Genomic DNA, 54,999 nt, shown 5'->3' on the forward strand with positions numbered 1-54,999 from the left:
TCGATCGGCGCGCTCTCGATGCTGTCCGGCTGCAACCTGCAGGACAACGACCAGGTGGACAAGGTCCTGTGGGCGCTGTCGCGCTGGAACGACCGCGTGCAGGCCCGGCTCTTCAGCGGCAGCCGCCTCGCGCCGACCTATGCGGCGAGCCAGGTCACGAAGCCGTTCCCGTTCAATGCGTTCTACCCAGAGTTCGACGCGCCCCAAGTCGACGTGTCGAGCTGGCGGCTTGAAGTCTCGGGACTCGTCGCCGACAAGACGGCGTGGACGGCCGAGCGCCTGCGCACGCTGCCGAAAGCTGGGCAGATCACGCGCCATATCTGCATCGAGGGTTGGAGCGCGATCGGCGACTGGCGCGGCGTCTCGCTCAAGACCTTCCTGCAGCGCATCGGCGCCGACACGACGGCGCGCTACGTCGGCTTCAAATGTGCCGACCGTTACTACTCGAGCCTCGACATGGCCAGCGCGCTGCACCCGCAGACGTTGCTGGCGCTCGACTTCGGCAACGAAGCGCTGCCGACGGCGCACGGCTTCCCGCTGCGGCTGAGTGTGCCGACCAAGCTCGGCTTCAAGAGCGCGAAGCACGTCGCCGCGATCTTCGTTACCAACACGAATCCCGGGGGCTATTGGGAAGACCAGGGATACAACTGGTTCAGCGGAATATGACATCGTCAACTCTCCGCCCCTCATCGGCAACTCGGTGGCCACGGCCGCCGCCCGCCCGTTCAAGTCACGATTCGCTCATCTGGCACCCGCAGGCCACGCTGATCTCGAAGGCTCGGCGAATCCCTCCGAGTCCCGTCGAAATCGGCTGACGACGAACATCCAAAAAACGCCAATATCAGCCCCATATCTTGAAGGAAACGTTCGCCACCATCCTGGACGTTGCCGCCCTCACCTTCGCTGTCCGCCATATCGCCCGCCACCGGAAGCACATCCTCAGCCGGAATGGAAGTGACGTCCAGCGCTTTTTCCGAAAGCCGACCGAGCACGCGGGCATCGGTGACTGTGGTGGCAAGAACATCTCGTTGCCGGTGGCCTGGATGTTGGTTTCCCTTCAATCTGTCACTCCTGATCTTGCAATTGGCACTGCTGACTCTTTCAGTGTGTCATCGGCGTACGGTGCCCGCGCTGCCTACCCGCCGCTTCACTGCTAGGCGACGGCGCCTCAGAGACCTTCGCCGCGAGGTTTCATACCGTACGTTGCCGCGCGCGTGGTGACAGCTGGAACGGGTCAAATGCAAGGTTGGATGCGACAGTTCAGACCCGATCGGTTGATCAGCGGATCAAACACCTGCTTGCCCAGAATCTCCTCGATATGACGGCATGGCGTGGACAACCGCTTCGCCTCCAGAAGCGCCTCGCCTACCCAGAACTGCCGGCCCACGAGGTGGTCGAGGGGCACGCCCTGCACTGTCACATTTCGCCGATGTTCCTCGGGCAAGAGCCGGATCTTGGCATCGCGAGCGAATGCCTCCAGCGTTTCGATTTCGAACAGGGTGATCTGCCTGCCCTCCCCCGGCTTGTGGGAGTAGAAGTTTCCTTGCCAATCATGTATCGATCCCCCGAATTCCTTCGCCCGCAACCAGGGTCAGTTCCTCGAAGCACTCCATCGGAAGGAAGGCACGGGGAGTGATGTGCAATTGCAGAACCACCCCTGGTCGAGGCGGTGAAACTCTTCGTCGAACTCGCCTTTGGCGAAGGTGAAAGTGGCAGCGAACAAATCAGCTTCCTCACCTCATCCGAGCAAGGTGTACGGCGCTTGCCACCCGGCTGTTTCCGCAATGCGCGCCATCCAGTCCCACATGTGTGGATATTCGGCTCGGATGTCAAACCCGAGCTCTTCCTTCGGGTAGAACACGTAGCCCGCCATCGAGATGTCCGCTATCGTGAGGCGACGGCCGATGATGTACGGAGCACGCTCAAGATGGCGCTCAACGATGTCGAATGCGGCCATCGTTCGCTGCCGCATGTAGGCCAGCACTGCCTCATTGGGCGACGGCTTGGCAAACGTCCGCAGCCATCTGTAGCTCGCCAGGTTGGCGGTGAACTGGTGGTTGTCGAAGAGCAGCCAGCGCAATACTTCCTCGTGCTCGTTGGAAGCGAGTCGCAGGTTCTCCGCTCGCTCCGACAGGCGCATGAGGATGACACCCGACTGGGTCATCTTGCGCCCGTCGGCCTCTAGGACGGGCACCTCGCCGAGTTCGTTCACCTCGGCGCGCCAAGCGGGGCGCCGGGTTTCGCCGTTGAAGTAGTCAACGTTGATCTTCTGCCATGTGAGCCCCGAAACAGATAGCGCAAGGGCTACCTTGTACGAGTTGCCTGACTCCTTGAAGCAGTGAAGTCGATAGTTGGTCATGTCGGTTACTTCGCTGTGCCCTTCATGGCCTGCGCCAAGCCGTGGTTCCCACGCTCCTCGAGGCCACGAATCGCGCCTTCGCGATCACGAGTCTCGTGGTGCTGATTCAACTTGCGCTTGCCTTCGAGTCTGGTCAGACAGACTTCGATGCCGACGATGTGGCTGAGCTCTTCTGCCAAGTAGTCCGGCGGAGCGTCTCCCATCTTCCAGGGTTGAGGCTGGTCGGACTCGTGCTGCCGAGTGAGTCTTGCTACCACGCCCCGCAAGAACTTCTCGTCGTCGCGAACATGGATCGTGCCGTGAGCATGAACGACTTCGTAGTTCCAAGTTGGAACTCGCCGATGCGTCTCATGCTTGCCCGGATACCAGCTCGGCGAGATGTAGCCGTGGACCCCGCGGAACACAACGAGGACGTCGTCGCCGTTCGCCACCTCGCGCCACACGGGGTTGGCGCGCGCCACATGGGCTAGCAGAATCCCGCCGGCCTGCTGATCGCCGTCAAGCAGAAACGGCAGATGATTCGCCTCAAGGCCTGCAGCGGTGTTCGTCAGCAGCATCCCTAGCGAGTTCTCTCGGACGATGCGATGAAGTTCTTCGATCCGCGGCTCTACGAACTGCTTGGGTAGGTACATGGAACATTCCTTGAAAAATGGCCGCCGACGGGGCAACTAGACGCAACTGTGCCTCGGTGCCGGCTCGTTGAAAATATCCACTTCTGTAGTATTTCATTGGGCCAGTTGCATGGGAACGCCAAGCGGACGACCTCAAGGGCTCAGCCGAGCTCTCTATGAAGAGCTTCGAGCACGGATTGGTGACGGCACCTTCGCGCCAGGGTCGACCCTTCCCTCGACGCGAGCGCTCGCAGCTGAACGCGGTTTATCGCGGACCACCGTATCTACTGTGTACGACCAATTGGCCGCGGATGGGTTCATCGACAGCCGCGCGGGGGCGGCGAGTCGGGTGGCGCTTGAAGCCCATCACACATCGTGTGGCCACATCGATTGCCAAGGTCAGCCAGGGCCGCCCCATGGTGCGTCGAAACCACGGATCGACCACAAAGCATCCGACTGAGTGTGGTCGATCTGGACGATCTCCAACTCAAACAGTTGCCGTCACTTTGCCCCTCGGCTGGGTGTTTGCACCTCTGGCGCGTTCAGGACATAGAACTCATGCAGCTTGGCCGCCAGCATCTGCTTGTCCGGCAACTGCGTCTGGTACTGCGCCACGAGTGCCGGCGACAGTGTCCGGCTCAGCGCGTACTCGACCACCTCGCTATCCTTCGACGCGCACAGCAACACGCCAATGGCCGGGTTTTCATGTGGCTTGCGCACATCCCGGTCCAAGGCTTCGAGGTCGAAGTTGAGCTTGCCCAGGTGCTCAGGTTCGAAACGGTCCACCTTCAGCTCGATCGCGACCAGGCAGTTCAAGCCGCGGTGAAAGAACAGCAGGTCGAGCGCGAAATCACGTCCGCCGACCTGCACCGGGAACTCCGAGCCGACGAAGCAGAAATCACGGCCCAGTTCGGTGAGGAAGGCACGCAACTGGCCCAGTAGGCCCCGGTGCAGGTCGGCCTCGGTGTGGTCAGCCGGCAGGTCCAGAAATTCGACCGCGTATGCATCCTTGAAGACGCCGGCTGCGGTATCGCCATGAGTTTGTGCCACCGCCGGTGACATTCTTGGCGGAGCGAGTAACGCGTGCTCGAAGGCGGCCAGCCGAAACTGCCGCTCCAGCTCACGTTTGCCCCAACGTTCCTGCACGGCCAGGCGCAAGTAGAACTCGCGCTCTTCGGGACGCTTGGACTGCGTGAGGATGATCAAATTGTGCGTCCACGGCAGTTGTGTCACCAGCGGCGTCACTTTCTCGTTGCCGTTGTACGCCTCGAAAAACTGCCGCATTCGGAACAGGTTTCTGCGTGTGAAGCCGCGTTGCCCTGGCATCGTGCGCGCCAGATGCTGCGCCAGGCGGTCCACCACGCCTTCACCCCAAACGGCTGCGGCCAGCTTGCCGCTGATGTACTGGCCGATCTGCCAGTACAGGTCGACGAGTTCGGTGTTGACCGCCTGATACGCCCGTCGCCTGGCCTGCTCAATGAGGCCGACCACTTCAGCGAACGAGGTTTCGATGGGCTCTGCAGCGCTAGACTGGACCATGGCCTGGAGGACGGGCGCACGTGCCTTAGAAGTTGCTTTGCGGGAGTTCACGCTGATGTTCCTTGCGCAATTCGTCGACCAGGTCACCGGCCTCGCGTTCGAGGGCGAGCACAGGCGAGCAATTGCGCGCTGCCGAAACATGCTGCCCGAATTCTCTTCTGGCCATCAGTGGGGAACCGCTGCTTGAATGTGCAAATCATCGGGTGAAGAATCCTGCGTCAATCCTGATTTGACTTCCCAAATCCCCGCATCGCCGTCAGGCGGCTCGCCCTTTGCGGTCGTCAGATACATCGACGTCGTCCCTACCGATGCATGCCCCAGGTTGTTCTGCACCACCTCAATCGGCACCGGCGCCTGTCCTTCCCTGCCCTGCAGCGCGTGCGACCCATGGGAATGGCGCAGCCAATGCGTACTGGCTTTTCTCAGTTGCTGAGCGTCAACGCCTTCGACGCTGACGGCGGCCTGCGCGAGGAACGCCTTGAGCGCCTGGTACAGCCCAGAAGCCGACCATCCCACCGGCCGCTCGAGCTCCGTGTCGAAGCGCGCCATCACATGGATGCCCTGGTTGCTGACCGCCCCCACGCCCCGCTCGAAGCCATGCCGCGCCAGCTCGTCGCCGAGCTCCTCGACCAGTTCCGCGGGCACCGGCACCTGGCGGCTGCAGCCGCCCTTGCCGATCACCGACAGCAGCCAGCCGGTCGTCGTCGCTCCATCGGCCGCCTTGTACTCGACCCGCTCCAGGTCCTCGCACTTGACGCTCGTGATTTCGGCCAGGCGAAGCCCAGTGGCATAGAGCCAGCGCATGCCGCGTCGCAGACGTCGCCCGGCTTCCGTGTCGACATGGTCCTGCAGCAAGGCGTCGAGGTGGTCCCACTGCGCAAAGCTCAGGGTCCGACTCGAGCCCAGCGGCCCCTGCGGGTTCTGCGGAAGAATCACCGCCGCAAACGGGTTGCCCACCACGTAGCCCTGGCTCACGAGGAACGCGAACAGGCTGCGCAGGATGATCAGGGACTGCCGCAATGCCGCCGGTGTCAGCGGCCCTTCGAGCGGCCGCCACATCGGCGACCAGCGTTGATGGTGCCGCGGCCCGCACCAGCTCGACGGCGGCTCGACGAGAAAGCCGCGGTAGGCGCTCGCATCCTCCACCGACAACGACGACAACGCCTTCTTCCTCTCGAGGATCGACCAGAGGAGCAGCCGCTCCGCTTCCTTGCGATAGGAGCGCTGGGTCGACGACAGTTCCCTGCTCCCATCGCCCGGCCGCTGGGAGGCCAGCCAGGCGCCGATGGCTTCATGGTCGTTGACCGCCAGGACAAGGCACTTCGCCTGTGGCGCGCGGTAGCGCCCCTCGCTGCCATCGAGCTTGGCGGGCAGAACGAATTTTTCAAAGGGTACGAGGGCCGTGGCCGCAGGCACGACCGAGGCCAAGGCTGTCGGTGTCTGCTGCGCCCGCGGCGTGGCGACGTGCGCACCGACGCGCAAGCCGAGGACCGCTTCGTTGGCATGGAGCCAGTCCAGGATCCGACCCGCCTTGCGCTCGCCCACCCCGGGCACCTGGACCCACCAGCGGGCACCGATGCCGTTGATGCGCTCGACCAACGCGACGAGGGTCGGCAAGCCGGCGCGCGCGAGCCGGGCGGCCAGCGACGGGTGCAGCCAGGCCATTACGCTGTCGCTTGGGCGTGGGTCCTGGACCACCAGCCCCTCGAGCCAGCGCAGCGCCTGCAACTGGTGATCGATGACGCGGGCGCGGCGCGACGGCCGGGCCGACCCAGCGCTTTTGTTACCGCCCTGCCCTCCGCGACCCCCAGCGGGATACGCGGCTTCGTAGGCCTCGATCTGCTCGGCCTCGGAGAAGTCTTCCAGGCCCTTCACGGCCGCGAACTCGGCCAGGCTCGGCAGGGCCGGTGCGACTGTGAAGCGGTCCGGGTCGAGCAGGATCAGCCGCGCCGTGCCCGGCTTCTGCTCGCGCCGCGCCGCAGCCGCGAACGCGTCGCGGATCCAGGCAATGGTCCGGCGCACCGTGCGCAGATCGGTGTGCTCGCCTTCGAGCCGCAGGTACCGGTCCCAGCTGGCCCGCTCGTCCAGGCCCTGGGTCAGCGCCCGCATGAAGGCGAAATGCCCGCGATGGAGTTTGCGGGGTGGCGGCTTTTTCACGTGGGGGACATCGGCCCGCCGCCGGAGCCCGACGGCGAACTCTGCCAGAACTTCCACCAGGGCCGAGGCGCCATCGGTTCGGGCGCCAGCTGGTGCAATTGGCTTTCGCGCAACCGGCGGCGCCGCTCGACTTCCAGTGCATGCGCGACGCCGAAAGCATCCCGATCGCCGTAGCCAGCGCGCGCGCGCCAGCTCACGGCGAGGTGCGAAAGTTCTTCGTCGTCAATGCGTGCGAGCTGCGATGGCGTGGGGACGGCGGTCATGGCACAACGAAGATAGCCGATTAAAAGCTGGACGGTTCTGCATCGATCGCACGCGTGTGTGAAACCGCACGACCTCCCCTTTCATGCCCAGCGGATGTTGGGTTTTGACGATTCAACCTGATGATTATCTACATAATCATCAATGCGATTTTTAGCCGACGCGCCGCCACTTTTCTGAGATCATCTTCCTAAGTCATTGATGACGTTGGGTTTTTATCTCGGTGGGCAGTAGCACGATGGCTCTAAAAGCGAGATCAAGTCCCGTTGCCGGTAGTCGACTCTGTTCTGCTGGCCCGTTTCAGTGAGAACCGTGGGCACTCGGCCAGCTACGCAGTCCATGGGTTGAGCACTTGCAGGCCCATCGCCTCGAACGGCCCGGTGTCGCGGGTCGCCACTGCCTCGATGCCATTGGCGTGCGCAACGGCCGCGATCTGGGCGTCACCCATGGAAATGGTGTGCCCTGCCCGACGCGCCCTTTCCGCCATCTGCGCATAGGACCGGGCGGCGAACTCGTCGAACGGCAAGCACCTGAATCGCGCAATCAGGCTGTTGATGGCTTCCTCGAGACGCAACCGGCGGGCGCCGACATCCAGGCGGGCCGCGCCGTCGAGCATCTCCATGACAGTGACCGCGCTGATGCATAGTTGATCGACCACCTGGTCGTCCAGCCAGGCGATCACGGCGGCGGCGGGGTGAGGCTTCAGAGGCTCTGACAGGACGTTCGTATCGAGCAGGATCATTCGAACGTCGCCGGTTCGTTCTGCTCACCCGAGCGCCTGAACACGGCATCGATCTCCTCATCGCTCATGCCTTCCCCGGCGGCAGCGAGGCTGGCCTGGAACTGGCGGCCAATGGCGGCGAGCTGACTGCCCAGGCCCGGCCCCCTTCTGCGCGTCGCATCGACCAGGAGCGTCCGGGCGAGGCCTTCCACGCTGCGCCGACCGCCTTTGTGCGCGTCGGCTGCCATGACCTTGAGGGCAGCGTGTGCGTCCTCGGGAATATCGCGGATGGTGATCGTCGACATTGCTGTCATTCCTTTAGATTGCTAGCAATCATAGCATGCGCTGCCGTTCCCCTACAAGTCGCTGCGTTGTCGGCGTTGAGTTTTTAGCCCCGAGGTGCTGCGTAGCACATGCATTCTTGCTGTGTCATTTGGTCGCAAATTAGTGAGTGAGCGCTCGCGGTCATTTAACGAATCGAAGGAGCACACCGCTTGGGCGGACGGGGCCTCAGACCTGACTACCGACGAAGGCGTCAGTCATCTTAGCGAGCTTCGGCGCTGGGGCTCGCCATCGCTGGGGCATCCGCCTTCGGCTTCTCCGGTTCGCATTCGCTGCGCGATTAGGTACGCGCCCTTTTCCATCGGACGCGGCACAAAGCAAGCCTCTCGCACGCCAGCGGGCAGGCCGGGCATCCTTGCGCCTAGTCATCGCCGCCTGCCAATTCGGCTTGCCCCACTGCCCACGACGCCCGATCTCTGTTCTGTACGAGGGCCTCGACGCTCTTCAAGCTTGTCGCGCTCGTCGATGGCGGCATCTCACTGGTGTTGGTGGCGCTCTGGACGCGCTGGCGGATGGCGCGCCACCTCGACAAGCTTCGCCGCGCCGGGGCAAAGTCGCGCATGACGCCGCAGGGAGCAAGCCATGAATTTGCGCGGCGCAAGTTTCCCAATGGCACTCACATTGGCGCCCCACCCTCCCCTATCCTGCCGCTCGCGCCGCGCCCTACCCCTGTGCGCGAAGCTTTCCCAACACGTCTGCGATCGCGACCGAGATCGCCTCTGAAGGCAGGTCCGCGATCGCGCCCGGCAGCAAGGAAATGGTCACGCCACCGTCGGCAGCCTGCTGGCACGACCCCACCGTCTTGCCCTGACTCTGCACCGGGATCTTCTGCGCCTTCAACACCGGATCGAGCCCCAGCAGGCGCGCCACCACCACGGCCGGGGCGAGCTTCTGGCCACGCAGCTTTTCGGCCCGCTTGAGCACCGCACGCCGGTCCTTCTCCAGGCCCGCGTTGAGCTGCTCCGCATGTCGGTGGTTGATCTCCAGCGGGCTGCGAAAACACTCGACCACGGCCGGCGGCAACTGCGCCACCATCAGCGCCTTGCGGACCCAGGTGTGGCTCACGCCCAGCTTCTCCGCGAGCTGGCGCTGGGTCGGAAACAGCTGCTCCTCGAGCGCGCGCTGGTACATCATGCCCTGTTCGTACGCGGAGAGATCGGCGCGCTCCCGGTTCTCTCGGTCCATCGCCGCGAACAGTTCGGCATCGCCCAGTTCATCGGTCCAGATGACCGCCAGGACCGGGATGCCCAATTCCAGGCAGGCACGGTGACGCCGATGCCCGAACACCAGCTCGTAGCGGTCGGTCTGGTCGGGCACGGGCCGCACCAGGATCGGCTGCACGTTGGCGCCGGCCTGTTCGATGTCGGCCTTGAGGCCCGCGAAATCCGCATTCTCGAAGGATGCCGCATGGCGGTTGGCCCAGCGGGTGGGCTGGATGGTCGAAGGATCCAGCTTGCGCGCGGGCGTCGAGCCGTCGTACTGGCGAAGGCGCTCGCGCAGCGCCGAGAGTTCGCCCTCCACCGCTTGCATCTGGCCGCGGAAGGCCAGCATCTGGCCAGGCCCTGTCCGCGGCGCGGGATGCCCCACCTGGGCCAGTGGAAACCTGGTTTCCACAGCCGCCGCGGCGCCTGGGAAGCGGGGGTGCGCGGGCGCGGCCGGGGCGGCACTGGGCGCTGCGGCGGGCGGCACCTCCGGGATCGACAACCCAGCTGTCAGTGCTTCGAGTCGCTTGCGGGTACTAGCCATGTTGAGTCTCCATTGCGGTGGAAACCTGGTTTCCACGGACGTTGCGGCGAGCCGGAATTTGGCTTCCGCCGAGGCGCGACCATCCTTTGGGTTTGGGGGTGTGGAAACCTGGTTTCCACACGTGAGAGGTATCCTGGGCCATGGAAACCAGGTTTCCACCAGCCGCGCAGCGCCTTGCGAACGAGGGTCCCGCGGGGCGAGCTTTCATCACCGGATCGCCCTCCTTCTTGCTGCCCTCTTGGGGCACCGGCATGCCCTCTCCATACATTGAGCGCGTCCGCCGCCGCCCCTCGCTACATCCTGGCGGTCGCGACAGCTTGGTCGGTGCCGTGGAAACCAGGTTTCCACCGAAGGTCGCGGTGGAGGCCGTGGCGCCAGCTTCGTTGCCGCTCATTGCACCTGCGCCTTGTCTTGCCAACTGCTCACCACCGACTGCTCCACCAATTCCACGAACGAGTCATAGGCGTCGGCGGCGCGCTTGTAGGTCTTGGCAGCGCCCTCGTACTTCTGCACGTCATAGACCGTCGCAAACTCGGCGGCCTTGTTGCTGGTCACGCTGGTCTTCGGAATCTCCACCGGCAGGGTGTATTCGCCGTAGGTGGCCTGTATCCACTGCCGCACCGCCGGCGTGGCCGGGTCGCTCGGGTCCACCCGGCTGAGCAGCACATGCAGGAAGTCGAAGGCCTTGCCCGCGCGATCTCCACTTTGCGCGTCCAGGTTACCGCCCAAGTCGGCCAGCAGCGACCAGAACTGCGCCGAGGACGCAAAGTCCAGGCCCGACGGTGGCACCGGAACGATGATGCCGTTCGCCGCCCACAGCGCGTTAATGGTGACGTACGACAGCGACGGCGGGGTATCGATCACGATCACGTCATAAAGATCGCGCACGCTCTCGAGGCCGATGTTCAGCACGTCCCAGAACTTGGCGCCGGGTTCCTGCATCTGGCGCGCCGGCAGGGCGAACTCCGCCGAGAAAAGGAAGGGGGCGGCCGCCACCAGATCCAGCCCATCCCAGTAGGTCGAGCGGATCGCATAGCGGATGTCCGATTCGGTCCCATCGCACAAGGGAGCGATTGTCATGTCCTCGCTGATCTCGGCTTCGGGAAGCAGACCATGCAGAGTCGTCAAAGATCCCTGCGGGTCGGTGTCGATGGCCAGCACGCGGTGCCCGCGCAGGCTCAGTCCCTGCGCCAGCACCATCGCGGTGGTCGTCTTGGCCACGCCGCCCTTGAAGTTGCCCACCGCAATGGTGAACGCCTTCTTGCCCGCGGGGCGCATCTTGTCGGCGCGGTAGGTGCGGGTCCACGAGCGCAGCTCATTCAGCTCGAAGTTGCGCTTGCCGCCGGCCGGCGTCAGCCGGCCGGAGGGAAGATCTTCCTTCGTGATCCGATACGCCACATGCGCCTTGTCAACCCCGCACAAGGCCGCCAGTTGAGCGGTAGAGTAGACCGGTGCGACCTTCCTGGCCTCGGGCGCCAGCAAGCGGCCGCGGATCTGCTCGACCATGGAGCTGGCGCGGGTCGCCAGGGCTGCGATCCGCGGCATGTCGATGCTCGCACGGACAGAGGAGGGCGGGGCGGTGATGGGAAGTGCGGAAACCTGGTTTCCAGCATCGGCAGGAGCGGGGAGCGCCATATTTGAAGAGCCTCGTTCGACGGAATTCGGCGATTCTATTGGAATCCGTAGAATGAACAAGATTCGTGAGATTCAGCAGTGTTCGGGGCCTGCGAAGTGTGAGAGTGATTGGGAAACCGGCCGGATCGGGGCTTCACGAGCACTCCCCAAAGGGGTGTCCAAGGCCATCGAACCGACGCATTGGCTGCCTTGCGGCCCTCAACGCGCCTTCGGGGGGCTCACAAGCGCTCCAGCTGCCCCATAAGCCCTTGTCCACTCACGTCAAATCCCATCCGGACACACATTCGACGGCGCGAAATCCCATTCGCTCTCACATTAAACCCCAATCGATCTCACAATGAATCCCAGCCGTACTCACACGTCGGCACGTAAGTCATTGTCGTGATGGGAAAAACCGGCCCGTCAACTCTTCAATTTCCCCAAGTGTTCTTTTCAAATGACTCAAGACGCAGCGGGTTCTAAATGTGAATTGACCAATTCACAAGTCAGATGCATGATGTGAACTGACCTGATTCACTGAAAGACACCATGGAGGAGGGTGAGTTTTCGCGGCCCCCACCGAAGCCCCCGGCAGTTCCCGAGGACCAGAGCGTCGCCAAGGCCAATGAGGCCATCGCCATTCGTCCCAAGCGCGGCCGCCTCACGCTCCTGTCGCGCCGCATTTACAACGCGCTGCTGTACCACTCGCAGCGGCAGGGGGTCGACGAACCCGTCTACAAGCTGGCGCTCAGCGAGCTGATCGGCGACGCCCGATTCAATTCCAACAACACCGAACTCCTGAAATCCCACCTGCGCGACATGCAGGCGACGACGATCGAATGGTCGACCAGCGGCAGCGGGCTGAAGCGCTGGGTGTCCTCGCAGTTGCTCGGCACAGTCACCATCGAAGAGCAGGGGAGGGGGCGGCCGTGCGTCGTCACCTGGCGCTACCCGGAAGAAATCCGGGAGCGCCTGGTCAAGCCTCACCAATACACCCGGGTGCTGCTCGAGATCAGCGGCCAGATGCGCAGCTACCCGGCCGCCGTGCTGTACGAGATCGGCGCGCGCTACCTCACGTCGCCCGGCCGACTGTCGATGCGAGAGGATGTTCTGTGGTGGGCGGCGGTATTGACCGGACGCAGCGACATCACCGAGGTCGATTACCGGTTCTTGAAGCGCGACGTGATCAGCAAGGCTCTCGCGGAGATCGACGCGCTGTGCGAAGACTTCAGCCTCGAGCTCATCGAGCACAAGCGCGGCCGGCGCATCGAAGAGATCCAGTTCAGGGTCGTGCCGAAGGTCCAGCAGCGCCTGGGCGCCGCCGACGATCCGAGCCGCAACGTCTTTGACTTGGAGCTGGTGGGCAAGCTGATCGCGCTCGGCATGAAGCAGGACGAGGCTCAGGATCTGTACGCGACGACCGACGAGGGCCAACTGCGGGGCACGCTGGAACACGTCGAGCAGCGCCTGCGCAGCCAGTCGCTACCAGCCCTCAAGTCGCCGGCCGCATATTTCAAGGATGCCCTCAAGAAGGGCTATGCGGGGGTCAAGGGGCCTGTCCCTCCTGCAGCCTTGCCGCCGCCGCCCGCAGCGCGGCCTGCGCCCGCGCTGACGGAGGGAGAGCGCATGCACCGGATCCGCGAGCTGTGGGATCACGACCGGATGCAGAAAGCCAAAGCCCTCTACCTCGAAATGCCTGAAGCCATGCAGGCTGAGATGCGATCCCGGTTCGAGGCCGATCGGCTGGATGAGATGGCCGTTCCGATCGCACGCGCTTGGCGGCGCGATGGTCCGGGCAGCCGGGTCGCAGCGACCACCTTTCATCGGTGGCTCGCGCAGATCACCTGGCCCGAAGACCCATCCGATCGGGTGCTGCTGGATTTCGCGCTCGCGCAGGGGGTTGCCGGTATGTAGGGGAGGGCGCTCGCGCTCAGTCGGATCCGGCGTTCTATGGCACCGATGGAATGTTTGAAATCGGGCGGCGTCTACGGTCCCATGTGCTGAAGGGCGAGCGCGGTGCCTATGGCGAACAGGTCGTTCGAACCGTCGCCCTCCAGCTGACGAGCCAGTACGGTCGTGGCTGGGGCGAAAAGCAACTTCGACATTGTCTCCGCGTCGCGGAGACTTTTCCGGACGAACAGACTGTCTCCGCACTGCGGGGACAATTGAGTTGGACGCACATCAAGACGTTGATGTATCTGGACGACGCGACGAAGCGGGATTTCTACATCGAGCTTTGCCGGCTTTGCTGTGCAACACACGAAGAATTCCTATTGCATCGCCCAAGAACGCGGTACGCCACGAGGTAGGGCGTCTTGCTGATGATTCTCGTGTCGTTGACGCGACCGGGGCGACCGAACTCCGGATCAATCAGCACATCGATCTGCTGCGCAATCCGTTCGTCGACCAGGACAGCGACGCGGGGGTTGTCTTGATCGAATTCGTAGTAGTCGGAAATTCCGTCCCAGTCTTCGGAGCGTCAGGACTTATCACATCGGAATCCGTACAATTTCTAGAAATCTAATCAAATCAACAAGTTACCAATACATGGCGACAAAGCATGTAAATATTCGGTGAACCCGTAGAGCGGTGGCTACTGGCAGAGGACGGTGCCGAAGTCCTTGCGCAAGGGGTACATCCAGATGTCCTTGATGGGCACGATCTGGCTGTGCACGCGGCTCTTCTTGCCGCGCCCGACGGTCTGTCCAACGTGCACCCAATTGGCGGCCTTGTAGCAGGTGCCGCGATGGCGAGGGCTTTCCACGAAGGTCTCCAGCAGGACGGGACGATAGCCGTAGCGCTGGTGCCATTCGCGCGGCAGTTGCCGCGCGGCCAGCGCGAGGATCTTGGAGGCAAGTCCCTTGCACTGGATCCAGGGCAGGATCAGGAAGCGGGCGTTGTTGACCACGAGTTGCAGGTTCTTCTGCCGCTGGGACTCGCTCCAGCCGATGAAGCGCTCACGGTCACTGAGCTTCCATGCGCTGGCCCCGAAGCTGAGCAAGGCGACCAATTGCTCACCGGCATACACGTAGTAGCGCATCTGGCTTCCCGACATCGGCGTGTAGCCCAGGTAGTGATAGCGCGCCATGTACTCGTTCCACCGTCGCGATTGCGCATGGCCTGCGGCCACGGTGTGCAGCTGGATCGCTCCGAGCTCGTGCACCGGCTGCGTCACCACAGGTCGAGCGTCGGTGTGCGGCGTGGGCAGGAATTCGGGCCGGCGGCGGTGCTGACCCATTTGCGACGCTGGCAATGTGAGCAGCCCGTCGGCCTGCATGCGCAGCATCGCCACCCGGCACGTCATGTCCTTCAAGCGGCCGTCCGGGCGAACCCAGTTCAGCCGCTCGCATACCAGCCGCGACAGCGGCGCACGCTTGAGTTGCGGGTTGCGCTCGATCAGCTGCACGATGGTGTGCAAGTCCTCGTCCGTGAAGTCCCGTCCGCAGTAGCGTTTCATGTATGGCGTGTCATGAAGCGTCGAATCCCCGGTGGCTCGCTCGCATGGTGGCCAACTGCGATGCACTCATTTGCCAGGGCACGAAGGCGCTGAGCTGCGCGGGCGGACGCCCGCCCGAATCGGCACAAGCTTGCAAGTACGCAATCAACCAGGTGCGTGCGTTGATCTTCCATAGCCTGGTCGTCATCAGCAGGCTCATCACCGTGGCCGCCAACTCGCCCGACCACTGGCTGCCCGAGCCGTAGAAGTTTTTGCGTCCGACCACCGCCGCTCGCAACGCGCGTTCGGCAGCGTTATTGTCCAGATCCAGCCACGGGTGCTCGACGAACACCACCAAGCCCGACCAGTGCGCCTTCAGGCTTTGCAGCACCTTGCGCGCGGGGGTGGCCAGCAGCGAGTTGCCCAGCGCGTCGTCGCACTTGCGCTGCATGGCGTTCACCGCTTCGCGCAGATCCCGGTCCCGCTCGATGAAGACGGCCGTGTCGATGCACCCGGCATCGCCATAGGCCTGGCGGCGGCGCCCGTGCAGGTGATACAGCAGGCCGACCTGGTCCACCCAATCCATCGCCCAACTCCACAGCGCGGGGTGGTCGTTGGCGATTCTGAGGAAGTCTCTTCTCTGATGCGCCCAGCAATACGACAGGCTGATCCCTGGGGTCTGGGTCGCAAACTTCTTGTACGCCGCGTACCGGTCAACGCTCAGGATGCCCGACTCCACGCCCCGCAGCGCCGCCCCGGGAACCCGTGCCGAGCGAGACGGATCGAGGATGAACTGCACGACGTCCTGCGCCTGGAACACCCACAGATACCAGCGGTGACCGATCTTGCCCTCGTGTTCCACGAACACTTCCCAGCGCGTCTCGTCGGCGTGCCAGTGCGATTGCGCTCGTAGCTGGTTCGACCAGGCTTGCCCGAGCGGCTCGAACAGCGGCGCCAGCCGCCTGAGGCCGTCCGTGATGGTGCCCTGCGAGATCCGCAAGCCTTGATCAAACCAGTCGTGCAGCAGGCGGTGCGTGGGCTGACCGTACGAGAACTTGGACAACAGCACGTTCACCCAGACCGACACCCCCAGCTTGCCGCGGGGGATCAGGCGGGGTGGCAGCGGCGCGGTGACGATGCCGGCCAGGCAGCCGCATCGGCACGTGGGCCGATAGCGTTGGCGCCGGATCACGCGACGGTAGGCCTTGACCTCCAGCTCCACGACCTCGCTGTCCTCGGTGCCGGGAAACGCACTCAGGCCTTGCCCGCACTTCGGACAAACCGCGTCCAGCTCGATCGTCTCGCATCGCGCGGGCAGCTCAGCCGCACGCCTGCGACCGTGGCCCGGGCGCCCGCGCTGCTGACCCCTGGGGCGCGGCGCACCTGCAACCGCACGGCCTGACGGCGCAACGAACATCGACTGCTCCGTCCTGACACCAAACACCCGTTGGCGCAGATCGAGGATCTGCGCCCGAGCCAACGCCAATTCCTCGCGCAGGCCCAGCTCCCGAAGTCGGGCCTTCTCGATCTCGTGTTGGTGACGCCGCTCAGCCCAGTGCGCACGCGCCGTCGCACGTTCATGCAGCGACTTCCATTGCTTGGCCGCCATGACCAGCTCGATATATGCCTGCCTGGTCAGTGTCACGGTCTGTTGCGCGAATGGGGTCGCGCCAGCGCCGGCCGTGGTGCGGGCGGGCGATGTCTCATCGTCCGCATCGGTTTGCACCACCAACACCGTCGCACTCATGGGGGCAACGGTAGGGGAAAACGCAAAGTGTGTCCAGCGATTCTTGATCGCCTCTCGATCACACCTACGGGTTCACCGAATATTTACCAAAGCATGGCCTTACTGCCGCCTTGCAATGCCTGGATGAGATCCTCAGGCCGTTGCCCAGGAGGTCAACGAGCCCAGCTCACGCCGCACAAGGACCGGTGGCCGAACACCTGGTGGCCTTCGGGAACCAGGCGCTCCCGTTGGCGAGTGACAGGATCTTGGTGTCGGGGGCGGAGGCTGACCGCATTGCGCCCGCCATCCATGTGGTTCATTAACAGTACTTTGACAGACTATTCCTTCGAGGGCATAATCTCTGATGACGTGGGACGTGGAATACACCGATGAGTTGGGCGATTGGTGGAACGGATTGACCGAAGAAGAGCAAATCTCCGTCGATGCGTCGATGCGTCGGTGCGTTTGCTGCAGGAACGCGGACCAAATTTGGGGCACCCGCATACCTCAGACATCAAAGGCTCGAAGCATCGACATATGCGAGAGCTGCGGATCCAGCACAAAGGCCGGCCGTACCGGTTGCTCTATGCGTTTGACCCGCGGCGCTCGGCGATCCTGCTGATCGGCGGCGACAAGACTGGCAAGGATCGCTGGTACGAGGAAAACGTGCCGTACGCGGACAAGTTGTATGACGCGCACCTCGATGAACTGAGAAAGGAAGGGCTGAACAATGGCAAAGAAGTTCGCTGAATTGCGCGCGAAGATGACCCCCGAAGCGCAGGCCCGCTCGGCGGCGCTCGCAGAGGGCATGCTGGTCGAGATGCAACTGCAGGAGTTGCGCAAGAGCCGCAACTTCACACAGGTGGAAGTGGCTCACGCATTGAACGTCGAACAGACTGCCGTCTCCAAGCTGGAGCGCCGAGAGGACATGTTTGTCAGCACCCTTCGTGACTACGTCAAGGCACTAGGGGGAGAGCTACACATGGTGGCCTCGTTTCCAGATGCCGAAATCCGGGTGCATCCTTTTTGAGGTACGAGGCGTCCGGTAGCGTGGCCAGTTTTAGGCCCGGTCCAGCCGCGTCGGATCGGTCGCGATGAACGGCTCGTGGATCAACTGCTGCCAATTACCTGGTTCCCGGAGCTTGCCTCCTGGAAGATGCAGTCGATCACGCCCGTCCCAGGACGCGGACGCGGAATCCGCTGGATGGCTTTGGCTGAATGCAAGACGCTGGAGAAATGGCGAGGAGCGGGTGAGGATAGCTGGGATCGTTCCAGGTCGTGCCCCAGCCTTCGGTCACCTTGGCATCCCAGCCCTGCACCGATAGCGCGTCAGCGAAGTTCTGCATTGCAGCTCAATCGTCAGCGACTCTTCATGTAGGCCGCATACAGCGAGGGCTGAAGGTCGCGCAGCAGCTTGCGTCGGGCCACGATGTCAGCGTGGCGGCCCTGCCGCTCCAGGCCCAGCAGTTCCACCAGGAGACGCATCGCCTGCTCCGGCGCGCTGTGCTCCGAGGCCTGTGCGAGCGCCAGGTGCTCACGAAGACCGGGGCGCTCGGTGAGCACCCATGCCGCAAACCAGCTCAAGCTGCTCGTCTCGCCTCCGCTCGTGGGGGTCGCCTCAAAATTCGCCTCGAAGCCGCGTACCAGCTGCGGCAAGAGCGGGTCGGGCGAGCGTTGCGCGACCTCCTCCAGCAGCGCAGGCGACAGCCACCCCAGTTCCGCGAGCAGCGGCCAGGTCGCCCGCAGACCGAGCAGGTGCAATCGGGCCTCGGCCATCCAGGCCAGCGGCGCCGGTATCCGGCGCCACGATTCGATGGCGGCGACCGCCTGAGCGGCGTTCTCCCAAGCGCCCGCGCGCAGCCAGAGGGCCGCCGCATGATCGTGCGGATGGCGCGCGTCGAACGCGAGCGACCCGGCGCGCCGTGCGAGTTCCTGCCAGCTCGCAGTGAGCCACGCGGCGGCACCCAGGTCCCCGAAAGTGCGCTGTGCGGCGGATCGGACCGTCTCCTGCAACAGCTGCCTGGCCTCGCGCAAGGCTTCGTGGTCACGAAGCACGTCGTGCCGGGCGCGTTCGGCCGCCTCGATGTACCCGCTGAGAACGCGCAGCGCCGACAAGGACGCGTCGGCTGGATATTCGCGGGCCAGGCGCTCGCAAGCTTGCAGAGCGGCTGACGCGTCGCGCCTCTCGAGCGCATCCACAGCGTCATTCCTCAGCATCACCTCGCGGCTGTGTTCGAAGATATCGAGTTGCATTCCATCACCGCGCATCAAGGCGACACGCCAATGGTTTGTGAAAGAGGGTCGTGCGGCCGCCTCAACAGGAGCGATCGCAAGGCCCAAGGCCGATAGGCGCCCGCATGGTCTCCCGAGCTGACGGTTGGGCCAGGCCCGGCACACAGGTCTTGACTGGTCGACATGCGGCGTATCGGCAGAACGCTCAAGTTGAAGGAAGGCAGTCGCGTCATCCGCGCCGCGCCGCGTTCTCGTTCTGTACGCGACGCGGAGACCTTCGCGCTCGGGCAAGGCTTGCCGTTCGTATTGGAAGACGCCGCTGGCGCGCAGAACCTGTCGCCAGTTGAGGCAGTTGTAGCGCGAAGGCGCCTCCTCTTCGGACGTGATCCGGATGAAATCGATGGCGTCCTCAAGGAGCGTCCAGCCGTCGACGGCCAGGAATGCCTGCGCTTCGCGCAGGCATTGCACGATGTTCGAGTCGGCATTCAAGACGAGGGGAGGGGAAGGCACGGTCCGTGCGATGTGCTCCTGGATGGTGTCGCTCGCCAGGGCGCTCGCCATGAGCTCGCGCGCCTTGTCAGAGTGACGCGCCCATTCCAGCAGTTCGAGCAGATGACGATCGACCCGCTCGTAGCTGCGCTCAAGGTAGGCATCGGCATCGGCGCAACTTCCGGGATTCCAGAGGTCGAACCGCTCCATCAGGTGGTGCACCAGTTCGTTGCGAAGCGCCACGAGTTCTTCCAGGCCGCTGACTGTCTGCGCGAAGGCGTCGGGTTCGAGCCGCATCCCGGCTCGCACACTGAACCAGATCCGGTCCGTGACCTCCGGTGCGCTCCCTTCGTCAGCGATTTCCTGACCGGGTAGATGGGTCGAGAGGTAGCTGCGCTTCAAGTGCTTGACCAGGGTGCCGAGGGTCATGGGTGCGAAGAACTCGACACGCGCCTGCCGCCGCGATTGCCAATCGTGCACGGTGCCGCTCAGATCGTGCTCGACCAGCACCGCCTTCATCAGCCGCTCGTACTGCTGGAGCCGGCACATGCACCGGCCGAGCTTGCGATGGACTTCGCTGCGCTGCTCCTGGGTCGTGGTGGCGATGGGTGGCGTCGTGTGTGGCGGGGCAGCTTCGGCGGTTACTGCTGTTGGATCGGTGAGGTGCATGGCGGCTGGCTCGTTCGTCGGAAGGTATCCGTGCGGACATGGCTTCGTCAACTGGCATGCCTCTGGAGATGCACTGGTTTGACGGCAGTGCATGGATTGAAGGCTGGGCGTCCACCGGCTGCACGCCGGTGCCGGGCTGCTCCGGTTCGCGCCGTCGCGCTCATCCCCCGGCGGGGACGGGCTGCGCCCGCCTTGCGCATCCCTGACGCGAGCGCGGGGCCGGGCTTCTGCGGCGTCCTGCACGTTTTCCCTCGAGCTTGTGCGCGTGCGCGCAGGCGAGGGCATGGCCTGCTGGCCGCTGGAGGGCGCGGACGGCTCGTGGATGCGCTGTGCCGGCGGGGTGCGCCGCGGTGCATCTGCCTTCGAAGCCGCCTCTTGACCGACGCATAGCTCGCCCGGGCCGCTGTCCAGGGCTTCGGGCTGCGCCACCGTCCTCGCCCGGTCCTCGGCTCGCGCCTCGGCTGCGGCCTCCGGGCGGTCCCCGGACATCGGCCCTTGCGCTCGCTCTTCATGCGTCGAGGCGGCTCCGAAAGCAGATGTTCAACCACCGCGGCACACCCCGCAGAAAGGCCCAGCCATGCATGCGACCTCTTTCACCCGTCAGCACCATGCGGACACCCAAACAGCCACGGGCGTTCCCCCCGTACCCCCCGAGGACTCACCAAAAGCAGGCACTGTCAAAGGCAAGGCTTCGGCGGCCTCAACTGGCGCACGCATGGATGTGCGGCGGGTCATCACCGATCGGATCATCGCGATGCTGGAGAAGGGCGGCAACGTGTTCCGAGAGCGCTGGACGCGGGCGGCTTCGCGCGGCATGCCGCGCAATGGCAAGACCGGTGCGCCGTACCACGGCGCCAACGTCCTGCTGCTGTGGGATGCGGCGATCGAGCAGGGCTATGCATCGAACGTGTGGCTGACTTACAAGCAGGCAGCGAGCATGGGGGCCCAGGTGCGCAAGGGAGAGCGTGGCGTGCTGTGCGCGCACTTCGAGCGCAGATTCGAGCGTAGAGCGCGCAGGGGTGAAGATGCAGATGACGCGGCGAACGTTCAGGCCGGCGAGGAGGAGGGCAGGGCGGAAGAGGGCAGGGACGAGGGCAGGGACGAGGGGTTGGGCGGCGGTGTTCTGCTGTGCATGCCATTCTGGGTCTTCAACGTCGCGCAGATCGATGGATTGCCGTCGGAGGTGGTCGACCTGTGCATCGAACCGGTGAAGTCGCCGAGTGGCCCAGTGGAAAGCGCCTTGCGCCTCCTGGGCGGCTGCGATGCGACCATCCGGCATGGCTTCGAGCGCGCGATGTACCTGCCGGAGCTCGACGAGATCCGCCTGCCGTGGCCGAGCCGCTTCATCAGCGGGGAAGCCTTTTGCGCAACGGCACTTCATGAGACTGTCCACTGGACGGGACATGCGAGCCGGTTGAATCGGCAATTCGGTCTCCGCTTTGGAGATGCGGCGTATGCGTTTGAGGAACTGGTGGCCGAGCTCGGCTCGGCGTTCGTGATGGGGCACTGCGGATTGGTGGACGCCACCATCGAGGGGCATGCCGCCTATCTGGACAGCTGGCTGCAGGTGCTCAGGAACGATCGCACCGCGATCTTCACGGCCGCACGGCACGCAGGCGAAGCATTCGAGTACATCCTGGCCAGGGAGATGCCGTTACTGGACACCGCGCCGCCACTGCCATCGGATGAATGAGTCCCGGTCGATCGGCACGCGTTCGGTCAGATTGCAATTGTTCGCGGCGCAGGCCAATTTGCGTGCGCGAATTAATTAGACTCCAGCCTTTGCACTTTCACACTTTCAATTTCTTCATGACTCAAACCTACGCCCAGTTGGCACGCCAGATTGCTGCTCTCCAGGCCTCCGCTCAAAAGCAACTGGCGATCGAAGCCAAAGGCGCCATCGCGAAGATCAACGGCATGATCGCGACGTACGGCCTCACGGCTGGCGATCTGAAATTCGCCTCGACCTCCGCAACTGCTGTGTCGCCTTCGGCTTCGAAGAAGACCAAAGCGACGAATGGCAAGGGTCGCGCTGCGGCCAAGGGCGCGAAGTTCAGCGATGGACAGGGCAACCAGTGGAGCGGGCGCGGGCCGAGGCCGGCGTGGCTGCGCGAAGCCATCGCTGCCGGTCGAACGCTCGAGAGTTTCGCGATCGGTGCGGCGGCACCGGCAGCCGCCGCACCGGTCGCCGAGTCGCCCGCGACGAAAGTGCCGGCGAAGCCGGCTGCGTCCAAGCGGATCCAATCGCGCGCCGGCTCAGCGAAAGGCAAATCAAGGAAGACGTCGGCGGCCGCGACGGCGTCTCCAGCCGCTGCGGTTGCAGCGCCCGCCGACCCGGCGACGCATCCGGTGAAGGCCTCGCGGAAGAAGTTGGCTGTGAAGGCTGGTGCCGGATCTGCGGTCGGTTCGGCGTCCACACCAGCGGTCAAGCCGCCGGTGAAGAAGTCGCCGGCGAGGAAGGGCCGCGCGGCCACGACGGCGCGCGCTCCGAACGCAGCCAAGAAAAGCACCCGTCCGAAGACGCCGATGGCGGGGTCGGAGCCTGCCGTGACGGCGAAGAAGGCGCCGGTGTCCAAGGCCCTGCCCAGCCGCAAGAAGACGAACCCGACGAACCCTCAACCTGCTGCGCGCAAGGCGGCCGTGGTGGAGAGCCAGGCGCCTTCGGCGTCTGCAGCGGTCAGCGCGACGGCGGCGTCGGCGTAATCCTCGTTGCAGCACTGCCGTTACAAGGGCGGCGGCATGCCTGGGGCGGCCTTGGCCGTCTGTTCTTCAGCGGGCGCTGCAGGTGTGCGCAGTTGCTGCGACTTCCCCGGAGTCCACGCAAGCCGGAGTGATTCACCCTTCCCGACGATGCTCACGTTTATCGCCCCCTCGAGTGGCCTACGCGAGTTCCATGAGCATCCCTCGCCCGTTCATAGGCACTGCGGCACTGCGGCACTGCGTCTACGCACGGATCTTCTCGGGACGGATCAGGCCGACGTCGACCGCGGCGTCGGTGAAGCGCGCGACGGGGTCTCGTGGCCCACCGACCGGATCGGCGTCCTCGTTCTCGGCCGCCTCGACACGCCCGATGCTGGAAAGAAAGCCCATGCCCATTGGCTTGCTCCTTGCGTACACCCTCAGCCTGGCTGCGGGTCGTCCGGACCGGCCTTGCCGGTGCGCTCTGCGAACCAGTTGGCGTACGGGGTGTTGCGCACCAGACGGCGGTTGAGGTCTGGCGCGCCGTCGGTCCACCAGACCGGGCCGCGCTCGCCCAGGGCGAGCTTGGCGGCGTTCACCCGGTCTCGGGCCTGGCGCAGCGCAGCGGCTTCGCCGCTGCGCCGGGCTGCTGCCACCGCTCGGCGGGCGTCCATCAGCCGGTCGACCAGGTGCTGGCGCTCCTCGCGAGTCAGACCCGGGTTGACGGCGCGCCACAGGCGCCCGCGCACGACGAGGTAGCGCCCGTCGGGCGTGAGCGGGTATTGCTCCGCCGGGGCGGGTTGGTCACTGGACGGCTGTGTCATGCGGTCGAGCCGCCCGCCGCGTGGCGCAGCGCGCCCAGCTGGCGAGCTTCCTCGGCGTCGCGCAGGCTCCTGGCGGCGCGGGCGGCCGAATACTCGACGAAGAGGGCATCGATGGTCCGGGCCCAGTGCTCGACTGCTTTCTGTCGACCGTCGGCCAGCATGCGGCCCTTGAGGATCGGCTCGGCGTCTGACTGCTGCTGCTGATCGGAAGGACGGCGGGAGGGAAAGGCTGGAACGGCGACGCCGGCCCGGCGAAGGATGGTCTCTTTCTGGTCCGTGGTGAGCATGGCGGTCTCTTGCAAGCGCCGTTCCAGCTTTGCTCTGTCCGGAAGAACGGCGCCGTCGGTGATCTCTGGTTCGCGTGGTCGGCCGGCCGGCTCACCTGTGCGCTGGCCGGCCTGATGCTGAAAAAGTAAGGGCCGATCGGTGGAACGCAAGGGCCGCGGCGATGCGCACAGCGGTGCCTGATGCGGGCGCCCCAGCGGCTGCGCCGCTGTCGGGCTGCTCCAGGTTCGCGCATGCGCGCTCATCCCCTCATGGGGACTGGCCTGGTGGCCAGCCTTGCGCATCCCTGGCGCAGGTGCTGCGCCCCTTGAACATCCATTGATCAGACCTGCCTGCGGCAGGTAGAGGCGCTCGCCGCGCGGCGGTTCCGGTACGCGTCGACCTCCTGCAGTGCTGCCGTTTGCCTGAGTCCTTCGCCTTGTCCGGTGACTCTGCGCCCGCGCTGCCGGAGGACCGGCTTCGCCTGCAAGGGGGTGTTCATAACGCTGGCGCGTTACGAATGCTTCCCCCTTGCTCCCCCGTCATCGCAGTCGCTGTCGTTCACCGGGCGAAGAACTCAGGAAAACGGCGGCCAGCTCCGGGTAGGAGGCCGATGCGTACCGGAACCCTTCATCGAAGGGCTCTGAATCTAGGAACCCGGCATCTCTCTTCAACTTCATCTGCAAAGGAACCTGAAATGACTGTCATTGCCAAGCCGAAGAAGGCTGCTGCATCGCGTGCCCACAAGACGGGGAACAAGGCCGCGGCCGCGAAGATCGAGACACCTGTGGCTGTGGAACCCGCAGGGCGCGATGTGCTGGTGCCGCTGGATCACCTCTTCCTCAGCGAAGCGAACGTGCGCAAGGTGCATCACGAGGAGGGGATCCTCGAACTCGCCGCGCTGATCGAGGCGCAGGGACTGCTGCAGCGCCTGAGCGTGGTCGCCGTGCCCGATGGCCGGTTCGCGGTGGTGGCGGGCGGCCGACGCCTGCGTGCCATGCAAATGCTCGCGCAAAGCGGGCGGTGGCCGGCCTCGCAGCCGGTCGAGTGCAAGCTGTACGAGGAGGCGCAAGCGCTGCAGGTCTCGCTGGCCGAGAACTCGGGCCGCGAGGCCATGCATCCGGCCGACCAGATGGAAGCGTTCAAGCGGCTGATCGATGGGGAAGGGCTCACCGTAGCGCAGGTGGCGGGACGCTTCGGTGTCTCCCCGCTGACCGTGGAGCGGCGCCTCAAGCTCGCATGCCTGTCACCGCGCTTCCTCGACATGTACCGCGCCGGCGAGATCGAGCCCGATCAACTGCAAGCCCTGGCATTGCTCGAGAGCCACGCGACGCAGGAGGCGGTGTGGGAGGGCCTGAGCCCCTACGACCGCAGCGCATGGCGCATCCGCAATGCGGTGACGTCTGAGTCCTGCAGCGCGGACAGCCGGCTGGCGCGCTTCGTCGGGCTCGACGCCTACGAAGCCGAGGGCGGCACGGTGCGCCGCGACCTGTTTGCTTCCCTGGACGACCTCAGCGGCATCTACCTGGACAACCCGCAACTGCTGCAGACGCTTGCCATCGACAAGCTGCGCGGCGTTGCCGCCGGGATCAAGGAGGATGGCTGGTCATGGGTGGAATGCTCGCTCGACGCCGACACGACCCCGTGGCGCGGCTATGGCCGCGCGGACAAGGAACGGCGCGAACCGAGCGCCGAAGAAGCTGCGCTGATCGAGCAACTCAGCGCCGAGCAACGCGCGCATGCCGAAGCCTACGACCAGCATCAGGACGAGGGCGACCCCGACGCCGAGGACTTCGAGCTCGTCGAGCAGCAATTGTGCGAAGCGCTCGACACGGTCGAGCTAAAGCTCGAAGCCGCCAGCGAGGGACTCTGGCAATGGTCAGCCGAACGGCTCGCGATCGCGGGGTCACTGGTCCGGCTCGACCGTCGTGGCGATGTCGTGGTCGACCGTGGTCTTGTTCGTCCGGGCGACCGCAAGGCGGCGGCCGCCGGGGCAGGCGCAGGGGAGGGCGGGGAGGAAGAATCGGCACCTCGCGACCTGCCTTCGACCTCCCGTCCGGAGTTCAGCGAGAAGCTCATGCGCGATCTCACTTCGCATCGGACCGCGGCGCTCCAGGCGGCGCTGGTGCAGAACCCCCACATCGCGCTGGTGACGCTGGCGCACCGGATGGCCGAGACAGTGTTCGGTCTCTACGGGTCAGGCGACGACATCGTGAAGGTGTCCGTTCGCGTGACGGGCGACAGCACCTTGGCGCAGGAGGCGAGCGAGTATTCGGAAAGCCCTGCGGCGACGGTGCTTGGTAGCGCAGAGGCGCAGTGGGGCGACCGCCTGCCGGGAAGCCCTGATGCATTGTTCCGATGGTTGTTGGCCCAACCCCGGGAGACGCTGCTCGAACTGCTCGCCTACTGCACGGCGCGTAGCGTCAACGCCGTCGCCGGCCGCCCGCGCTCCTACAACCACAGCGATGCCCTCGCCGAAGCCTTGGACGTGGACATGGCCGACTGGTGGGCGCCGCGCGCCGCCAACTACCTCGGCCGCGTGAGCAAGGCCAAGGCGCTGGAGGCCGTCAAGGAAGCCACCGGCATCGATGCCACCCAGGCCGTGGCCGGGATGAAGAAATCCGACGCCGTGGCACACTGCGCCAGCAAGCTGGAAGGCGCGCGTTGGCTGCCCGCGCCGCTGCGTTCCCTGAGTGCGCAGCCGCGCACACCCGAAGACGACGCCTAGCGACGCCTAGCGAGGATGGCGCGCCGCCGACGCTTCGCGCGGCGCGCTGCCTCTCTTTCTCTCTTATCAGCCCATCCCATCGACGATTTCCATGGAGGCTCACATGAACGCACGAATCACGGTCCTGGCCGCCGCCTGCGGTATCGCAGCGCTGTTGGCCATCCTTGGCCTCGCCGCCTGGCCCACAACGCCCGAGCGTGCCGCCGCCCCGATCCACGGCGCCTTTGCTACCCGGTTCCAGCCCGTCCTGGAGGGCATTGGCAGCACGCGCGACCTGATGCCTGTCCCGCTGGGGGAAGCCGATCAGGCAAAGACCTCGTCATCCGGCGGCAAGCCCGCCAGGACCGATCGCCATGAACCGCGCAGCCGACGGCGCTAACGCCGCGTCATCCGCCGATCGGGCCGGGCCGCTGTCCCGGTTCGAGGGCCGGTGCCTGTACCGCCGCACCTGCGAGTGCGACGAGGTGCTGCAACTGGCCGTGCTCGGCGTGGAGCACACGCAGGAGCGCCATGGCGACGATCCGACGCTCGGCCTGATCGCTGAGTTCCTGCGCGATGCGGAGTACGCCGTGCAGCAGGCGCGGCGGCTGGCGCAACGATGGCAAGACTGAGGGTGTCGGCATGCCGACACCATGTCCGATGTTGGCATCCAGGCAGGCCATGAAGGCGTTCGAGGTCCGTCATCGATGATGACGGGCCTCTCTCTTTGAGCCAGCGGGTGCTTTCAGCGTCAGCCTGGTCGCCGAGCTCGCGCTGGGAAGAGGAGCGCGTTGAGCTTGGTCTCTCGGTGTCGTGCGGATCAAAGGTGTCGGCATGCCGACACCTTGTCCGATACGAGGCCTCGAGGGCAGGCCATGAAGTCGTTGGAGGCCTGTCATCGGTGATGGAGGACCTCTGTCTCTTTGAGCCAGCCGTCGCTGTCATCGCTTGCCTGATCGCCGAGCTCGCGCTGGGCCGAGAAGCGCGTCAAGTTTGGACTGTCGGTGCTATGCGGATCGAAGGTGTCGGCATGCCGACACCCAAGGCCTTGTGCGGTGTTGAGGGCAGGATAGACTGCCGTCAGACTTTGTTAACAACTGGCGTTGCGATGACCAAGACCTCTCGATCGAGCGTGATTGGGACCCGGGTGTCGTCCGATACGAGGACGCGTTTTGCCGCGCTGGCCGCGCGCCATCAGCTCAGCGAGTCGGGTCTGCTCTCCAAACTGATCGACGAAGTGCTGGAGGCCAACAGCCCGGCAGCGCGCGAATCGGGCGAGCAACTCATCGCGCGCGATTCGACTGTCGAGGGTGCTGTAGAAGATCGCATCACGCTGCGGCTTCGCAACGGCGATCGGACGTTGGCGGCAGAGCGGGCCTGTGCCCGAGGCATGAGGACAGGCAGCTACCTCGCCATGCTGGTCCACAACCATGTTCGCGGCTCGGCGGTGCTGCCGCCGAACGAGCTGGACCTGATCAAGGTGACCAGCGCACAACTGGCTGCGCTCGGACGGCAGCTGCGGATGTTCGGCATGCCGAACACCTTGGCGGAGCCGGCGGCGTCGGAATTGCACGATGCGATCGCGCTGGCCCGGCGGGAGATCGAGGCGGCACGCGAGGCCGCGGCCGCCGTCGTGCGTCGAAACCTGATCAGCTGGGAGACCCGCAGCGAGGTGGGTAATGTCTAAGCAGACCGTGAGGTTGGGGCGAAGCAGTCGCGGGTCGACCGACGGCACGCGCGACATGGCTCTGGACATCGTGAGCTATGGACGGCGAGGGCCGAGCGGCACGCTGCGCTTTGGAGCCGACCAGATCGCTCAGATCCAGCGCACGGTGGGCCGCACGCCCGAGGTGATGGTGAAGGTCTCCGGCGGCGGGCGGGATGTCGGTGGGGTAGACGCGCACCTGCGCTACATCGGCCGACACGGCAAGCTGCCGATGGAAACCGACGAGGGGCTGACGCTGCATGGGCGAGGCGCCGCCAGGGAGATCGTGGCTGATTGGCAGCTGGACCTTTGCAGAAGCCAGTACAAGCCCAAGCCGGCCGAGGGCCGAAAGGACCTTCGTTCGAAGCTCGTACACAACATCGTTCTGTCGATGCCGGCTGGCACGCCCGGGCAGAAGGTGCTGGCTGCGGCGCGCGTGTTCGCGCGCGAGAACTTCGCGCTGCAGTACCGCTACGCCATGGTGCTGCACACCGACCAGCCGCACCCGCACGTGCACCTGGTGGTCAAGTGCGAGCACGAGTTCGAGCCTGGCAAGCGCCTCTACATCCGCAAGGAAACGCTGCGGCACTGGCGGGAACAGTTCGCGGCGCTGATGCGTGAACAGGGCGTGGCGGCCAATGCGACGCCACGTCAGGTGCGAGGGCAGATCTGCAAGCCGTATCGGGACGCGATTCATCATCGGCTCCGCACACTTCGCACGTTCGGGGAGTTGTCGACCAGCGAGCGGACCAAGCGTCGGCCGCCCAAGACCTCGACCTTCATGCACGCCAAGCTGGACAGCGTGCTCCAGGTCCTGCGGTCGGGCCGGGGCGCCTTGGATGCTGGCAAGGCGGCGATGCAGGGCATCCGGCAGGAAGCAGTGGCGGACTGGAGCGCAACGGCGGACGCGCTTCGAAAACAGGGCGAAGGTGATTTGGCCGCACAGGTCGATCGCTTCCTTGCGCGTATGCCCGCAGTGCAGACTGATGCGCAGCGAATGGCTGACCGCTGGAGAGAGCAGGCCAGAAGCCGAGCGCTGGAGCGCACCGCTCACGAGCTGCCAGGGCAGCAGACGCGGTGAGCCACAGCGTGATCGTGGCCGTCAGGCCCCTCCTTGTGCTGCCGGGCGAGGGACCGTCTTGCGGCGACAGCCCGATCCTTCTCCATGCGGGAGGAACTGTGGTCACAGTGCGGTTTCCAGGCGTGACCGTTAATGCGCTAGACGCGGTGAAGGTCTCTTCAAGACTGATTGCCGAAGTCCGGAGCGCTCGCGCAGACGGGTACTTTCGGCCAAAACCAGCCGTTCGATGGCGGCGCAGAATCTGAACGGAGAAACGGCTATGTGGACGCGTGGCGATGTCGCCGAAGGTTTGGACTATCAGTTGGGTTTGGTGCAACGGGCCGACGGTAACCGCACCTACGTGCTGCGTGAGTCCGGCCAATGGGATGGCATCGAGGACCTCATGTTCGTCACGGCGGTCGTGCCTCGCGAGCTGCTGGTGAGGCGCGACCTGCTCGGAATTGCTAAGGCGGTCAAGCTGGTGGATGGCTCTTCCTTCGGCGTTGAAGCCCACGGAGTCTGGTTGACGCAAGAAGAATGCGCCGCCTTCGAGCGCAACGTGCCCTGGAAAAAGATGCCTTGGCTGAATGGGCTGGCTCCGGTTCTCCCTTCGAGATGAGCCGTGTACCGCGACCGCCGAACGCGGCCCCGAGCGGACCCTCGGGCTATCCTCCAAACTTCATGCCTGCCATCCTCATTCGACTAGACCCGGCCCGCCTGGCGAACCCGGACCTGGACCTTCGATACGACATTCCAGAACGCCTTGCTCAGGCGTCAGGCGGCTTGGTCAAGAGTTCAGGTTTTGACTACGAGGACTGCACTGATGCGATGCTCATCTACTTGTCGACAAGCAGTGTCACCGAGGCCATGCGCTTCGTCGTCGCCATGCTCGATGACGAGGTGGTGCACGGCAACCGGCTCGCTGACGCAGCCCAGGTTGGTGTTTCGGAGCTCTCGCCGAAGGAAGCCACCAGGTACACGGTGGTCTACCCGAGCGGCAAAGCGGGTGCGCTTCTCCCTTGAGGCTGCACACGGCCAGGAGCGGACTTCCGCGAGCCGGTTAGATTTGCACCTATGACACGCTCACGAACACCGCTCGAAGCCGCCGCCGGCAAACTCATTGCGGCCATACAAAAAGAGTGGGACATGGAACTTGGCGAGCCGGAGGCGGCTACAAGCTTTGACGTAATGAATGCAGCTCACGACCTGCTGCAGGCCGCGTCGAAGTTCGGGTCAATCGAGACCGTCGTTGGCATGAGCTCCATAGCGGCGTTCCTGGGCGAACGGTGGGTTCAGGCGCACCCACGGGTCTCGCCGTTCATCGATGTTCTCGAGAGGGCTCGTTGAGCGCATGACGGCAAGCGGCCAAAACCGGACGGTCGGAGCTCGCGCCCAATCTAGCGGAAAGCGGAACTTCATCACGTCGCGCGCGGCTTTCAGCGCTCTGATGGCTCGACCGGCCCGGGCGGCAGCTAGATTCGGTCGATAGCAACCAACACCCCACCTCGTGGAAATCGAAGCATGGCGGACAAGCTAGACAAATGCAACGACGCTCTCACGGCACTTCTGCATGAGGCGATTCGCTGTTCGCCCGAGTCGTGGGCCCGGGGCGTGCTTACGATTGAGTGCGATGGTCATCGCATCAACTACGGCCTCAAAAACGACAAGTCGAACGAAAGGGCGAACATCTCTCAAGACTTAGCGCAGCTCTGCGAGCAGTACTGGCGGTCTTTCAGGAGCACGGCGACGCTTGGTTGGAATCGACTGTCGAGTTCTATCAGGAAGGAGGAACGTGGAAGTTCAATGCGAACTACAAGCGGCCTGAGAAGGCCCCCCACGCCTCCAAACCATCCTGGAAGTTTTGGCAGTAGGGCGAACAGCGCTTGCCGGCCAGAACCAGTCATTCAGTGAGCAGGCTCAATTCGCCTCATTGGTGTGAGGCGGGACAAGCCTGCTGCCCAGACCCCATCCAGATGCGGTTGACCGCCAAGCCCCCAGCGGCAGCGCAGATCCTGTTTCATGGCCGCCTTCCGAATTTTTGCCTGCAGATGATGCGGCGCTAAACACTGGGCGACAGCTCAATCCAATGGCACGTCAAGGCTCACCTTCACGTGGTCCATCGTCACCAGCGTGCGAAAGCGCTTGACGTTGTTGCTCTCGAAGAAGAGCGCGCGGCTCAGCGCCGTGTACTGCGCCATGTCGCGCACGACGAAGATCAGGATGAAGTCCCACTCACCAGTGACGTAATAGCACTGCTGCACCTGGGGGCAGGCGCGGAAGCTGCGCTTCATCGCGTCGAGAAGCTCGATCTGTTCGCTTTGCGTTTCAACCTGGGTGACGATGGTGAGCGGATGGCCCAAGGCGGCCGGTTCGAGCACAGCTGCGACTTTGCGCACCACGCCGTTGTCTACGAGGCGCTTGAGACGCCGATTGACAGCCGCTGTGGAAAGGTGGATGCGGTTGCCGAGCTCGCTTTGCGGCAGTGAGCTGTCCACCTGGATGAGTTCGAGGAGACGAATGTCCAGGGCGTCGAGTTCGGTCATGTTGTTCGGAGCGAGCGCAAAGGGATGGACACGCAAAAACGTTGCGTAAACAAAGCCGATTCTGCACACCTGTCCCGCGGCTTCGTCAATACCATTTCGTCTCGAACCGCATCTCCCGCAAATTCTCTTGGACAGGAACACATCCATGACCCAGGTCAACCTGAACGCCGACATGGGCGAAAGCTTCGGCAAGTACTCGATCGGCAACGACGAGGAGTTGATGAAGATCATCCAGTCGGCCAACATCGCCTGCGGCTTTCACGCAGGCGACCCGACTGTGATGACGCGCACGGTCCGGCTCGCCACCGAGAACGGAGTGTCGATCGGCGCACACCCTGGCTTCAACGATCTCTGGGGCTTCGGCCGCCGGCAGATCCGGATGAATGCGCGCGACCTCGAATACATGATCACCTACCAGATCGGCGCGCTGCAAGCGATCGCCCATGGTGCTTCGGCCAAGGTCACGCACGTCAAGCCGCATGGTGCGCTGAACAACATGGCGCATGTCGACCTCGAAGTGGCGACGGCGATCGCACGCGGCATACGCGCTGCGGACCCGGAGCTGATCTTCGTGGCCAATGCCTGCTCGGAGATGGTGGCCGCGGGCCACGCGGCCGGACTGCGCGTCGCCGAAGAAGCCTACGTCGACCGAACCTATTCCGACACCGGGCTCATGACCTCGCGCACTGAGGAAGACGCGATCATCAAGGACGCGGAGGTCGCGGTACACCAGGTGCTCTCCTTCGTGGAGGAGCAGGCCGTCATCACCCGGTCCGGCAAGCGGCTTGCGGCGCGCATCCAGACCTTCTGCACGCACGGCGACGAGCCGACGGCCGTCGCGCTGGCGAGCAAGGTGCACGAACAACTCAAGCAGCGCGGAATCCAGCTGGTACCGCTGACCGACCTGAAGTTCTGAACACGAGGATCCACACACCATGCACCTTCATCATCTCCATTGCGGTGCGGCTCGAAGGGCTGCGCTACTCACCATCGCCCTGGCTGGCATTGCGCTCGCCCACACTGCACCCACGCGTGCGGACACCTACCCCGAGCGGCCGATACGCATCGTTGTGCCATTTCCAGCGGGCGGGTATTCCGATGCGCTGGCCCGCATCATCGCGCTCGGCATGGGCAAGACCTTCGGCCAGGCCGCGCTGGTGGACAACCGGCCCGGCGCCGGCGGCAACATCGGCGCCGACCTCGTGGCGAAGAGCCCTGCCGACGGCTACACACTGGTGATGGGCACGATCGGGACCCACGCGATCAACGCTACGCTTTATCAAAAGGTGCCCTTCGACGGCATCAAGGACTTCGCGCCGGTGGCCTTCGTGGCGGACGCGGAAACCGTGCTCGTGGTCAACCCCTCCGTGCCCGCACGCACGCCGAAGGAGCTGATCGCGCTGGCGAAAGCCAAGCCCAATGAAATGACGTTCGCATCCGGAGGAGCGGGCACCACCGGGCACCTGGCGGGAGAGCTGTTCAAAGCGGCGACCGGAACCTCGATGACGCACATTCCGTACAAGGGAAACGCGCCCGCACTGACGGACCTTGTCGCCGGGCAGGTCTCGCTGTCGTTCGCGACGCTGCAGCCGGCGCTGCCCTTCATCAAGGCCGGCAAGCTCGTTCCTCTGGCTACGCTGGGCAAGACGCGCTCGCCCGCGCTGCCGAACGTGCCGACGCTGGAGGAGTTGGGGATGAGCGGGTTCGAAGTGCGTAACTGGACGGGCATCCTCGCCCCGGCAGGCACGCCGTCCGTGGTGCTGAAGAAGCTGTCGGATGAAATCGACAAAGTCATGCGCTCGGAGGAAGTGCAGGCGAAGCTGCAGAACGAGGGGCTCAAGTACACGCCGATGGGGCCCGAGGTCTTCAGCCGGTTCGTGAAGTCCGAAACTGACAAGTGGGCCAAGGTCGTGAAGGCGGCCGGCGTCCAGGCCGACTGAGCCGACGCATGCTCTTCAGCAATCCTCACGCGTGCCGGCGCGCCTATCCGGACGAACTGCGAGACATCCTGAGCATTGCGCAGGCCAGGCGCACGCGACGCTGGCTATCGACCTGGCCGATGCTTTCGCCCGGGCCGACACCGCTGTGGCGCCTTCCCGACCTGGCGCGCGAACTCGGCGTAGCGGCGATCTTGGTGAAGGACGAGTCGAAGCGATCGCCGCTGGGCAGCTTCAAGGCACTGGGCGCACCAGCTGCGCTGGTGCACTTGGTCCTGCGCGAGCGTCCGGGGTGGGATCCGGAAGACCTGCTGCGCGGCGCACGCAAGGCGGAGCTGCGAGGGCTGGTCGTGATCACCGCCACGGACGGCAACCACGGCCGCGCACTGGCCGGTGCGGCTCGCAGTGTCGGCGTACGTTGCGTCGTCGTGCTCCACAAGCACGTGAGCGCCGAGCGCGCGGCAGAAATCGCGGAACTCGGCGCCGAGATCATCCGGGTGGAGGGGAACTACGACGCATCGGTGGCGCATGCGGCGGCGCTCGCTCGGCAGAGCGGATGGCAAGTGGTCTCGGATACCTCGTACGAGGGATATGAGACCGTGCCTCGTGACGTGATGCAGGGCTATGGAACGATTGTCGACGAGCTGCTCGAACAGGAAGTCGGATCCTCGCCGTTCACGCATGTGATCCTGCAGGGCGGTGTCGGCGGACTCGCCGCAGGCATCGCCAGCTATCTGTGGGAGGCCTTCGGCGCGGCACGGCCCGCACTCGTCGTGGTCGAGCCGCGCCAGGCGGACTGCTTGCTGCAAAGCGCGATGCGAGGACGGCCATCGCGGGCCACGGGCTCCGTTGATTCGGTCATGGCGGGATTGGCGTGCGGCGAGACCTCTCCGCTGGCCTGGCGTTTCCTCGAAGGCACCATCGACGGGTTCCTGACCATCGAGGACCATCAGGCCGTCGAGGCGATGCGGCGAATGGCCAGAGGCTCGCGCGGAGACATTCCCATCGTCAGCGGTGAATCGGGTGCCGCGGGCGTGGCAGCTCTCTGCGAACTCGCTCGGTCGGCGATGCTGCGCGCGCGCACTTCTATCAACGCGAAATCGAGGATTTTGCTGATCAACACCGAGGGCGCCACGGCGCCTTCGGTGTACCGAGAGCTTGCGGGCATCGATGCGGCCGAGGTCCTGCAAAGGCAGCGCGACTGGGCCGTCACAGCGACTTGAGTTCCCGCGGTTGGCGCCGAGCGTTCTGAAGAACGACCGCGCCATCTGACCACACTTCACGATACAAGATGGCCGCAGGGAGGCAAACTGAGCCCATGCTCAGGGCACTGCTCTTTATTCTTGCTGCTCTCGTATCGATTGGCCTTGTTTATGCATTCGGCGCGTGGACCCTGCTCGCACTATTCGGAATGGCGGCCGCGACACTGCTGTTTTCAACAAGGAAAGCACGGGGCGCTGAGGCGACGCAGGGTGGCAGGCTTACCGGATACCACACCACCACGGCGGCGAATTTTTAGCCCCCGTGAACGGGGCGAAGAGGAGGCTGCGAAGTAAGCTTGACGGGCAGAATGCGGCCAGAACCGGACGGTCGCACTCGGGCTCCGAAGCGTGCGAACTGACGACATGGCGGGCAACAATCAGCCATAAATGCCAGATTTGCGGGCGTGAGCTCGACCAAGACGACGACCCGTTGTCGGTGGAATGCGCCGGCGACTGCTGGGGGTGTGTTGGCGAGGTCGAGGCGGCCATGGGCTGGGAGCCATCATTGAAAAAGGTGCGCGAAGAGTTCGCTCTCGACCTTCGGCCAGGCTGGACCGCCCCATTCACCAGCCGCTGACGGCCAGAACCGGCTACATGGAGGCAGGTCAAGCAGCCGTTCATCGCGCTGGGAACTCCCATTCCCTACCCTCAGTAGTCAGACCGAAGCTGCGAATTTTCGCAAGCCCTTTGTGCGTCATCGCACTCAGTTTTTGCCAAAGGCCTTGGGGTTGACCCGTTGCATCTCGGCGTCCGTTGCCAAGTCGTGATAGATGCTCTTGGTGTATTCAAAGGCCGTCGTGGTTTCGTTGGGCCCCGTCTGATTCGTCACCCGTCGTTGGCTCCCCAAAGTGAAGATGCTTGTCGTGCGACGGATCAGGCGCACGGTTTCCACGAGCGCCCAAACACTGACCCTCGTATTGGGAGGAAAGGTCACCTCGATGTCTTTTTCTTCGCTCGTCTTCCAAAGCCTGACGACCTCTTCGGTCTTCTGGAGATCCGCCTTGATCTGAACAGTCATGGCCGTTGCCTGGCTACCGGCTGTCAACTCCGCCGAGAGCGTCTGGGTCAGCATGTTCCTTCGTGTCTCGTCAAATCCGTCAGACGTGTGCACCTTCCTCAAAGTGGGAAGCGAATATCGTTCCTGCACTACCACTTGCTTCCAGCATTCATCATGGCGAGTGGTGAACTCGGTAATGTCGCGCCTCCACGCAAGGACCTGCTCGCTCGTGCGAAGCTCTTCGTCCTTTGTCCATTTCGTATCGGGCCGAACGTCCCTGCACAAGGCATCCCGTCCCAAACTCACGACGTCGGCGTGTCGGCTCATCTGCGGCGGCAGGACCCGATTCCACGTGTAGGTTTCGGGAGCGCGCGCCTCGTTGGCAGGCGCCAGCTCGGTTGCCGCTCCTTGGGCCGCACAGGCAATGGAGCTGACAAGGAGCATCGGTGCGAGCAGCAAAGAAAACCCGGCCTCGTAACGGCCAATAGCCCAGGCCGAACGCGGCGCAGCTCCCGAGAAAATCACCATTCCGTCCCTTCCGGTACGTGCAGGCATCATGAAAGCTTCCTCGACGTGATGGAGCTGGGTACCACCTTAACGTTGGAGAGGGCGCCGGAGTTCGGCACCACGTCGATCCAGTTAAACGACCGGCCATCGGCGGCCCGCCAGCTAGGAACTCGCCGCGGAGAAGTGATCCCACCCGGCAAGGAGCTGGTGAGGGTGTACTCGAAGCGGCCTGTGCTTGCGGAACAAATTGTTTGAACGCGGAAGATTACCTCCGTATCCCGGCCCTTCGGCGTCACGGACAACAACCTCACCTGCGCTGCACATTCATTCTCCACCGCCACGGCACCCGAAGCCGCACAGGCTAGGCCGAGGCCTACCAGCGCCTTGCATGCACCACGCCAATGTTGCTGCACCATGTCGGCTCGCGTGTTTGTCGTTGTTCCGGTCGATTGAGTCTACGTTGAATTGCGGGCCTGCGGTGGGTGCTCCGTCGCCAATGGTGAGGACAAGCGAAATGAGTCCCCCGAAGTCGCCAACGGCGGCATGAGTCCGAACAGCGCTGATGAAGCAACGGCAATGGTGCCCGGAAGCGGCCGTTGGGGATGTGCGATGCACTTGCGCCGGCGGAACCTTGAAAATCCGACCGGTGCAATCTTGAAAGCGGCGCTCGTAAGCTGTTGATTTTCCAGGGTTCCCAGGTGCGACAACCTTGGAGGAACTCAGTTCGTGAGTTCGTTCAAAGTTAAGAAGAAATTCCATCAAATTTTACCGCCTAACTTTGACGACGGTGCGCGCAAGTCGTTCATTCGACGATCAGAAACAGCCCGCCACGCTGCTTGAGATGCTATGTGGGACTACCCGAGCGAGACCCGCTTAGCTAAAACGGGATTTCCTCAACCTCTTGGCAAAGGAGACGGAAATGTCGACGACCCAGACAGTCCCACAAGGCAAGGATACGGCGATCGCGGGCGACCTGTACATGAGCTTCGAGCTCGGCGACAAGTCCTGGAAGGTGACGACGAGCGATGGCCAGCGCGGGCCGAGCCGATACAACGTGGACGCCGGCGACACGGCCGCAGTTGCGCACTGCATAGGCAAGGTCTTGGAGCGCTGCAAGCTCGAGCCGCAGGCCAAGGTGCACTCCTGCTATGAAGCCGGCCGCGACGGCTGGTGGCTGCACCGCTGGCTGATCGAGCAAGGCATCGACAACATCGTGGTCGACTCCTCCAGCATCGAGGTGAACAGACACGCCAGGCGGGCCAAGACCGACCGGCTCGATGGCGACAAGCTGTTGGCGATGCTGCTGCGCCATCACCGCGGCGAGCGTGTGTGGTCGGTGGTGCATGAGCCCACGCCCGAGGACGAAGACGCGCGCCGCATGCATCGCGAGCTGGCCCGGTTGACGCAGGAGCGCACCGCGCACATGAATCGCATCGGCTCGCTGCTGGTGCTGCACAACCTGCGCCCGCACGTCATCATCGGCGGGCGCGACTGGCCCGCCTGGTGGGCGCGCCATGGCGAACAGATACCGCCTTTGCTGCGTGCCGAGATCGAGCGCGAGAGCGCGCGGCTCACTCTGGTCAAGCAGCAGGTCAAGGCGCTGGAGGCCGAGCGGCGCCAGGAACTGGCCGATGGCAAGCAGCCGCTGGTGGCGCAACTGGCCCGCCTGCGCGCCATCGGACCCAAGGGCGCTTGGGTGTTGGTCAAGGAGTTGTTCGGCTGGCGGCGCTTCGCCAATCGGCGCGAACTGGCCGGCTGCCTGGGGCTGGCACCCACGCTACAAGGGCTTCCCCAACAAGTCAAATGCGTTTATCCCTCAAGCCTTCCCGTCCGCTCTAGCGGCTTCGCGATAGTGGAGTCAAGGTGCGGACTGGCGATGCTACAAACGGTCATTCGTGCAGCGCATCCGCTGCGGACCCTGATGAAAGACGCACGCGGGGGCCTCATTCCTTATGCGAGAAAGGCAGTTGCCGTCTCCCGTGGGTGCTCAGGCACTCCCCGCGCAGGTCCAACCTTGTTCCATCACTACGAGCCGTCAAGCGGCGGTGGAAATCAATTCGGCGCAGTTGCCGGGTTCGAAGGTTCGAGTTGCTGCTCAATGGGTCATGCCGGCATTACGAACTGCTCCCCTCGAGACAGTACCGCCCAAGCCATGCGGGCATTCTTGGCAGCGATAGCCACGACCGCTCGCCAGTAACCGCGGCGTTCGGCCAGCGCTGCGGCCCATCGGCTGACCGCATCAGTTTTGTTTTTGGCTGAGTTGAGTACCGATCGAGCGCCCAGGACCAACAGCGATCGCATGTACGAGTCCCCTGCCTTTGTGATGTGCCCGAGCCGTGCCTTCCCACCCGAGCTGTACTGGCTGGGCACCAGGCCAAGCCAGGCTGCGAACTGGCGACCACATCTGAACTCATGCCCGTTACCGATCATCGCCAGCAGCGCGGTGGCGGTGTTCTGGCCGATCCCGGGCAGGTGCATGAGCTGCTGGGCCCGAGTGTCTTCGCGTGCCATCTGCGCGATGTGCCGGTCGTAGAGCGAGATACGCTCGTCCAGCCGCGTCAACTCGCTGAGCAGATCGCCGATGACCGTGTTGCTCCACCCAGGCAGATCCTCCAGACACGCCATGGCTTGGCTGCGCACGGTCGATGCCTTCAGCGGCAGCACGATTCCGAACTCACTGAGCAACCCGCGGACCCGGTTGATGGTTGCAGTGCGCTGGTCAACAAATCCCTGGCGCACGCGGTGCACGCTCAGTTGCGATTGCTGCTGCAGGCTCTTGATCGGCACGAATCTCATATTCGGCCGCTGCACCGCTTCGCAGATTGCCGCCGCGTCGGCCGCGTCATTCTTGCCACGCTTGCCGGACAGGCGATACGGGCTGACGAACTTCGGTGCCATGAGGCGCACCGTGTGACCGTGGGCCATGAACTGGCGCGCCCAGTGGTGCGCACCGGAGCACGCCTCCATGCCGATCACGCAAGGCGGCAGCGCGGCGATCAACTCAAGCAATTTGGTGCGCGTCACATTCGGACGCACGAGCTCTGGCTTGCCGGCTTCGTTGACGCCGTGGACGGCGAAAACATTCTTGGCGAGATCGATGCCAACATACAAAATAGCCATGGACTTCCCCTTTCCGAGTGAGTTGATGGAGATTCGCAACCCCATCGTGGCACTCTGTTGCCGGCAGCCGCAATACGCAGCGGCTTGATCGGGACGGGGAAGTCCCTTTCATTCCCTATGACAGCGGCGGCAGCCAGATCGAGCAAGGCATCAGCAGGGCCGGCAACAAGCGAGCGCGCGCGTTGCTGGTCGAACTCGCCTGGAGCTGGCTGCGCTTGCAGCCCGACAGCGCCTTGACCCAGTGGTTCAACCGGCGCTTCGCAGGCGGAGGCAAGCGCATGCGACGCGTGGGCATCGTGATGGTGGCTTCATAAAGCACTCCTTACGATTGAGTGTTGGGATGATAGGCGTCGGGTAGCGTCTCGCGATGGTTCTTCAAGTGACCTGAGATGCGTATGCGATCACGGAGTTGCTGCTCCTGTTGGTCGGTGATCGTGATCCACCAGGGGCCCTGTGCGCCGAGATGGCGTACATCAATCACTCCGCGCTTTATCCAGTAGCGAACGAAATAGACGCTCACGGATAGGCGATCAGCAAGTTGCTCGGCTGTGAGCTCTTCTGGACGCATCAGACAGACGGAAGGCACGGCGTAGCGAATGCGGATCCATTTGATCATCGCCCGCGTAATTGGCAGTCCACGCGGACTGCGAAGGCCCTCTTCATTCAAGGCCTGGACGATCTGTGGATTGGAGAGCCGGCTGGACAGTTCTCGTATGCGTTCGATGATCTGGCGCGGGTAAAGCATTTGGTCTGCGATCGGGCTTGGGAGAGGAACCGTGGTGTCGGTGCAGGCACCCCCTTGCCAGCGAACGTGCAGAACGACCTGTCTCGCATCAGTGAGTTTCTCGACCGTGATGTCGCGGATGAGCAGTCGCAGCATCCGCTTGCGATCCTTCGACTGGGTCGTCGCAGCGCGCCAGACGCGCGGCAGATCACGAGCCAGAGCCAGAACCTTCGTCTTCTGCTCGGGCGTCACGACGTGGGCCTTCTGGGTCTGGAAATTTGCAGCTTCGGACTTGACTTCGTCGATGTGCAACATGGCTTCGTTCCAGCGACGCTCAAGGCTTGCGGCGACCAGGCGATTGGACGGGTCGACTTCTTCATAGCGGCGTTTGGCCAATGCGCAGTCATACTCGGCGCGCTCGATGCGCATGTGCCACTGACGCATGACGGCTTGGTTGCGCTGCTCAAGGTCGTTCAAGGCCGCCAAGGCCAACTCGAGTTCGGCTGGCTTCAGGGCCTTGAATACCTCTGCGCAGATGGCGTCGTCGAGCAGCTCGGTGCGCACGCTGAAGCAGTTCTTCGTGGCCAGCCCTTCGCGGCGCCTCCAAGTGCATTGGTAGGTGGGATAGATGCCGCCGTTGCCTTGATAGCGCACTATGACCGCCCGCCCGCAGGTGCCGCACAACAGCATTCCCTGGAGCAACGCAAGGCCTTCGCGTGCCGGACCGCTGAGCACGGTGCCTTCCGCGTTATTGCGGTTATTCGCCAGGCGCCGCTGGTTCTGATCGAACTCCTCCACGGTGATGTAGCCCTCGTGGTGTTCGCGCAAGTGGACACGCCACTCCGGCATGGGGACCGCCCGCACATTCTTGCGCACCTCGCCCTCGGGGGTGATGCTTCTGGCGTACTGGCGGCGGCCGAAAACGTAGCTGCCGGCATACGTCGGGTTCCTCAGCAGGGTCAGAATGCGACTCTGGCTGAGTCGACCCCAAACGAGCTTGGTAGCCCACACACCGCCATTGGCGCGCTTCGGGAAGCGCAGGCCGTCCCGTGCAAAGCGTTGGACAACGGCGTAGGCACTGCCCGTTTCCCGGAACACTCGAAACGCCAGTTGCACGGCCCCCCGCACTTCGTCGTCGGGATCCATGACGATGCGGTCGTGGTCGTCATAGCAAAAGCCCACCGGCAAGGGGAACCGCAACTCACCCTTCTGCGCCTTGTTCAGCTTGCCGCCCAGGAGGCGCCCGCGCAAGAAATGCAGTTCGGCTTGGGCCATCGTGCCCTTGATGCCGAGCACCAGTCCGTCGTTGAAGTCCGCGGGGTCGTAGCAGCCATCGGTATCGATCACCAGGGTGTGCGTCAGGGCACACAGTTCCAGGAGCCGATGCCAGTCGAGGCTCGAGCGCGCCAGGCGCGACACCTCCAGGGCAAACACTGCTCCGACCTGGCCCATCGAGACATCCGCCACCAACGTCTTGAAGTCCTCGCGACCGGCGATCTGTGCCCCCGACCGGCCCAGGTCCCGATCCAGCACGCGGATCGACCCCTGCGGCCACCCCATGGCCCGTGCCTTGTCCTGCAGCGCATATTGGCGCTCGGTGCTCTCCTGGTTGTGACGCACTTGACCCGGTGTCGACTGCCGCACATAGATGTACGCCGGTTTGCTCAGGTGAGCTTGAGTGATGGTCGTGTTCATCGCAGGCCTCCACACTGGACATGAGTGTCGGGTCGGCCTCGATCATGGCGCTGAGCATGTTGGCCAACAGAGTCGCGCCAACTGAGAGATCGATGAGGACGGTGGGCGACAGGGGTGATGCCTGGCTCACCGTTGCACCTCAGAGTGGCTCTCGCCGACGCAGCAGTTCGTGGTTGATCTCGGAGATCTCCTCCAAGATCTCGCGCACTTGGGCGTAGTTGGCCAAGTGCTCGCATACCTGGGCGTGCTCGGCCTGGGGGACGTAGTCCATCTGAGGCGACCTGCCCGAGTAACTCACCGAGAGGTAGTACTTGGGTCCGTGTCCGGGACCCTCTGCACACTTGCAGTTTGGATTGCCGCAGCGCTTGTAGCGTTCGATCAAGGAGCCCCGAAGCACGGCGTCCAGCGGCGGCATCTTGCGCAGCAGTTGCCTGCGGCGTCGCTTGAGGGCTGAAGAGGTCGGCTCTGTCATTCTTGACGGACCACGGATATAACTGGTCCGAGAATAGTTTATGAGAGCTCATTTGACAAGCCCTCCGCACGAGCGAGCTGTCAGGATCTCAAGCAACGCGACCAGATCGCACAGCGAGCCCAGGTCCAGCCGAGCCGTGGAGCCGTCAACTCGCTGGCATGGATTGGGCACGGCGAGGTCGGTCCATTCGCGAGCGATGGCGAAGCTGAGGCGCTCGCCATCATCCTGAAGGATCAGCGTGTCGACACCAGCAACGTATCGCGCCTTCAATACAGGAAAGCGCTGCCCCCTACGTGGATGGAACGGATGCCGAATCTCGGCCCAACCCCACGACTGGTTGGACGAGAGTGCAGTTGACGTTAACCGTGGTCGCCCTGGCGAGAAGGCTGGCGATTGCGCTGTGGCGCTATCTGCAGTACGGCGAGATACCGGCCGGAGCCCAGCTCAAGCCGGTCACTGCCTGAAGTCCCGAGCAGCCTGGTCCCAACACACAGTGGCCAAGGAACGCATCATCATGATCAAAGGTCGACGCGCCCGCAACGACCGCGGGTCACTGCACAGTGGCCGTCCCAAGAGATGGGGCGCGCCGGTAACCGGGGTTTGCCAGTGCGCTTCGCGCGCATGCAGCATGAGGTGCAGGGTGTCCACGCCCTACTGAGATGGACTCGGCGCCACCCCGATAGGAAACTGAGCGACTCATCAACCGTTCTTGTGGAGGTCCGCGATGGAAATCGACATTCTCGGCATTGACTTGGCCAAGCGCGTGTTTCAGCTTCACGGTGCGGATCGCCGCGGTCACGCCTTGCACCGCTCCAAGGTCATGCGTGATGACTTCGTGGAGGCTGTTCGCTCATTGCGCCCGCGCGTCGTGGCGATGGAGGCGTGCAGTTCGGCGCACCACTGGGGAAGATGTTTCCGGGATATGGGCATCGAGGTGAGGCTGATCAGCCCTCAGTACGTCACCCCGTTCGTGAAGACCAACAAGAACGACAGCAACGATGCGCAAGCGATTGCCGAAGCAGCCAGCCGGCCGACGATGAACTTCGTGGCAGTGAAATCCGTTGAGCAGCAAGACATGCAAGCGGTCCACCGGGTGCGCGAGTTGCTGGTCCACCAGCGCACGGCGTTGATCAATCAGGCCAGAGGCTTGCTGGGCGAACGCGGGGTGGCGATGGCAAAGTCGCCCGAGGCATTCAAGCGTGCGGTGCCGCGGATTCTCAGCGCTTGCGAAGGCGAGGTCACCAGCATCTGCCAGGCGATGGTGCTGGAAATCATGCAGCAGATACAAGCCATTGAAGGGCACATCGAACGTGCCGAGACCTGGCTCAAATCGTTCATGAAGCGCTCGCCGCTGTGCAAGAAGATCGCGGTCGTTGACGGAGTCGGGACGATCACGGCGACGGCTATGGTGGCCTCCGTCGGAAACGCCAAGGAGTTCAGGAACGGGCGGCATCTGTCGGCCTGGATCGGCCTGGTGCCGCGCCAGTATTCGTCGGGTGGAAAGTCGCAGCTCAAGGGCATCAGTAAAAGGGGCGACACCTACCTTCGTACCTTGCTGATTCACGGGGCGCGAACGGTGCTGCGCTACGTCGCGGGCAAGACCGATGCGCAAAGTCGCTGGCTTCAGGACCTGATCGCGCGACGGGGCTACAACCGCGCGGCCGTGGCCCTCGCCAACAAGAACGCGCGGGTAATCCAGGTATTGCTCAGCAGCGACACGACTTACCGGTCGAGCGCCACGGCGCGCTGAGCGAACTCGATCGACCGCCTCGAAACTGTACTGTAAACACAACGTTCGTTCGGAAGGGATGGAAAGACCCAGCACTGGTTTGCGAAGCTTTCGGAAGTGGATGACAAAACTGGTTAGACCAACACCCTCAAGCCTGTTATCCGTGCTGGCTGCTCCTTCGGGTTCAAGCCGTCGCTCTGCTGAGGATCGGGTGTGCGGATCTCATCGAGGCTGCGGGCATGTTTCGACGGGCCCATCGGCAAGCCGTATACATGCATGCAAACCGTTTTACGTCGTGTCACCGAAGAGAGCTTGCAAAAGGCGCCGAGTCCATACATGCACGGATAGAAGTTCGTCCGAGCACTGGCTCGAACGCTCGTCATACCCCGACCTCGGATCAGGATGCATCACCAATGCCAGGCCACCGTCTCATCCGCTCCGCAAAACACAGGTGCCGCCATGAAATGCCGCTCACCGATACGTTGATCAAAAAGGCTTGACAAACGAGTCCTCATAGAAGCGGTCGTTCTGGAGCAATGGCAGAGAGCGGGCAGGGTAGGGCGGGCTAGTCGCAGCCCGCGATCACATCTAAGCGCGTGCGCGCTGACTGAGCGCCGGTCAACAATCCTCAGCTAGCCGCTCGTCCAGTCAGAGGCGACGCGAGTGGTGTTTGAGTCAAGCAGATCACACGAGGCAGTAAACCGGTCGCATCAATTGCCGTGGGGCTGAGCGAGCCTTGGCTTATAGCCCAAAACTTCGCTCATCTTCCGTGCATGCCCGACCAGAATATTTGCGAGCTCTTGCTCCTTCGAATCTTCGAACCGAGTTTCTGGCATGGTGACGCATAGCGCGCCCACGACAAGCCCGGCACCTGTGAACACAGGTGCGCCCAACCCAACGGCGCCTGCGACCCGCTGTGATTTGGTGAAGGCGTAGCCTTTCCGCCTGATCTCGGCAAGTTCAAGTTCTAGGGCTTGGGAATCGATCGGTAACCCGGAGACAGGCGAAACGTCCCCCCTCTCTAGAATTTTTTGAGCGCTCTCTCGAGGTAGAAATGCAAGGACTGCCCGCCCTGTTGCTCCGAACGTCAAAGGCGCAATCTGGAACATTTGAGATTCATACCTTAGTGGATGCCGCCCATGGACCACCTTTGCAACCATCCCCATTCCATCTGACGGTCTATAAAGGTTGAATATGCAGGTCTCTCCTGTCGCAGTGGCAACCTCCTGCATGAACGTTTCGGCAACGGTGGTCACATCGGTGCGTCCAACCACCAAGCCGCCAAGACGAAGGAACTCAAGACTGAGGCGGTAGGTACCTGGTCTTCCCCCTCGCTCGGCAAGCCCAGTGTCGACAAGTAAGCCGAGGAGCCGGTGGCCCGTGGACGTCGGCAGATTCATTTTGTCGCTGACCTGCGCTACCGATGAATCGCCCTCGGATTCCGCCAACACTTTTATCAACAAGGCGACTCGAGCGACCGTCCCTGTCATCGATTTGTCACTGTTCATTGTTCGTCAACGGCGAACCCGGGTGACAGTTTCGCCGTGCCCGTCTGTGGTTTCAAAAGCGGAACTATAGAGGAGTGAGAGCTGACACGCCGAGTGGCGCTCGGTATCCGCTAACCGCATACCTGCAATCGCGAGGGCAAGAGGTTCTTCACATTCCGAATCAACTCCTCCAGCCACTGAGCGACTGGGGCATTCCGGCCACCCGCCGCGTCGCTGTCCGGGGTTGACATCCAACCGCCGGTATGGGATATTACCGATCAACGGGATGCCATCCCGTTGATCGGGATGCGGCGCAAGCATCGCGACAGTAGCGCTTATGCCCGCATGAGCATAGGCGCGATCGGGATTGAGATGGAGTTCTAGCCGCCACAGTGCTACGTCATTGGTCACATCACATCTGAAAGCCATCTATGTCGCAGACTCTTCTGGATATCACACGTGAACACGGCATCGCGACGCTGACCCTGCAAGGACCATCGAACGGCAACAGGCTTACGCCGGACGCTTTAAAGGACCTTGCTCAGCTCGTTAAGGACTTAGAGCAGGACGAGGCCACGCATGTTCTGATCATCACGGGTTCTGGCAGTGAGTTCTTTTCAAGTGGAGTGTTGAGTCCCGCCATTCGTCAGGAGCTGTCCAAAGAAGAAATCGTCGGAATGATCAAGTGGGGGAACAGGCTCTTCGACGATATTGAGGCGCTGCCGCAGATTGTCATCGCCGCATTGAATGGTGAGGCGCGCGCCGGCGCGGCTGAATTAACCATGGCTTGTGACATAAGGGTGACGGCCGACACTGGGTCCATAAGCCTTCCGGAAGCCGCCTGGGGCGGATTCCCGGGCGCTGGAGGACCAGTGCGTTTGCCGAGCATAGTCGGGCGTGCCCGCGCGCTTGAGATCATCGCCACGGGGCGCCGCGTTACCGCCTCGGAATTGCAGCGCATTGGCTATGTTGTTGCAGTACATCCCGCGGAAGAACTAATGCCGCAAGTGCTCAGTCTCGCAAAGCAGATCGTCGCCAATGGTCCGTTAGCAATACGCGGAGCTAAACGAATCATCAATGCGCGTATGAATTCCGGCTTCGCCAGCGCCCGCCTGTTGTCAGACGCGCTCAGAGCATCGGTTGAGTACAGCAACGACGTGACGGAGGCCACCGCGGCCGCCGCTGAAGGTCGTCCGCCGCGATTCACGGGCCGTTAACGCACCGGGGGCGCATTCAAATGACTAATTCACCTGTTCCCGCCAAAGATGGGCCGAGCTCTATCGCGAAAACGACTCGTGAGCTGCCTCAGCCTCTTTTCGCATGTTCTCACTGCCCGGCCTGCGGGTTCAACAACTTTCCGCCTTCGGATGTGTGTCCGCAATGCTGGTCGCGCAACCTTCAGGTCAAGGAACTGTCTCGGACTGGCGTTCTATATAGTTTTTCGTCGCAACTACTAGAGGGCGAAAAGCATTTCGTGGGGTACGTCGACTTGCCCGAGGGGGTTCGGGTTTTCGGTCGCTTGACGGGCAATGAGCCGCAGCAACCCAGTTGTGGCATTCCTGTCAGGTTTTCATCCGTGCAGCCAGCTAGCGGCAGACCGTCCTTCGTGTTCGCCTTGCCAACCGGAAAGCAAGAGGACTGAATGAACCGCACCGTATATGTTCTCGGAACCGGCATTCAAAAGTTCGGCCGGTTCCCTCACCTTACTCATAAGCAATTCGCTGCGCCCGCAGTGCTTGAGGCACTTCGAGAAAGCAACGTCGAACGCCAGGACATTGATGTCGCCTACGCATCGTCGGTGTTTGGCGGCTCGATGATCGGCCAGCAAGTTCTTGGGCAACTTGGGCTATCTGGCATCCCCATCATCAACGTCGAAGATGCGTGTTCCAGCAGTGCGGTCGGAGTGCATGAAGCGGCAGCTCGCATCGCAACTGGTCGCGCCGAGGCGGCTGTTGTGATAGGCGTTGACATGCTGTCCAAGCTCGGCGGCGGCAGTCTGCCATTGAATCGTGAGGACTGGGATGCCATCAACGGCCTAAGCATGCCGGTTCTATATGCGATGCGAGCGCGTCGTTACATGCACGAACACGGGCTGGATGCAACCAACTTCTCGGAAGTCACGGTGAAAGCAAGAAAACACGGTGCGCTCAATCCGCTAGCCCAGTTCTTTCAGAAACCGGTGACGCTAGACGAGGTGAACTCTTCACGCGAGATCGCAGACCCGTTTCGACTCCTTCACTGTTGCCCGACTGGTGACGGTGCGGCGGCGGTTGTCCTCGGCTCGGAGAGGCTGCTCAAAAGAGCTGCCAGCGGACTGCGTCCCGTCCAAATCGCTGGCTCAGCGCTGCATTCCGGAAAGTATGAGCCTGGGCCTTATTCGATGACAACCTCACATGTGTCAACGCTTTCGGCGAACGAGCTATACGAATCCACCGGAGTGTCTCCTCAGGACATCGATGTCGCTGAGATCCACGACTCGTTTTCAATTGCGGAGCTGATGTATTACGAAGCATTTCAGTTCTGCAAGCCTGGAGACGCTCTCGCTTTGCTCCGTAGCGGGACGACTTCGCTAGGGGGCACACAAGTAGTCAACCCTTCCGGGGGCCTTATGTCGCGGGGGCATCCGGTCGCCGCCAGCGGCGTTGCCCAGATCGCCGAAATTGCACGCCAGCTTCAAGGTCGAAGTGGCGCACACCAGGTGACCGATGCGCGTGTGGGTCTTGCCCACGTGACCGGCGGAGGCGTCTCCAATTTTGAGCATGGCGCATGCGCTGTAACCCTCCTGAAAAGTTAGTTCACATGACCAAGACTCAGGGCCCTCTTGCCGGTGTACGCATCGCCGATTTCACGTCCTTGCTTTCAGGACCGTTCGCAACCCAGATTCTTGGCGACCTAAATAATCCACAAGTGATTCAACGCGGGATGCGTCTGGAGGTGCAGAGCCCGCGAAACGACGAGGCGATCGTTGTAGCTGGCGATCCACTGCGATTCTCTCCGCTTGGCCGGACCAAACACGACTGCCCCCCCCGTCTCGGCGAGCACACTGAAGAAGTGTTGGGTCGCGTATGAACCAACGATTGTTGAAGCTCCCTTCCGGGACAACCAGGCTGCATGAATGGGGCACCTCCGCCGATGACGCGATCCCCTTCGTACTATTGCACTCGCTCGGCCTTGAGGGGTCCTCGTTTCGTTGGTTGGCAGCTGCAATGGCACGTCGCGGGGCGTGCTGGATTCTTGCTCCGGACTTAAGAGGGCATGGGGCATCCACTTCCGACGACGATTCGATCTCTCTGGAAGCGATGGCTCAAGATGTTCTTGACATGCTGGATGCGATGAATGTGAGGAAAGCACGACTACTAGGTGCTTCCATGGGTTCATCAGTTGCCCGGATGGCCGCCTCCCAGGACCCGACTCGTTGGACGAGCGTCGCTCTCGTAGCCGGAGGGCCCGGTCCGGTGTCCGCACTCGCAGGTCGAGGGCCTCCAGCCCTGGCCGGCGGCATGGCGGCAGTGGAAATCGAAACTATCGCGCGCTGGTTCTCGGAAGCGGACATAGCAGCGGACCACGAATGCGTGAGATATGCACGGCAGACGTTGCTCGCCCTGCGGCCTGCGATTTGGGCGGCAAGCTGGCGGGCAATGGCTTCATTTCCGCCCATACCTCCCCTGAGCAACGACCTGCGCTCCATCTGTATCGGCGGCAGTTCAGACGCCTCGGCTACGCCCACCATCATGCATGAGTTGAAGAGGGCAGCCGGGGTAAAGCTTGGACCGCTGTTTATAGACGGCGGGCACCATCTGCTTCCGCTGTCAAAGGCAGATGAACTGGCAGAGATTGTTGTTAGACACGCGTGGCCCCCTCACGGCGTCACTGATAAGGGTTGAACTAGTGAAATGCAGTGGTTTTTTTAAGCAATCGCAACTTTAAGACTTCGGAGGCAACATGAATTTTTCCCGATCCGCCTTTCACACCACTCGCCGTAAAGTCGTCCTTGCTGGCGGATTTGCGACGTTGCTCGCTCCACTTGCGGCCGTAGCACAAGGTGAAAAGCCTCTTTCGATCGTTGTCGCATACCCCGCCGGGTCGGCGGCCGATGTGATGGCTCGAGCACTAGGTCACGAACTTGGACAGGTGCTGAATGTCCCGGTCATAGTAGAGAACAAGACGGGCGCAAACCAGATCGTAGCCGCCACCTACGTCGCTCGCGCGCAACCCGCCGGGAGAACCCTGTTTTTGGCAGCTATGCCATCTGTGATCCCGCCGGCACTTCAGGGCAAACTGCCCTTCGCCGGGTTGTCGGATTTTGCTCCAGTGGCATCGCTCCTGACAATTCAGGCCCTGCTTGCTGTCAGAGCGGACTTTCCCGCCAAAGACATTGGAGAATTTGTTTCGACACTCAAGGCCAACCCAGGAAAATACAGCTACGGGTCAGCCGGCGTCGGTAGCCCACTGCACCTGTTCTGTGAAGAACTGAATGCGGCGATCGGGGCGAAATCCATTCACGTGCCATACGGCTCCGGACAGGCTGCGCTGCTAGAGCTCACGGCCGGCCGTTTGGATTACGCAATGGTTCCAGTCTCGGCCCATGACTTTGTGGCGAGCGGAAAGCTGAAAGTTCTCGGAACTACAGGGCTTGAGCGCGCCCCGGAATTGCCGGAGGTGCCTTCCCTGCACGAAGGGGGTCTCAAAGGGTTCGAAGCAACGTTTACCTATGTGCTGCTGGCCGGGAGAGAAACTCCGCAGGATGAGGTTGGACAGCTCAATAAGGCCATCAATGCGGTGAAGCAGAACCCGGGGTTCGTCGCAAAACTGAAAACCTTGGGCGGCATCAAGATTTCAAAAGCTTCAGATCCGAATGAGACCAGGGCTCTCGTTTCGAGAGAGGAAAAGCGATGGAATGACTTGGTCAAAGTCAGAAAGATTGAGTTCAACTGAAGGCCGAACTGAGTGTGCTCAGTCAGGTACGCATTGGCCCGTCCGCGTCGGCGATCCAGGCCTCTCGCATAGGATCGGGCGAGACCGATGTCCTGATCGGCACCGACCTGGTTGTATCCGCGGGCGACGATACGATCGCGCGCTTGTCCGCCTTGCGCTCGGCCATCGTGCTGAACGAAGATCTGACGCCCACTGCGGCAATCGTGCGCCAGCGCGACGCAGAACTTCCGCGGGAGCAAATGCGGGCGCGAATGCAGAGCCGTTCGAGGCCCGATGCCTTCCATGCCTTCAGCGCAAGCTCGCTCACCAAGGCGGTATTCGGCGAGTCGACAGGCTCGCACGTGCGCGGCCGCCCCCGAAAGATTAGGTTTGGCCCCTGGATCTTCAGTGCGTTTGCTGTCCTGGCGCGCATGAGAGGCCTTCGCGGCACGCGCTTCGACCCTTTCGGTCTGAACCCGGAACGAGCGGCAGAGCGCAAGCTCCTCGAAGACTATCTCCTCGTGATAGATGAGCTCGCAAACCGACTGAAGCCCTGCAACCTGAATACAGCTTTGGCGCTCGCGGCGCTGCCCGATCAGGTTCGCGGCTACGGTCCAGTCAAGATGCAAGCCATCGCCGAGTTCGACGCAGCAAAGGAACGCCTGCTCAGAAAATTCCGCGCGGCGCGTTCCATTCCAATTTCTAGCGCCGCTTGCGGCTGATTTCTCTGGAGCACATCATGAAGATCGAAGGAAACGTTTTCATCGTCGCCGGCGGCGCGTCGGGGCTGGGAGAAGGCACGGCGCGGATCCTCACGGCGAACGGCGGCAAGGTCGTCATCGCCGACATGCAGGCGGACAAAGGCGAGGCGGTCGCCAAGGAGATTGGCGGCGTTTTCGTCAAGTGCGATGTCAGCCAGGAGGTGGATGGACAGGCGGCCGTAGCTGCCGCTCAGAAGCTGGGCAAGCTCGTGGGGCTCGTCAATTGCGCCGGCATCGCGCCGGCCGAGAAGACCGTTGGCAAGACGGGGCCGCATGCGCTGGCGGTGTTCAGCAAGACGATCACCGTCAACCTGATCGGCAGCTTCAACATGATCCGCCTCGCCGCCGATGCGATGAGCAAGAATGAGCCTGAATCGACCGGCGAACGCGGCGTCCTGATCTCGACGGCGTCGGTCGCAGCCTACGACGGGCAAATGGGACAGGCCGCCTACAGCGCCTCGAAAGGCGGGGTCGTCGGCATGACGCTGCCGATTGCCCGCGATCTGGCGCGCAACGGCATTCGCAACATGACGATCGCACCTGGCATCTTCGGCACGCCGATGCTTTTCGGCATGCCCCAGGAGGTGCAGGACGCGCTGGCCGCGAGCGTTCCTTTCCCTTCGCGCCTCGGCACGCCGGAGGACTACGCCAAGCTTGCCAAGCACATCATCGAAAACGAGATGCTCAATGGCGAGGTAATCCGACTCGACGGCGCCATCCGGCTGCCTCCTCGATGAACTGCGACGTCGCGCTAACCCAGCCAACCACTCCATCCTCTAGGAAAATCCATGACTGAATCCATTGTTATCGTCGGCGCTGCCCGCACCCCGATGGGCGGCTTCCAGGGAGACTTTTCTTCCCTTGCTGCGCACGACTTGGGCGGCGCAGCCATCAAGGCGGCCGTCGAGCGCGCCGGCATCGCACCCGACGCGGTCGGCGAGGTGCTGTTCGGCAACTGCCTGATGGCCGGCCAGGGCCAAGCCCCGGCACGCCAGGCTGCCTACAAGGGCGGCCTGCCCGACAGCGCCGGGGCCGTCACCCTGAGCAAGATGTGCGGCTCGGCCATGAAGGCCGCAATGCTGGCGCACGACCTGCTCCTGGCCGGCACGCACGAAGTGATGGTGGCCGGCGGCATGGAAAGCATGACGAACGCGCCTTACCTCATGCTCAAGGGCCGCGGCGGCTACCGCATGGGTCACGACCGCATCTTCGATCACATGATGCTCGACGGCCTCGAAGATGCCTACCAGCCGGGACGATCCATGGGTACCTTCGGCGAGGACTGCGCCGCCAAGTACAAGCTCACCCGCGAAGAGCAGGACGCCTTTGCCACCGCCAGCGTGCAGCGCGCCCAGCATGCGACCCAGGACGGTCTGTTCAAGGCCGAGATCACGCCCGTTACCGTCAAGGGCCGTGCCGGCGACACCGTAATCGCCATCGACGAAGGCCCGGGCAAGGTCAAGCTGGACAAGATCCCCACGCTCAAGCCGGCCTTCAAGAAGGACGGCGGAACCATCACCGCCGCGTCGAGCTCTTCCATCAATGACGGCGCCGCAGCGCTGGTGATGATGACCGAGTCGCACGCGAAGAAGCTCGGGGCCAAGCCGCTGGCGCGCCTCGTCGGCCATGCCACCCATGCGCAGCAGCCCGAGTGGTTCTCCACCGCCCCGGTCGGCGCCGTGCAGAAGCTCTTCGCCAAGACCGGTTGGGGCGTGAAGGACGTGGACCTGTGGGAAGTGAACGAGGCCTTCGCCGTGGTGCCGCTGGCGCTGATGAAGGAGCTTGGCGTGTCGCATGACATCGTCAACGTGCACGGCGGCGCCTGCGCGCTGGGCCACCCGATCGGTGCCAGTGGCGCGCGCATCATGGTCACGCTCATGCATGCCCTGCAGGCGCGCGGCAGGAAGCGCGGCGTGGCCACCCTGTGCATCGGCGGCGGCGAAGGCACGGCTGTCGCACTCGAGCTGATCTGATGCTGCTCACCCCCGACCAGGAATCGATCCGCGACGCGGTCCGCGCCTTCGTGCAGGCCGAGTTGTGGCCCCACGCGGCACGCTGGGACCGCGAGCATCTCTTTCCCAAGGAAGCCCACGCCGGCCTGGCGCAGCTCGGCGCCTACGGCATTTGCGTGCCCGAGGAAGATGGTGGCGCGGGCCTGGACTACCTCACGCTGGCGCTGGCGCTGGTGCTGGAAGAGATCGCCGCCGGCGACGGCGGCACCAGCACCGCCATCAGCGTGACCAACTGCCCGGTCAATGCCATCCTGATGCGCTACGGCAACGCGCAGCAAAAGAAGAAGTGGCTGCAGCCGCTGGCGCAAGGCCGGATGCTGGGCGCCTTCTGCCTGACCGAGCCGCAAGCCGGCAGCGATGCGTCGTGCCTGCGCACCACCGCCAGGCGCGATGCCGAGGGCTATGTGATCGACGGCGTCAAGCAGTTCATCACCAGCGGCAGGAACGGCCAGGTGGCGATCGTCATCGCCGTCACCGACAAGGCGCAGCGGGCAAGCGCGGCATGAGCGCCTTCCTGGTGCCTACCGACGCGCCCGGCTATAACGTGGCGCGCCTGGAAGACAAGCTCGGCCAGCATAGCAGCGATACCGCGCAGATCAACTTCGACGGTTGCCGCATCCCGCACGAGAACCTGATCGGCAAGGAAGGCGAGGGCTACAAGATCGCCCTGGGCGCGTTGGAAGGCGGGCGCATCGGCATCGCGGCGCAGAGCGTGGGCATGGCGCGCAGTGCCTTCGATGTGGCGCTGGCCTATGCCAAGGAGCGGCAAGCTTTCGGCGGATCGATTTTCGAGCAGCAGGCGGTCGGATTCAGGCTGGCGGACTGCGCCACCCCGCTCGAGGCGGCCCGGCAGCTCATCTGGCATGCGGCTAGCCTGCGCGATGCCGGCCTGCCCTGCCTGAAGGAAGCAGCAATGGCCAAGCTCTTCGCCAGCGAAATGGCTGAGCGCGTGTGCAGCGCCGCGATCCAGACGCTGGGCGGCTATGGGTACGTCAACGATTTCCCGCTGGAGCGGATCTATCGGGACGTGCGGGTATGCCAGATCTACGAGGGCACTTCGGACATTCAGAAGCTGCTGATCCAGCGCGCGCTTGCGTAGGACCGGTTGGCAGGTGCCAGGAACGATGCGCGGGTCAAGAGAAAGCAAGATGTTAGAGATCTCGAGGACCATGCACTATCTTCACGATGCTACAAAGCTTGCCGAACTCCTGCGGGCCGCATTGCTCGAAGTGGTCTCTGCATCGGATGTCTGCGAAGGGCACCCGACAAAGGTGTCGCCAAGGTCGCTGCCGCAGGTCCAACGCATCTTGCGTATTTGCTGCTTTCACAGGGTGCATGGACGCTCGATAGCGACTCGAAGAGGTTCGCCGATGGAGAAAGGCGCTCGGCGTTGACGTCGTTCTCTCCCTGAACTTCCTAACGGAGCCGTAAATTCGCGGGGAGTCTGCTCGTGCCGACGGCTGCCATCCAGCCGCAGTATCACGGGGGAAGGCGAAAAGTCGGTCCAGGTCGTCACCCGTTGGGAAGGCGCAGATCAGGTCGCGGGTCGAGCCAGTCGCTGCACAAGCAGGCGAATCGAACCCGGCAATTCGTTACTGGCGTTTTCGAGGCATCGTCGTTGTCGCGGCGTGCCGCGGAAATATTTTATGAAGCGCCCGCCATACGCGCCGGATGGCGGGCTGCGCAATCAGGCAGGCT

The 54,999-nt window shown here is 63.4% G+C and carries 54 protein-coding genes and 4 pseudogenes (1 of these 58 only partly in view); 33 read left to right on the forward strand and 25 right to left on the reverse strand.

What is annotated here, in order from left to right:
* Positions 1 to 666 carry the 3' portion of a molybdopterin-dependent oxidoreductase gene (locus ACSQ9I_RS39115; protein WP_436291321.1) on the forward strand. Its footprint begins 72 nt before the window's first position, so only the last 666 of its 738 coding nucleotides appear in the window; the start codon falls outside the window, past its left edge; it ends in the stop codon at positions 664 to 666.
* 59 nt (positions 667 to 725) lie between these two features.
* On the opposite strand, the gene ACSQ9I_RS39120 is transcribed toward ACSQ9I_RS39115, so the two are convergent.
* From ACSQ9I_RS39120 to ACSQ9I_RS39135, 4 genes are all read right to left on the reverse strand, one after another.
* Positions 726 to 1,061 (reverse strand): hypothetical protein, encoded by a 336-nt coding sequence (locus tag ACSQ9I_RS39120; RefSeq protein WP_436291320.1) that lies wholly within the window; start codon positions 1,059 to 1,061, stop codon positions 726 to 728.
* A gap of 173 nt (positions 1,062 to 1,234) precedes the next feature.
* The gene (locus ACSQ9I_RS39125) at positions 1,235 to 1,585 is read right to left on the reverse strand and encodes an MOSC domain-containing protein (RefSeq protein WP_436317279.1); all 351 of its coding nucleotides are present in this window, start codon (positions 1,583 to 1,585) and stop codon (positions 1,235 to 1,237) included.
* Positions 1,586 to 1,738: 153 nt separating this feature from the next.
* Positions 1,739 to 2,359: a glutathione S-transferase family protein gene (locus tag ACSQ9I_RS39130; RefSeq protein WP_436291301.1), complete on the reverse strand. Its 621-nt coding sequence runs from the start codon at positions 2,357 to 2,359 to the stop codon at positions 1,739 to 1,741.
* A 5-nt stretch (positions 2,360 to 2,364) separates the two neighbouring features.
* On the reverse strand, positions 2,365 to 2,991 hold the full coding sequence (locus ACSQ9I_RS39135; protein ID WP_436317280.1) for an FMN-binding negative transcriptional regulator: 627 nt from the start codon (positions 2,989 to 2,991) through the stop codon (positions 2,365 to 2,367).
* 109 nt (positions 2,992 to 3,100) lie between these two features.
* On the opposite strand from ACSQ9I_RS39135, the gene ACSQ9I_RS39140 reads away from it, so the two are divergent.
* A complete protein-coding gene (locus ACSQ9I_RS39140) occupies positions 3,101 to 3,430 on the forward strand; it encodes a GntR family transcriptional regulator (RefSeq protein WP_436317555.1) in 330 nt (109 codons plus the stop codon).
* 41 nt (positions 3,431 to 3,471) lie between these two features.
* Here ACSQ9I_RS39140 and ACSQ9I_RS39145 read toward each other — a convergent pair whose 3' ends face one another.
* The 7 genes from ACSQ9I_RS39145 to ACSQ9I_RS39175 form a co-directional block, all read right to left on the reverse strand.
* Positions 3,472 to 4,560 (reverse strand): PDDEXK nuclease domain-containing protein, encoded by a 1,089-nt coding sequence (locus tag ACSQ9I_RS39145; RefSeq protein WP_436317281.1) that lies wholly within the window; start codon positions 4,558 to 4,560, stop codon positions 3,472 to 3,474.
* Between the two features lie 114 nt (positions 4,561 to 4,674).
* Positions 4,675 to 6,666: a phage integrase family protein gene (locus tag ACSQ9I_RS39150; protein WP_436317282.1), complete on the reverse strand. Its 1,992-nt coding sequence runs from the start codon at positions 6,664 to 6,666 to the stop codon at positions 4,675 to 4,677.
* Positions 6,663 to 6,929, reverse strand: a complete 267-nt coding sequence (locus ACSQ9I_RS39155) for a hypothetical protein (protein ID WP_436317283.1) — start codon at positions 6,927 to 6,929, stop codon at positions 6,663 to 6,665. Before ACSQ9I_RS39155 ends, ACSQ9I_RS39150 begins: the two co-directional genes overlap by 4 nt.
* Before the next feature lie 326 nt (positions 6,930 to 7,255).
* Positions 7,256 to 7,669: a type II toxin-antitoxin system VapC family toxin gene (locus tag ACSQ9I_RS39160; RefSeq protein ID WP_436317284.1), complete on the reverse strand. Its 414-nt coding sequence runs from the start codon at positions 7,667 to 7,669 to the stop codon at positions 7,256 to 7,258.
* Positions 7,666 to 7,953, reverse strand: coding sequence for a FitA-like ribbon-helix-helix domain-containing protein (locus tag ACSQ9I_RS39165; RefSeq protein ID WP_436317285.1), 288 nt, complete (start codon positions 7,951 to 7,953; stop codon positions 7,666 to 7,668). The genes ACSQ9I_RS39160 and ACSQ9I_RS39165 overlap by 4 nt, the downstream gene beginning before the upstream one ends.
* Before the next feature lie 700 nt (positions 7,954 to 8,653).
* The gene (locus ACSQ9I_RS39170; RefSeq protein ID WP_436317286.1) at positions 8,654 to 9,736 is read right to left on the reverse strand and encodes a ParB/RepB/Spo0J family partition protein; all 1,083 of its coding nucleotides are present in this window, start codon (positions 9,734 to 9,736) and stop codon (positions 8,654 to 8,656) included.
* A gap of 390 nt (positions 9,737 to 10,126) precedes the next feature.
* On the reverse strand, positions 10,127 to 11,431 hold the full coding sequence (locus tag ACSQ9I_RS39175) for an AAA family ATPase (protein WP_436317287.1): 1,305 nt from the start codon (positions 11,429 to 11,431) through the stop codon (positions 10,127 to 10,129).
* 468 nt (positions 11,432 to 11,899) lie between these two features.
* Here ACSQ9I_RS39175 and ACSQ9I_RS39180 point away from each other — a divergent pair, with 468 nt between their 5' ends.
* Positions 11,900 to 13,264 carry a RepB family plasmid replication initiator protein gene (locus tag ACSQ9I_RS39180; RefSeq protein WP_436317288.1) on the forward strand — a complete coding sequence of 455 codons (1,365 nt, stop codon included), beginning with the start codon at positions 11,900 to 11,902 and terminating at the stop codon, positions 13,262 to 13,264.
* 50 nt (positions 13,265 to 13,314) lie between these two features.
* A complete protein-coding gene (locus tag ACSQ9I_RS39185; RefSeq protein WP_436317289.1) occupies positions 13,315 to 13,659 on the forward strand; it encodes a DUF1016 N-terminal domain-containing protein in 345 nt (114 codons plus the stop codon).
* On the opposite strand, the gene ACSQ9I_RS39190 is transcribed toward ACSQ9I_RS39185, so the two are convergent.
* The 3 genes from ACSQ9I_RS39190 to tnpC all read right to left on the reverse strand — a co-directional run bounded on the left by ACSQ9I_RS39190 (position 13,575) and on the right by tnpC (position 16,512).
* On the reverse strand, positions 13,575 to 13,808 hold the full coding sequence (locus ACSQ9I_RS39190) for a hypothetical protein (RefSeq protein WP_436317556.1): 234 nt from the start codon (positions 13,806 to 13,808) through the stop codon (positions 13,575 to 13,577). The two genes, ACSQ9I_RS39185 and ACSQ9I_RS39190, sit on opposite strands and share 85 nt — an antisense overlap.
* A 135-nt stretch (positions 13,809 to 13,943) precedes the next feature.
* Positions 13,944 to 14,807: a Druantia anti-phage system protein DruA gene (locus tag ACSQ9I_RS39195; protein WP_436317290.1), complete on the reverse strand. Its 864-nt coding sequence runs from the start codon at positions 14,805 to 14,807 to the stop codon at positions 13,944 to 13,946.
* Between the two features lie 10 nt (positions 14,808 to 14,817).
* Positions 14,818 to 16,512: an IS66 family transposase gene (gene tnpC / locus ACSQ9I_RS39200; protein ID WP_436315755.1), complete on the reverse strand. Its 1,695-nt coding sequence runs from the start codon at positions 16,510 to 16,512 to the stop codon at positions 14,818 to 14,820.
* A 364-nt stretch (positions 16,513 to 16,876) separates the two neighbouring features.
* On the opposite strand from tnpC, the pseudogene ACSQ9I_RS39205 reads away from it, so the two are divergent.
* A pseudogene (locus ACSQ9I_RS39205) lies at positions 16,877 to 17,262 on the forward strand (type II toxin-antitoxin system RelE/ParE family toxin).
* The gene (locus ACSQ9I_RS39210; RefSeq protein ID WP_436291290.1) at positions 17,243 to 17,542 is read left to right on the forward strand and encodes a helix-turn-helix domain-containing protein; all 300 of its coding nucleotides are present in this window, start codon (positions 17,243 to 17,245) and stop codon (positions 17,540 to 17,542) included. The pseudogene ACSQ9I_RS39205 and the gene ACSQ9I_RS39210 overlap by 20 nt, the downstream one beginning before the upstream one ends.
* Before the next feature lie 329 nt (positions 17,543 to 17,871).
* Here ACSQ9I_RS39210 and ACSQ9I_RS39215 read toward each other — a convergent pair whose 3' ends face one another.
* Entirely contained in the window at positions 17,872 to 19,902 is a 2,031-nt protein-coding gene (locus tag ACSQ9I_RS39215; RefSeq protein WP_436317291.1) for a hypothetical protein, read from the reverse strand.
* Positions 19,903 to 20,479: 577 nt separating this feature from the next.
* Between ACSQ9I_RS39215 and ACSQ9I_RS39220 the strand changes: the two genes are divergently transcribed.
* Together ACSQ9I_RS39220 and ACSQ9I_RS39225 are read left to right on the forward strand one after the other, a co-directional pair.
* Positions 20,480 to 21,595, forward strand: coding sequence for an ArdC family protein (locus tag ACSQ9I_RS39220; protein WP_436317292.1), 1,116 nt, complete (start codon positions 20,480 to 20,482; stop codon positions 21,593 to 21,595).
* 62 nt (positions 21,596 to 21,657) lie between these two features.
* On the forward strand, positions 21,658 to 22,605 hold the full coding sequence (locus ACSQ9I_RS39225) for an H-NS family nucleoid-associated regulatory protein (protein ID WP_436317293.1): 948 nt from the start codon (positions 21,658 to 21,660) through the stop codon (positions 22,603 to 22,605).
* A gap of 240 nt (positions 22,606 to 22,845) precedes the next feature.
* On the opposite strand, the gene ACSQ9I_RS39230 is transcribed toward ACSQ9I_RS39225, so the two are convergent.
* Genes ACSQ9I_RS39230 through ACSQ9I_RS39240 form a run of 3 tightly spaced genes read right to left on the reverse strand, consistent with a single transcriptional unit; the run spans position 22,846 to position 23,692 of the window.
* Positions 22,846 to 22,998, reverse strand: a complete 153-nt coding sequence (locus ACSQ9I_RS39230) for a hypothetical protein (protein ID WP_436317294.1) — start codon at positions 22,996 to 22,998, stop codon at positions 22,846 to 22,848.
* Positions 22,999 to 23,021: 23 nt separating this feature from the next.
* On the reverse strand, positions 23,022 to 23,405 hold the full coding sequence (locus ACSQ9I_RS39235) for a hypothetical protein (protein WP_436317295.1): 384 nt from the start codon (positions 23,403 to 23,405) through the stop codon (positions 23,022 to 23,024).
* Entirely contained in the window at positions 23,402 to 23,692 is a 291-nt protein-coding gene (locus ACSQ9I_RS39240) for a hypothetical protein (protein WP_436317296.1), read from the reverse strand. Before ACSQ9I_RS39240 ends, ACSQ9I_RS39235 begins: the two co-directional genes overlap by 4 nt.
* A gap of 674 nt (positions 23,693 to 24,366) precedes the next feature.
* On the opposite strand from ACSQ9I_RS39240, the gene ACSQ9I_RS39245 reads away from it, so the two are divergent.
* From ACSQ9I_RS39245 to ACSQ9I_RS39280, 8 genes are all read left to right on the forward strand, one after another.
* Entirely contained in the window at positions 24,367 to 26,397 is a 2,031-nt protein-coding gene (locus ACSQ9I_RS39245) for a ParB/RepB/Spo0J family partition protein (RefSeq protein ID WP_436317297.1), read from the forward strand.
* A 103-nt stretch (positions 26,398 to 26,500) separates the two neighbouring features.
* On the forward strand, positions 26,501 to 26,776 hold the full coding sequence (locus ACSQ9I_RS39250) for a hypothetical protein (protein ID WP_436317298.1): 276 nt from the start codon (positions 26,501 to 26,503) through the stop codon (positions 26,774 to 26,776).
* The gene (locus ACSQ9I_RS39255) at positions 26,751 to 27,008 is read left to right on the forward strand and encodes a hypothetical protein (RefSeq protein WP_436317299.1); all 258 of its coding nucleotides are present in this window, start codon (positions 26,751 to 26,753) and stop codon (positions 27,006 to 27,008) included. The genes ACSQ9I_RS39250 and ACSQ9I_RS39255 overlap by 26 nt, the downstream gene beginning before the upstream one ends.
* A 476-nt stretch (positions 27,009 to 27,484) precedes the next feature.
* Entirely contained in the window at positions 27,485 to 28,063 is a 579-nt protein-coding gene (locus tag ACSQ9I_RS39260) for a hypothetical protein (RefSeq protein WP_436317300.1), read from the forward strand.
* Positions 28,064 to 28,118: 55 nt separating this feature from the next.
* On the forward strand, positions 28,119 to 29,162 hold the full coding sequence (locus tag ACSQ9I_RS39265; RefSeq protein WP_436317301.1) for a relaxase/mobilization nuclease domain-containing protein: 1,044 nt from the start codon (positions 28,119 to 28,121) through the stop codon (positions 29,160 to 29,162).
* A gap of 226 nt (positions 29,163 to 29,388) precedes the next feature.
* Positions 29,389 to 29,760, forward strand: a complete 372-nt coding sequence (locus ACSQ9I_RS39270; RefSeq protein ID WP_436317302.1) for a hypothetical protein — start codon at positions 29,389 to 29,391, stop codon at positions 29,758 to 29,760.
* 62 nt (positions 29,761 to 29,822) lie between these two features.
* Positions 29,823 to 30,164, forward strand: a complete 342-nt coding sequence (locus tag ACSQ9I_RS39275) for a hypothetical protein (protein ID WP_436317303.1) — start codon at positions 29,823 to 29,825, stop codon at positions 30,162 to 30,164.
* A gap of 51 nt (positions 30,165 to 30,215) precedes the next feature.
* Positions 30,216 to 30,488: a hypothetical protein gene (locus ACSQ9I_RS39280; protein ID WP_436317304.1), complete on the forward strand. Its 273-nt coding sequence runs from the start codon at positions 30,216 to 30,218 to the stop codon at positions 30,486 to 30,488.
* 731 nt (positions 30,489 to 31,219) lie between these two features.
* Here the strand turns inward: ACSQ9I_RS39280 and ACSQ9I_RS39285 are convergent.
* Positions 31,220 to 31,684, reverse strand: a complete 465-nt coding sequence (locus tag ACSQ9I_RS39285) for an Lrp/AsnC family transcriptional regulator (RefSeq protein ID WP_434788233.1) — start codon at positions 31,682 to 31,684, stop codon at positions 31,220 to 31,222.
* A gap of 145 nt (positions 31,685 to 31,829) precedes the next feature.
* Between ACSQ9I_RS39285 and ACSQ9I_RS39290 the strand changes: the two genes are divergently transcribed.
* The 4 genes from ACSQ9I_RS39290 (at position 31,830) to ACSQ9I_RS39305 (ending at position 35,140) form a co-directional block, all read left to right on the forward strand.
* Complete coding sequence (locus tag ACSQ9I_RS39290) at positions 31,830 to 32,600, forward strand: LamB/YcsF family protein (RefSeq protein ID WP_436317305.1); 771 nt, start codon at positions 31,830 to 31,832, stop codon at positions 32,598 to 32,600.
* 19 nt (positions 32,601 to 32,619) lie between these two features.
* Positions 32,620 to 33,624: a Bug family tripartite tricarboxylate transporter substrate binding protein gene (locus ACSQ9I_RS39295; protein ID WP_436317306.1), complete on the forward strand. Its 1,005-nt coding sequence runs from the start codon at positions 32,620 to 32,622 to the stop codon at positions 33,622 to 33,624.
* An 8-nt stretch (positions 33,625 to 33,632) separates the two neighbouring features.
* A complete protein-coding gene (locus tag ACSQ9I_RS39300; protein WP_436317307.1) occupies positions 33,633 to 34,844 on the forward strand; it encodes a diaminopropionate ammonia-lyase in 1,212 nt (403 codons plus the stop codon).
* A gap of 95 nt (positions 34,845 to 34,939) precedes the next feature.
* A complete protein-coding gene (locus tag ACSQ9I_RS39305) occupies positions 34,940 to 35,140 on the forward strand; it encodes a hypothetical protein (RefSeq protein WP_436317308.1) in 201 nt (66 codons plus the stop codon).
* Positions 35,141 to 35,586: 446 nt separating this feature from the next.
* On the opposite strand, the gene ACSQ9I_RS39310 is transcribed toward ACSQ9I_RS39305, so the two are convergent.
* Positions 35,587 to 36,438, reverse strand: coding sequence for a hypothetical protein (locus ACSQ9I_RS39310; RefSeq protein ID WP_436317309.1), 852 nt, complete (start codon positions 36,436 to 36,438; stop codon positions 35,587 to 35,589).
* Positions 36,439 to 37,306: 868 nt separating this feature from the next.
* Here ACSQ9I_RS39310 and ACSQ9I_RS39315 point away from each other — a divergent pair.
* Positions 37,307 to 38,164 (forward strand): annotated as a pseudogene (locus tag ACSQ9I_RS39315) (IS110 family transposase); the annotation flags it as partial.
* Positions 38,165 to 38,490: 326 nt separating this feature from the next.
* Here ACSQ9I_RS39315 and ACSQ9I_RS39320 read toward each other — a convergent pair.
* Positions 38,491 to 39,507: an IS110 family transposase gene (locus tag ACSQ9I_RS39320; protein WP_436317310.1), complete on the reverse strand. Its 1,017-nt coding sequence runs from the start codon at positions 39,505 to 39,507 to the stop codon at positions 38,491 to 38,493.
* Between the two features lie 113 nt (positions 39,508 to 39,620).
* Between ACSQ9I_RS39320 and ACSQ9I_RS39325 the strand changes: the two are divergent.
* Positions 39,621 to 39,815: pseudogene (locus tag ACSQ9I_RS39325) on the forward strand (transposase); the annotation flags it as partial.
* A 14-nt stretch (positions 39,816 to 39,829) separates the two neighbouring features.
* On the opposite strand, the gene ACSQ9I_RS39330 reads toward ACSQ9I_RS39325, so the two are convergent.
* The 3 genes from ACSQ9I_RS39330 to ACSQ9I_RS39340 all read right to left on the reverse strand — a co-directional run bounded on the left by ACSQ9I_RS39330 (position 39,830) and on the right by ACSQ9I_RS39340 (position 42,713).
* Entirely contained in the window at positions 39,830 to 41,926 is a 2,097-nt protein-coding gene (locus ACSQ9I_RS39330; RefSeq protein WP_436317311.1) for a recombinase family protein, read from the reverse strand.
* 139 nt (positions 41,927 to 42,065) lie between these two features.
* The gene (locus ACSQ9I_RS39335) at positions 42,066 to 42,398 is read right to left on the reverse strand and encodes a DUF6788 family protein (protein WP_106561479.1); all 333 of its coding nucleotides are present in this window, start codon (positions 42,396 to 42,398) and stop codon (positions 42,066 to 42,068) included.
* A 48-nt stretch (positions 42,399 to 42,446) separates the two neighbouring features.
* On the reverse strand, positions 42,447 to 42,713 hold the full coding sequence (locus ACSQ9I_RS39340) for a DUF5372 family protein (protein WP_436317557.1): 267 nt from the start codon (positions 42,711 to 42,713) through the stop codon (positions 42,447 to 42,449).
* A gap of 409 nt (positions 42,714 to 43,122) precedes the next feature.
* Here ACSQ9I_RS39340 and ACSQ9I_RS39345 point away from each other — a divergent pair, with 409 nt between their 5' ends.
* The gene (locus tag ACSQ9I_RS39345) at positions 43,123 to 44,148 is read left to right on the forward strand and encodes an IS110 family transposase (protein WP_436317312.1); all 1,026 of its coding nucleotides are present in this window, start codon (positions 43,123 to 43,125) and stop codon (positions 44,146 to 44,148) included.
* Positions 44,149 to 44,837: 689 nt separating this feature from the next.
* Here the strand turns inward: ACSQ9I_RS39345 and ACSQ9I_RS39350 are convergent.
* On the reverse strand, positions 44,838 to 45,635 hold the full coding sequence (locus ACSQ9I_RS39350) for an IclR family transcriptional regulator (RefSeq protein WP_436317313.1): 798 nt from the start codon (positions 45,633 to 45,635) through the stop codon (positions 44,838 to 44,840).
* Positions 45,636 to 46,045: 410 nt separating this feature from the next.
* Between ACSQ9I_RS39350 and ACSQ9I_RS39355 the strand changes: the two genes are divergently transcribed.
* From ACSQ9I_RS39355 to ACSQ9I_RS39400, 10 genes and pseudogenes are all read left to right on the forward strand, one after another.
* Positions 46,046 to 46,831, forward strand: a complete 786-nt coding sequence (locus ACSQ9I_RS39355) for an enoyl-CoA hydratase/isomerase family protein (RefSeq protein WP_436317314.1) — start codon at positions 46,046 to 46,048, stop codon at positions 46,829 to 46,831.
* Positions 46,832 to 46,851: 20 nt separating this feature from the next.
* Positions 46,852 to 47,256, forward strand: coding sequence for a Zn-ribbon domain-containing OB-fold protein (locus ACSQ9I_RS39360; RefSeq protein WP_436317315.1), 405 nt, complete (start codon positions 46,852 to 46,854; stop codon positions 47,254 to 47,256).
* Positions 47,257 to 48,408: a thiolase family protein gene (locus ACSQ9I_RS39365; RefSeq protein ID WP_436317316.1), complete on the forward strand. Its 1,152-nt coding sequence runs from the start codon at positions 47,257 to 47,259 to the stop codon at positions 48,406 to 48,408.
* Positions 48,409 to 48,413: 5 nt separating this feature from the next.
* On the forward strand, positions 48,414 to 48,683 hold the full coding sequence (locus ACSQ9I_RS39370) for a hypothetical protein (RefSeq protein WP_436317317.1): 270 nt from the start codon (positions 48,414 to 48,416) through the stop codon (positions 48,681 to 48,683).
* Complete coding sequence (locus ACSQ9I_RS39375) at positions 48,680 to 49,498, forward strand: alpha/beta fold hydrolase (RefSeq protein ID WP_436317318.1); 819 nt, start codon at positions 48,680 to 48,682, stop codon at positions 49,496 to 49,498. The genes ACSQ9I_RS39370 and ACSQ9I_RS39375 overlap by 4 nt, the downstream gene beginning before the upstream one ends.
* Positions 49,499 to 49,556: 58 nt before the next feature.
* Entirely contained in the window at positions 49,557 to 50,549 is a 993-nt protein-coding gene (locus ACSQ9I_RS39380) for a Bug family tripartite tricarboxylate transporter substrate binding protein (protein WP_436317319.1), read from the forward strand.
* Between the two features lie 14 nt (positions 50,550 to 50,563).
* Complete coding sequence (locus ACSQ9I_RS39385; protein WP_436317320.1) at positions 50,564 to 51,250, forward strand: DUF6537 domain-containing protein; 687 nt, start codon at positions 50,564 to 50,566, stop codon at positions 51,248 to 51,250.
* A 17-nt stretch (positions 51,251 to 51,267) separates the two neighbouring features.
* Entirely contained in the window at positions 51,268 to 52,026 is a 759-nt protein-coding gene (locus tag ACSQ9I_RS39390) for a 3-hydroxyacyl-CoA dehydrogenase (RefSeq protein ID WP_436317321.1), read from the forward strand.
* Positions 52,027 to 52,077: 51 nt separating this feature from the next.
* A complete protein-coding gene (locus ACSQ9I_RS39395; protein ID WP_436317322.1) occupies positions 52,078 to 53,262 on the forward strand; it encodes an acetyl-CoA C-acyltransferase in 1,185 nt (394 codons plus the stop codon).
* A pseudogene (locus ACSQ9I_RS39400) lies at positions 53,262 to 54,400 on the forward strand (acyl-CoA dehydrogenase family protein). The gene ACSQ9I_RS39395 and the pseudogene ACSQ9I_RS39400 overlap by 1 nt, the downstream one beginning before the upstream one ends.
* Positions 54,401 to 54,999 lie beyond the last annotated feature (599 nt).

The organism is Variovorax sp. LjRoot84 (assembly GCF_964254305.1).
GTDB lineage: Bacteria > Pseudomonadota > Gammaproteobacteria > Burkholderiales > Burkholderiaceae_C > Variovorax.

Bases quoted from the DNA above. Each gene is read 5' to 3' on its own strand.
- ACSQ9I_RS39130 (WP_436291301.1), bottom strand. From the start codon at position 2,359: ATGACCAACTATCGACTTCACTGCTTCAAGGAGTCAGGCAACTCGTAC.
- ACSQ9I_RS39135 (WP_436317280.1), bottom strand. From the start codon at position 2,991: ATGTACCTACCCAAGCAGTTCGTAGAGCCGCGGATCGAAGAACTTCAT.
- ACSQ9I_RS39140 (WP_436317555.1), top strand. From the start codon at position 3,101: ATGGGAACGCCAAGCGGACGACCTCAAGGGCTCAGCCGAGCTCTCTAT.
- ACSQ9I_RS39155 (WP_436317283.1), bottom strand. From the start codon at position 6,929: ATGACCGCCGTCCCCACGCCATCGCAGCTCGCACGCATTGACGACGAA.
- ACSQ9I_RS39160 (WP_436317284.1), bottom strand. From the start codon at position 7,669: ATGATCCTGCTCGATACGAACGTCCTGTCAGAGCCTCTGAAGCCTCAC.
- ACSQ9I_RS39165 (WP_436317285.1), bottom strand. From the start codon at position 7,953: ATGTCGACGATCACCATCCGCGATATTCCCGAGGACGCACACGCTGCC.
- ACSQ9I_RS39170 (WP_436317286.1), bottom strand. From the start codon at position 9,736: ATGGCTAGTACCCGCAAGCGACTCGAAGCACTGACAGCTGGGTTGTCG.
- ACSQ9I_RS39180 (WP_436317288.1), top strand. From the start codon at position 11,900: ATGGAGGAGGGTGAGTTTTCGCGGCCCCCACCGAAGCCCCCGGCAGTT.
- ACSQ9I_RS39185 (WP_436317289.1), top strand. From the start codon at position 13,315: ATGTTTGAAATCGGGCGGCGTCTACGGTCCCATGTGCTGAAGGGCGAG.
- ACSQ9I_RS39195 (WP_436317290.1), bottom strand. From the start codon at position 14,807: ATGAAACGCTACTGCGGACGGGACTTCACGGACGAGGACTTGCACACC.
- ACSQ9I_RS39210 (WP_436291290.1), top strand. From the start codon at position 17,243: ATGGCAAAGAAGTTCGCTGAATTGCGCGCGAAGATGACCCCCGAAGCG.
- ACSQ9I_RS39215 (WP_436317291.1), bottom strand. From the start codon at position 19,902: ATGCACCTCACCGATCCAACAGCAGTAACCGCCGAAGCTGCCCCGCCA.
- ACSQ9I_RS39220 (WP_436317292.1), top strand. From the start codon at position 20,480: ATGCATGCGACCTCTTTCACCCGTCAGCACCATGCGGACACCCAAACA.
- ACSQ9I_RS39230 (WP_436317294.1), bottom strand. From the start codon at position 22,998: ATGGGCATGGGCTTTCTTTCCAGCATCGGGCGTGTCGAGGCGGCCGAG.
- ACSQ9I_RS39235 (WP_436317295.1), bottom strand. From the start codon at position 23,405: ATGACACAGCCGTCCAGTGACCAACCCGCCCCGGCGGAGCAATACCCG.
- ACSQ9I_RS39240 (WP_436317296.1), bottom strand. From the start codon at position 23,692: ATGCTCACCACGGACCAGAAAGAGACCATCCTTCGCCGGGCCGGCGTC.
- ACSQ9I_RS39245 (WP_436317297.1), top strand. From the start codon at position 24,367: ATGACTGTCATTGCCAAGCCGAAGAAGGCTGCTGCATCGCGTGCCCAC.
- ACSQ9I_RS39250 (WP_436317298.1), top strand. From the start codon at position 26,501: ATGAACGCACGAATCACGGTCCTGGCCGCCGCCTGCGGTATCGCAGCG.
- ACSQ9I_RS39255 (WP_436317299.1), top strand. From the start codon at position 26,751: ATGAACCGCGCAGCCGACGGCGCTAACGCCGCGTCATCCGCCGATCGG.
- ACSQ9I_RS39260 (WP_436317300.1), top strand. From the start codon at position 27,485: ATGACCAAGACCTCTCGATCGAGCGTGATTGGGACCCGGGTGTCGTCC.
- ACSQ9I_RS39265 (WP_436317301.1), top strand. From the start codon at position 28,119: ATGGCTCTGGACATCGTGAGCTATGGACGGCGAGGGCCGAGCGGCACG.
- ACSQ9I_RS39270 (WP_436317302.1), top strand. From the start codon at position 29,389: ATGGCGGCGCAGAATCTGAACGGAGAAACGGCTATGTGGACGCGTGGC.
- ACSQ9I_RS39275 (WP_436317303.1), top strand. From the start codon at position 29,823: ATGCCTGCCATCCTCATTCGACTAGACCCGGCCCGCCTGGCGAACCCG.
- ACSQ9I_RS39280 (WP_436317304.1), top strand. From the start codon at position 30,216: ATGACACGCTCACGAACACCGCTCGAAGCCGCCGCCGGCAAACTCATT.
- ACSQ9I_RS39285 (WP_434788233.1), bottom strand. From the start codon at position 31,684: ATGACCGAACTCGACGCCCTGGACATTCGTCTCCTCGAACTCATCCAG.
- ACSQ9I_RS39290 (WP_436317305.1), top strand. From the start codon at position 31,830: ATGACCCAGGTCAACCTGAACGCCGACATGGGCGAAAGCTTCGGCAAG.
- ACSQ9I_RS39295 (WP_436317306.1), top strand. From the start codon at position 32,620: ATGCACCTTCATCATCTCCATTGCGGTGCGGCTCGAAGGGCTGCGCTA.
- ACSQ9I_RS39300 (WP_436317307.1), top strand. From the start codon at position 33,633: ATGCTCTTCAGCAATCCTCACGCGTGCCGGCGCGCCTATCCGGACGAA.
- ACSQ9I_RS39305 (WP_436317308.1), top strand. From the start codon at position 34,940: ATGCTCAGGGCACTGCTCTTTATTCTTGCTGCTCTCGTATCGATTGGC.
- ACSQ9I_RS39310 (WP_436317309.1), bottom strand. From the start codon at position 36,438: ATGATGCCTGCACGTACCGGAAGGGACGGAATGGTGATTTTCTCGGGA.
- ACSQ9I_RS39320 (WP_436317310.1), bottom strand. From the start codon at position 39,507: ATGGCTATTTTGTATGTTGGCATCGATCTCGCCAAGAATGTTTTCGCC.
- ACSQ9I_RS39330 (WP_436317311.1), bottom strand. From the start codon at position 41,926: ATGAACACGACCATCACTCAAGCTCACCTGAGCAAACCGGCGTACATC.
- ACSQ9I_RS39335 (WP_106561479.1), bottom strand. From the start codon at position 42,398: ATGACAGAGCCGACCTCTTCAGCCCTCAAGCGACGCCGCAGGCAACTG.
- ACSQ9I_RS39345 (WP_436317312.1), top strand. From the start codon at position 43,123: ATGGAAATCGACATTCTCGGCATTGACTTGGCCAAGCGCGTGTTTCAG.
- ACSQ9I_RS39350 (WP_436317313.1), bottom strand. From the start codon at position 45,635: ATGAACAGTGACAAATCGATGACAGGGACGGTCGCTCGAGTCGCCTTG.
- ACSQ9I_RS39355 (WP_436317314.1), top strand. From the start codon at position 46,046: ATGTCGCAGACTCTTCTGGATATCACACGTGAACACGGCATCGCGACG.
- ACSQ9I_RS39360 (WP_436317315.1), top strand. From the start codon at position 46,852: ATGACTAATTCACCTGTTCCCGCCAAAGATGGGCCGAGCTCTATCGCG.
- ACSQ9I_RS39365 (WP_436317316.1), top strand. From the start codon at position 47,257: ATGAACCGCACCGTATATGTTCTCGGAACCGGCATTCAAAAGTTCGGC.
- ACSQ9I_RS39370 (WP_436317317.1), top strand. From the start codon at position 48,414: ATGACCAAGACTCAGGGCCCTCTTGCCGGTGTACGCATCGCCGATTTC.
- ACSQ9I_RS39375 (WP_436317318.1), top strand. From the start codon at position 48,680: ATGAACCAACGATTGTTGAAGCTCCCTTCCGGGACAACCAGGCTGCAT.
- ACSQ9I_RS39380 (WP_436317319.1), top strand. From the start codon at position 49,557: ATGAATTTTTCCCGATCCGCCTTTCACACCACTCGCCGTAAAGTCGTC.
- ACSQ9I_RS39390 (WP_436317321.1), top strand. From the start codon at position 51,268: ATGAAGATCGAAGGAAACGTTTTCATCGTCGCCGGCGGCGCGTCGGGG.
- ACSQ9I_RS39395 (WP_436317322.1), top strand. From the start codon at position 52,078: ATGACTGAATCCATTGTTATCGTCGGCGCTGCCCGCACCCCGATGGGC.